The sequence below is a fragment of the Cupriavidus sp. FW306-01-F10A genome (assembly GCF_058782785.1).
Genome location: NZ_JBYSYA010000002.1, coordinates 55903 through 110797, shown reverse-complemented (window position 1 = coordinate 110797; position 54895 = coordinate 55903). Strand labels below are relative to the sequence as shown.

Annotated in this window: 56 protein-coding genes (2 of these 56 running past the window's edge); 36 read left to right on the top strand and 20 right to left on the bottom strand. The window is 67.1% G+C overall.

The genetic code is table 11. The annotated features are described in order from the left end of the window. The 25 genes from nuoN to ureG all read left to right on the top strand — a co-directional run. A protein-coding gene (nuoN, locus tag AC3WLF_RS03460) for an NADH-quinone oxidoreductase subunit NuoN (protein WP_492320912.1) crosses the window boundary here: on the top strand, positions 1 to 833 show its 3' portion. It extends 643 nt beyond the left edge of the window; only the last 833 of its 1476 coding nucleotides appear in the window; its start codon lies beyond the left edge, outside the window; its stop codon occupies positions 831 to 833. A 13-nt stretch (positions 834 to 846) separates the two neighbouring features. Continuing rightward, positions 847 to 1155, top strand: coding sequence for a DUF2818 family protein (locus AC3WLF_RS03455; RefSeq protein ID WP_010809118.1), 309 nt, complete (start codon positions 847 to 849; stop codon positions 1153 to 1155). Between the two features lie 44 nt (positions 1156 to 1199). Beyond that, positions 1200 to 1835, top strand: coding sequence for an NUDIX domain-containing protein (locus tag AC3WLF_RS03450; protein WP_492357839.1), 636 nt, complete (start codon positions 1200 to 1202; stop codon positions 1833 to 1835). Between the two features lie 128 nt (positions 1836 to 1963). Further along, on the top strand, positions 1964 to 2410 hold the full coding sequence (locus AC3WLF_RS03445) for a DUF1178 family protein (protein WP_492320910.1): 447 nt from the start codon (positions 1964 to 1966) through the stop codon (positions 2408 to 2410). A gap of 95 nt (positions 2411 to 2505) precedes the next feature. Next, positions 2506 to 3708, top strand: coding sequence for an acyl-CoA dehydrogenase family protein (locus AC3WLF_RS03440; protein WP_492320909.1), 1203 nt, complete (start codon positions 2506 to 2508; stop codon positions 3706 to 3708). A gap of 13 nt (positions 3709 to 3721) precedes the next feature. Then, positions 3722 to 4840 (top strand): acyl-CoA dehydrogenase family protein, encoded by a 1119-nt coding sequence (locus AC3WLF_RS03435; RefSeq protein ID WP_492357838.1) that lies wholly within the window; start codon positions 3722 to 3724, stop codon positions 4838 to 4840. Positions 4841 to 5006: 166 nt separating this feature from the next. Next, positions 5007 to 5450: a MaoC family dehydratase gene (locus AC3WLF_RS03430; RefSeq protein WP_035819974.1), complete on the top strand. Its 444-nt coding sequence runs from the start codon at positions 5007 to 5009 to the stop codon at positions 5448 to 5450. 32 nt (positions 5451 to 5482) lie between these two features. After that, positions 5483 to 5959, top strand: a complete 477-nt coding sequence (locus AC3WLF_RS03425) for a MaoC family dehydratase (protein ID WP_492320906.1) — start codon at positions 5483 to 5485, stop codon at positions 5957 to 5959. 601 nt (positions 5960 to 6560) lie between these two features. Beyond that, complete coding sequence (gene cyoA, locus AC3WLF_RS03420) at positions 6561 to 7526, top strand: ubiquinol oxidase subunit II (RefSeq protein WP_492357837.1); 966 nt, start codon at positions 6561 to 6563, stop codon at positions 7524 to 7526. Positions 7527 to 7534: 8 nt separating this feature from the next. Beyond that, complete coding sequence (cyoB, locus tag AC3WLF_RS03415) at positions 7535 to 9508, top strand: cytochrome o ubiquinol oxidase subunit I (protein WP_010809110.1); 1974 nt, start codon at positions 7535 to 7537, stop codon at positions 9506 to 9508. A 5-nt stretch (positions 9509 to 9513) separates the two neighbouring features. Beyond that, the gene (gene cyoC, locus AC3WLF_RS03410) at positions 9514 to 10158 is read left to right on the top strand and encodes a cytochrome o ubiquinol oxidase subunit III (RefSeq protein ID WP_058698665.1); all 645 of its coding nucleotides are present in this window, start codon (positions 9514 to 9516) and stop codon (positions 10156 to 10158) included. Beyond that, positions 10158 to 10526 (top strand): cytochrome o ubiquinol oxidase subunit IV, encoded by a 369-nt coding sequence (gene cyoD / locus AC3WLF_RS03405; protein ID WP_492320904.1) that lies wholly within the window; start codon positions 10158 to 10160, stop codon positions 10524 to 10526. The genes cyoC and cyoD overlap by 1 nt, the downstream gene beginning before the upstream one ends. Positions 10527 to 10882: 356 nt before the next feature. Next, positions 10883 to 12139, top strand: a complete 1257-nt coding sequence (gene urtA / locus AC3WLF_RS03400; RefSeq protein ID WP_010809107.1) for an urea ABC transporter substrate-binding protein — start codon at positions 10883 to 10885, stop codon at positions 12137 to 12139. A gap of 155 nt (positions 12140 to 12294) precedes the next feature. After that, positions 12295 to 13938, top strand: a complete 1644-nt coding sequence (urtB, locus tag AC3WLF_RS03395; RefSeq protein ID WP_492321681.1) for an urea ABC transporter permease subunit UrtB — start codon at positions 12295 to 12297, stop codon at positions 13936 to 13938. Then, complete coding sequence (gene urtC, locus AC3WLF_RS03390) at positions 13938 to 15143, top strand: urea ABC transporter permease subunit UrtC (RefSeq protein WP_492352054.1); 1206 nt, start codon at positions 13938 to 13940, stop codon at positions 15141 to 15143. The genes urtB and urtC overlap by 1 nt, the downstream gene beginning before the upstream one ends. Next, positions 15140 to 15988: an urea ABC transporter ATP-binding protein UrtD gene (gene urtD / locus AC3WLF_RS03385; protein ID WP_010809104.1), complete on the top strand. Its 849-nt coding sequence runs from the start codon at positions 15140 to 15142 to the stop codon at positions 15986 to 15988. Before urtC ends, urtD begins: the two co-directional genes overlap by 4 nt. Positions 15989 to 15990: 2 nt before the next feature. Beyond that, a complete protein-coding gene (urtE, locus tag AC3WLF_RS03380; RefSeq protein ID WP_492357836.1) occupies positions 15991 to 16683 on the top strand; it encodes an urea ABC transporter ATP-binding subunit UrtE in 693 nt (230 codons plus the stop codon). A gap of 122 nt (positions 16684 to 16805) precedes the next feature. Then, on the top strand, positions 16806 to 17675 hold the full coding sequence (locus AC3WLF_RS03375) for an urease accessory protein UreD (RefSeq protein ID WP_492321682.1): 870 nt from the start codon (positions 16806 to 16808) through the stop codon (positions 17673 to 17675). A gap of 44 nt (positions 17676 to 17719) precedes the next feature. Then, positions 17720 to 18022 (top strand): urease subunit gamma, encoded by a 303-nt coding sequence (locus AC3WLF_RS03370; RefSeq protein ID WP_010809101.1) that lies wholly within the window; start codon positions 17720 to 17722, stop codon positions 18020 to 18022. Between the two features lie 54 nt (positions 18023 to 18076). Beyond that, complete coding sequence (locus AC3WLF_RS03365) at positions 18077 to 18688, top strand: HupE/UreJ family protein (RefSeq protein WP_492357835.1); 612 nt, start codon at positions 18077 to 18079, stop codon at positions 18686 to 18688. Between the two features lie 11 nt (positions 18689 to 18699). Then, a complete protein-coding gene (locus tag AC3WLF_RS03360; RefSeq protein ID WP_011614866.1) occupies positions 18700 to 19005 on the top strand; it encodes an urease subunit beta in 306 nt (101 codons plus the stop codon). Further along, positions 19002 to 20720: an urease subunit alpha gene (gene ureC / locus AC3WLF_RS03355; RefSeq protein WP_492321684.1), complete on the top strand. Its 1719-nt coding sequence runs from the start codon at positions 19002 to 19004 to the stop codon at positions 20718 to 20720. Before AC3WLF_RS03360 ends, ureC begins: the two co-directional genes overlap by 4 nt. Positions 20721 to 20749: 29 nt before the next feature. After that, positions 20750 to 21361 (top strand): urease accessory protein UreE, encoded by a 612-nt coding sequence (ureE, locus tag AC3WLF_RS03350; RefSeq protein WP_492352040.1) that lies wholly within the window; start codon positions 20750 to 20752, stop codon positions 21359 to 21361. A 9-nt stretch (positions 21362 to 21370) separates the two neighbouring features. Next, the gene (locus AC3WLF_RS03345) at positions 21371 to 22063 is read left to right on the top strand and encodes an urease accessory protein UreF (protein ID WP_492357834.1); all 693 of its coding nucleotides are present in this window, start codon (positions 21371 to 21373) and stop codon (positions 22061 to 22063) included. A gap of 14 nt (positions 22064 to 22077) precedes the next feature. Next, positions 22078 to 22707 carry an urease accessory protein UreG gene (gene ureG / locus AC3WLF_RS03340; protein ID WP_013956047.1) on the top strand — a complete coding sequence of 210 codons (630 nt, stop codon included), beginning with the start codon at positions 22078 to 22080 and terminating at the stop codon, positions 22705 to 22707. Here the strand turns inward: ureG and AC3WLF_RS03335 are convergent. Next, entirely contained in the window at positions 22704 to 23144 is a 441-nt protein-coding gene (locus AC3WLF_RS03335) for a helix-turn-helix domain-containing protein (protein WP_492321687.1), read from the bottom strand. The two genes, ureG and AC3WLF_RS03335, sit on opposite strands and share 4 nt — an antisense overlap. A 265-nt stretch (positions 23145 to 23409) precedes the next feature. Here AC3WLF_RS03335 and AC3WLF_RS03330 point away from each other — a divergent pair, with 265 nt between their 5' ends. Beyond that, a complete protein-coding gene (locus AC3WLF_RS03330) occupies positions 23410 to 24255 on the top strand; it encodes a hypothetical protein (RefSeq protein ID WP_492357833.1) in 846 nt (281 codons plus the stop codon). A 50-nt stretch (positions 24256 to 24305) separates the two neighbouring features. Here the strand turns inward: AC3WLF_RS03330 and AC3WLF_RS03325 are convergent, their stop codons facing one another. Continuing rightward, positions 24306 to 24998, bottom strand: a complete 693-nt coding sequence (locus AC3WLF_RS03325; protein WP_492321689.1) for a glutathione binding-like protein — start codon at positions 24996 to 24998, stop codon at positions 24306 to 24308. Between the two features lie 157 nt (positions 24999 to 25155). Continuing rightward, positions 25156 to 26418, bottom strand: a complete 1263-nt coding sequence (locus AC3WLF_RS03320; protein ID WP_010809091.1) for an acyl-CoA dehydrogenase family protein — start codon at positions 26416 to 26418, stop codon at positions 25156 to 25158. A 189-nt stretch (positions 26419 to 26607) separates the two neighbouring features. Here AC3WLF_RS03320 and AC3WLF_RS03315 point away from each other — a divergent pair, with 189 nt between their 5' ends. Both AC3WLF_RS03315 and AC3WLF_RS03310 read left to right on the top strand, forming a co-directional pair. Further along, a complete protein-coding gene (locus tag AC3WLF_RS03315) occupies positions 26608 to 27546 on the top strand; it encodes a LysR family transcriptional regulator (RefSeq protein WP_010809090.1) in 939 nt (312 codons plus the stop codon). 264 nt (positions 27547 to 27810) lie between these two features. Beyond that, positions 27811 to 28977, top strand: coding sequence for a CAP domain-containing protein (locus AC3WLF_RS03310; RefSeq protein ID WP_492321690.1), 1167 nt, complete (start codon positions 27811 to 27813; stop codon positions 28975 to 28977). Positions 28978 to 29004: 27 nt separating this feature from the next. Here AC3WLF_RS03310 and AC3WLF_RS03305 read toward each other — a convergent pair whose 3' ends face one another. From AC3WLF_RS03305 to AC3WLF_RS03295, 3 genes are all read right to left on the bottom strand, one after another. Continuing rightward, positions 29005 to 30222, bottom strand: a complete 1218-nt coding sequence (locus AC3WLF_RS03305; protein ID WP_492357832.1) for a hypothetical protein — start codon at positions 30220 to 30222, stop codon at positions 29005 to 29007. Next, entirely contained in the window at positions 30219 to 30857 is a 639-nt protein-coding gene (locus AC3WLF_RS03300) for a sigma-70 family RNA polymerase sigma factor (protein ID WP_492321692.1), read from the bottom strand. The genes AC3WLF_RS03305 and AC3WLF_RS03300 overlap by 4 nt, the downstream gene beginning before the upstream one ends. A 79-nt stretch (positions 30858 to 30936) precedes the next feature. Continuing rightward, positions 30937 to 32637: a vWA domain-containing protein gene (locus AC3WLF_RS03295; protein WP_492357831.1), complete on the bottom strand. Its 1701-nt coding sequence runs from the start codon at positions 32635 to 32637 to the stop codon at positions 30937 to 30939. Between the two features lie 204 nt (positions 32638 to 32841). Between AC3WLF_RS03295 and ggt the strand changes: the two genes are divergently transcribed. Further along, entirely contained in the window at positions 32842 to 34722 is a 1881-nt protein-coding gene (ggt, locus tag AC3WLF_RS03290; RefSeq protein ID WP_037024366.1) for a gamma-glutamyltransferase, read from the top strand. A gap of 69 nt (positions 34723 to 34791) precedes the next feature. On the opposite strand, the gene AC3WLF_RS03285 is transcribed toward ggt, so the two are convergent. The 4 genes from AC3WLF_RS03285 to AC3WLF_RS03270 all read right to left on the bottom strand — a co-directional run bounded on the left by AC3WLF_RS03285 (position 34792) and on the right by AC3WLF_RS03270 (position 39073). Further along, the gene (locus tag AC3WLF_RS03285) at positions 34792 to 35868 is read right to left on the bottom strand and encodes a phosphotransferase (RefSeq protein WP_010809084.1); all 1077 of its coding nucleotides are present in this window, start codon (positions 35866 to 35868) and stop codon (positions 34792 to 34794) included. A gap of 60 nt (positions 35869 to 35928) precedes the next feature. Further along, positions 35929 to 36654 carry a histidine phosphatase family protein gene (locus tag AC3WLF_RS03280; RefSeq protein WP_492321694.1) on the bottom strand — a complete coding sequence of 242 codons (726 nt, stop codon included), beginning with the start codon at positions 36652 to 36654 and terminating at the stop codon, positions 35929 to 35931. A gap of 82 nt (positions 36655 to 36736) precedes the next feature. Next, positions 36737 to 37516 carry an oxepin-CoA hydrolase, alternative type gene (locus AC3WLF_RS03275; RefSeq protein WP_492352050.1) on the bottom strand — a complete coding sequence of 260 codons (780 nt, stop codon included), beginning with the start codon at positions 37514 to 37516 and terminating at the stop codon, positions 36737 to 36739. Positions 37517 to 37549: 33 nt separating this feature from the next. Continuing rightward, the gene (locus AC3WLF_RS03270) at positions 37550 to 39073 is read right to left on the bottom strand and encodes a 3-hydroxyacyl-CoA dehydrogenase (RefSeq protein ID WP_492357830.1); all 1524 of its coding nucleotides are present in this window, start codon (positions 39071 to 39073) and stop codon (positions 37550 to 37552) included. A gap of 189 nt (positions 39074 to 39262) precedes the next feature. Between AC3WLF_RS03270 and AC3WLF_RS03265 the strand changes: the two genes are divergently transcribed. After that, the gene (locus tag AC3WLF_RS03265; RefSeq protein ID WP_492357014.1) at positions 39263 to 39907 is read left to right on the top strand and encodes a glutathione S-transferase; all 645 of its coding nucleotides are present in this window, start codon (positions 39263 to 39265) and stop codon (positions 39905 to 39907) included. Between the two features lie 69 nt (positions 39908 to 39976). Here the strand turns inward: AC3WLF_RS03265 and AC3WLF_RS03260 are convergent, their stop codons facing one another. Beyond that, positions 39977 to 41158, bottom strand: coding sequence for a pyridoxal phosphate-dependent aminotransferase (locus tag AC3WLF_RS03260; RefSeq protein WP_492321697.1), 1182 nt, complete (start codon positions 41156 to 41158; stop codon positions 39977 to 39979). 79 nt (positions 41159 to 41237) lie between these two features. Beyond that, positions 41238 to 41765 carry a PIN domain-containing protein gene (locus tag AC3WLF_RS03255; protein ID WP_492357829.1) on the bottom strand — a complete coding sequence of 176 codons (528 nt, stop codon included), beginning with the start codon at positions 41763 to 41765 and terminating at the stop codon, positions 41238 to 41240. Positions 41766 to 41814: 49 nt separating this feature from the next. On the opposite strand from AC3WLF_RS03255, the gene yaaA reads away from it, so the two are divergent. After that, a complete protein-coding gene (gene yaaA, locus AC3WLF_RS03250; RefSeq protein ID WP_492357828.1) occupies positions 41815 to 42600 on the top strand; it encodes a peroxide stress protein YaaA in 786 nt (261 codons plus the stop codon). A gap of 26 nt (positions 42601 to 42626) precedes the next feature. Continuing rightward, complete coding sequence (locus tag AC3WLF_RS03245) at positions 42627 to 43769, top strand: M14 family metallopeptidase (RefSeq protein WP_010809076.1); 1143 nt, start codon at positions 42627 to 42629, stop codon at positions 43767 to 43769. Between the two features lie 92 nt (positions 43770 to 43861). Here the strand turns inward: AC3WLF_RS03245 and AC3WLF_RS03240 are convergent, their stop codons facing one another. The 3 genes from AC3WLF_RS03240 to AC3WLF_RS03230 form a co-directional block, all read right to left on the bottom strand. Continuing rightward, entirely contained in the window at positions 43862 to 44647 is a 786-nt protein-coding gene (locus AC3WLF_RS03240; RefSeq protein WP_492320882.1) for a BspC domain-containing protein, read from the bottom strand. Positions 44648 to 44896: 249 nt separating this feature from the next. Then, the gene (locus AC3WLF_RS03235; protein ID WP_010809074.1) at positions 44897 to 45784 is read right to left on the bottom strand and encodes an N-formylglutamate amidohydrolase; all 888 of its coding nucleotides are present in this window, start codon (positions 45782 to 45784) and stop codon (positions 44897 to 44899) included. A gap of 15 nt (positions 45785 to 45799) precedes the next feature. Next, a complete protein-coding gene (locus AC3WLF_RS03230) occupies positions 45800 to 46786 on the bottom strand; it encodes a tripartite tricarboxylate transporter substrate binding protein BugE (RefSeq protein ID WP_492320881.1) in 987 nt (328 codons plus the stop codon). A gap of 124 nt (positions 46787 to 46910) precedes the next feature. Between AC3WLF_RS03230 and AC3WLF_RS03225 the strand changes: the two genes are divergently transcribed. Then, complete coding sequence (locus AC3WLF_RS03225; RefSeq protein ID WP_492320880.1) at positions 46911 to 47819, top strand: LysR substrate-binding domain-containing protein; 909 nt, start codon at positions 46911 to 46913, stop codon at positions 47817 to 47819. A gap of 67 nt (positions 47820 to 47886) precedes the next feature. Here AC3WLF_RS03225 and AC3WLF_RS03220 read toward each other — a convergent pair whose 3' ends face one another. The 3 genes from AC3WLF_RS03220 to AC3WLF_RS03210 are packed head-to-tail and all read right to left on the bottom strand — an operon-like array spanning position 47887 to position 50588. Beyond that, positions 47887 to 49062, bottom strand: coding sequence for a vWA domain-containing protein (locus AC3WLF_RS03220; protein ID WP_010809067.1), 1176 nt, complete (start codon positions 49060 to 49062; stop codon positions 47887 to 47889). Between the two features lie 28 nt (positions 49063 to 49090). Beyond that, the gene (locus AC3WLF_RS03215; protein ID WP_492320879.1) at positions 49091 to 49684 is read right to left on the bottom strand and encodes a GNAT family N-acetyltransferase; all 594 of its coding nucleotides are present in this window, start codon (positions 49682 to 49684) and stop codon (positions 49091 to 49093) included. Between the two features lie 13 nt (positions 49685 to 49697). Further along, complete coding sequence (locus AC3WLF_RS03210) at positions 49698 to 50588, bottom strand: AAA family ATPase (protein ID WP_492357827.1); 891 nt, start codon at positions 50586 to 50588, stop codon at positions 49698 to 49700. Positions 50589 to 51128: 540 nt separating this feature from the next. On the opposite strand from AC3WLF_RS03210, the gene AC3WLF_RS03205 reads away from it, so the two are divergent. Both AC3WLF_RS03205 and AC3WLF_RS03200 read left to right on the top strand, forming a co-directional pair. After that, positions 51129 to 51476, top strand: coding sequence for a c-type cytochrome (locus AC3WLF_RS03205; RefSeq protein WP_010809064.1), 348 nt, complete (start codon positions 51129 to 51131; stop codon positions 51474 to 51476). Positions 51477 to 51486: 10 nt separating this feature from the next. Continuing rightward, complete coding sequence (locus AC3WLF_RS03200; protein WP_010809063.1) at positions 51487 to 51885, top strand: c-type cytochrome; 399 nt, start codon at positions 51487 to 51489, stop codon at positions 51883 to 51885. A gap of 100 nt (positions 51886 to 51985) precedes the next feature. Here the strand turns inward: AC3WLF_RS03200 and aroG are convergent, their stop codons facing one another. Further along, on the bottom strand, positions 51986 to 53065 hold the full coding sequence (gene aroG / locus AC3WLF_RS03195; RefSeq protein WP_492357826.1) for a 3-deoxy-7-phosphoheptulonate synthase AroG: 1080 nt from the start codon (positions 53063 to 53065) through the stop codon (positions 51986 to 51988). 513 nt (positions 53066 to 53578) lie between these two features. On the opposite strand from aroG, the gene AC3WLF_RS03190 reads away from it, so the two are divergent. After that, positions 53579 to 54634, top strand: a complete 1056-nt coding sequence (locus AC3WLF_RS03190) for a class I SAM-dependent methyltransferase (protein WP_492320876.1) — start codon at positions 53579 to 53581, stop codon at positions 54632 to 54634. Between the two features lie 61 nt (positions 54635 to 54695). Here AC3WLF_RS03190 and tldD read toward each other — a convergent pair whose 3' ends face one another. Further along, positions 54696 to 54895, bottom strand: partial view of a metalloprotease TldD gene (gene tldD / locus AC3WLF_RS03185; protein WP_492357825.1) — the final stretch only. The gene runs 1261 nt beyond the window's last position; the window shows 200 of its 1461 coding nt (coding positions 1262–1461); its start codon lies off the right edge, out of view; it ends in the stop codon at positions 54696 to 54698.

Sequence of the window (54895 nt, the reverse complement as noted above, 5' to 3'; positions counted from 1 at the left end):
CCGGCCTGTCGTTCAAGCTGGGTGCCGCGCCGTTCCACATGTGGATCCCGGACATCTACCAGGGTTCGCCGACCGCGGTGACGCTGCTGATCGCCGGCGGCCCCAAGGTGGCAGCTTTTGCGCTGTTCATCCGCGTGCTGGTGGAAGGCCTGCTGCCCCTGGCCAGCGACTGGCAGATGATGCTGGTGGTGCTGTCGATCATTTCGCTGGCCATCGGCAACCTGACCGCCATCGTGCAGAGCAACCTGAAGCGGATGCTGGCGTACTCGACCATCTCGCACATGGGCTTCGTGCTGCTGGGCCTGCTGTCGGGCGTGGTCGCCAACAAGGCTGACGGCGCCGCCGATGCGTACAGCTCGGCGATGTTCTACTCGGTGACCTACCTGCTGACCACGCTGGGCACCTTCGGCATCATCCTGCTGCGCACGAACAAGGGTTTCGAGGCCGAGACCCTGGAAGACCTGAGGGGCATGTCGCGCCGCAACCCGTGGTTCGCGTTCCTGATGCTGGTGATGATGTTCTCGCTGGCCGGCATTCCGCCGACCGTGGGCTTCTATGCCAAGCTGGCCGTGCTGGATGCGGTGGTCAAATCGGGCATGACCTGGCTGGCCGTGGTGGCCGTGCTGTTCTCGCTGATCGGCGCGTTCTATTACCTGCGTATCGTCAAGCTGATGTACTTCGATGCGCCCGCTGCTGAAGAAGAGCTGGAAGCAACCTTTGGCCTGCGCTCGATGCTGAGCGTGAACGGCGCCGCGGTGATCCTGCTGGGTATTTTCCCGGCCGCGCTGATGAACCTGTGCTACCAGGCCATCCGCTCGACCCTGGGTTCCTGATCCGCCACACGCCATGAGCGCATCCGCAAGCGGCTGGTTTGTCATCCTGCTGGCACTGATCAGTGCGAACCTGCCGTTTGTGAACCAGCGCCTGTTCGTGCTGATCCCGCTGCGGCGGGCGCGCAAGCCGCTGTGGCTGCGCCTGCTGGAACTGATCGTATGGTTCGCGGTGGCGGGCGCCGCCGGCTTTGCGGTGGAGGCCAGCCTTGGCAACGCCTTCCCGCAGGGCTGGCAGTTTTACGCCATCACCGCGTGCATGATGCTGGTGTTTGCCTTCCCGGGCTTCACCTGGCAATACCTCGTCAAACACCGCACGGCCTGAAGCCGGTCTTGTCGGCGCCGGGCCCTGCCTGATCCGGAGCGTCCATGACCGACAAGATCCAACGCGGCACCCCGTCTACCGCTGAACCCGCCGGGAACGACGACGCACTGAAGGAAGTGTGCGTCGCCTCGGCCACGGTCCATCGCGGCAAGTTCCTCACCCTCAAGCAAGATATCGTCAGGCTGCCGGACGGCAAGCAGACCGGGCGCGAGTACGTGGTCCATCCGGGCGCGGTGATGATGATCCCGCTGTTCAGCGACGGCACCGTGCTGATGGAGCGCCAGTTCCGCTATCCGATCGGCGAAGTGATGCTGGAATTCCCCGCCGGCAAGCTTGATCCGGAAGAGGGCGCGCAGCGCTGTGGCGAACGCGAACTGCTGGAGGAGACCGGCTACAGCGCGGCGCGCTGGGACTACCTGACGCGCATCCACCCGGTTATCTCGTATTCCACCGAGTACATCGACATCTTCCTGGCGCGCGACCTGACGCATGGCGAGGCGCAGCTCGACGACGGCGAGTTCATCGAAACCTTCATCACGCCGGTGGGGCAGGTGATCGATTGGGTCCGCAGCGGCCGCATCACCGACGTAAAGACCATCATCGGCGCATTCTGGCTGGAAAAAGTGATCTCGGGTGCCTGGCAACCGGGCGAACAGCCGCTGCCGCATTACGCCGTATAGTGAGTAGTGAGCCGCGTGGATTCTGCGCCATGCGGTTGTTCCCGAACGGTCGTTCTAAAAAATTTAGCACGACCGTTCACAAAATTTCGATTCGCGGATAATATAGCTTTTGACGGGCTGGAAAGATCATGAAGGTGCTCGACCTGCGCTGCGCGCATGACCATGGTTTCGAGGGCTGGTTTGCCTCGGAAGAAGATGCGCAGTCGCAAATCTCTCGTGACCTCGTCCAATGCCCGGTCTGTGGCGACCACGCCGTGACGCGGCTGCCCAGCGCGCCGCGCCTGAACCTGTCGGGCGCGACCGCGCGCGAAGGCAGCGCCAGGCCGGCGCAGCCGGCCGCCGCACCGGTGACACTGCAAGCGCTCTATATGAATGCAGTGAAGCAGGTGCTGGCACAGACCGAGGACGTTGGCGATCGCTTTGCCGAAGAGGCGAGGCGCATGCACTATGACGAGGCGCCGGAACGCGGCATTCGCGGTTCGGCCTCGGCGGAGGAGGTGCAGGCGCTGGCCGAAGAGGGCATCGAGACTTTCCCGCTCGTGGTGCCGGATGCGCTGAAGCAGACGGCTCACTGAATTGCGTCTTGTGCCCGTTTGCTGTCGGCGCTTGACGTGCAGGCAGAACAAACCGCCGGCGGCCCCACGCCAAGCCGGCACCACTGGAGACGGGCATGGATCTCAACTACTCGGCGTCCGACAACGCCTTCCGCGAGGAAGTGCGTAGCTGGCTCGAAGCCAACTTGCCGGCGGACATCCGCAGCAAGATTCTCAACCACCGCCGTCCGAACCGCGACGACCTGGTGCGCTGGCACAAGACCCTGGCCGGCAAGGGCTGGTCGGCACCGCACTGGCCGGTCCAGTACGGCGGCACCGGCTGGAACGCCACCCAGCGCCATATCTGGGATGAAGAGAATGCCCGCGTCGGCGCGCCCGGCGTGCTGCCGTTCGGCGTGGCGATGGTCGCGCCGGTGATCATGAAGTACGGCAGCGAAGAGCAAAAGTCGTACTACCTGCCGCGCATCCTGGACTGCACCGACTGGTGGTGCCAGGGCTATTCGGAGCCGGGCTCGGGCTCGGACCTGGCCTCGCTGAAGACCCGTGCCGAGCTGACTTCGGACGGCAAGCACTACATCGTCAACGGCCAGAAGACCTGGACCACGCTCGGCCAGCACGCCGACATGATCTTCTGCCTGGTGCGCACCGACCCGGAAGCCAAGAAGCAGGAGGGCATCTCGTTCCTGCTGATCGACATGAAGACCCCGGGCATCACCGTGCGCCCGATCATCATGCTCGACGAAGAGCATGAGGTGAACGAAGTCTTCTTCGACAACGTCAAGGTGCCGGTCGAGAACCGCGTCGGCGAAGAGAACAAGGGCTGGACCTACGCCAAGTACCTGCTGGGCCACGAGCGCACCGGCATCGCCCGCGTGGGCAACTCCAAGCGCGAGCTCGGCTTCCTCAAGCGCGTGGCGCGCCAGCAGCAGAAGAACGGCAAGCCGCTGCTGGAAGACCCGGTGTTCGGCGCCAAGGTGGCCGCGCTGGAAATCGAACTGATGGCGCTGGAGATCACCGTGCTGCGCGTGGTCTCGAGCGAAGCGGCAGGCAAGGGCCCCGGCCCCGAGGCCTCGATGCTCAAGATCAAGGGCACCGAGATCCAGCAGCTGCTGACCGAGCTGATGGTCGAGGCCGTCGGCCCGTACGCGCAGCCGTTCGACACCGCCTACCTGGAGTGCGAGACCGAGCACGCCGTGACCGGCTACGACGACGCAGCGCCGCTGGCCGCGTACTACTTCAACTATCGCAAGACCTCCATCTATGGCGGGTCCAACGAAATTCAGAAGAACATCATCAGCCAGATGATTCTGGGGCTGTGAGGAGACACGCAACATGAACTTCAATCTCAGCGACGAACAGAAGCAGCTGGCCGACGCCGTCCGCCGTTTCATCGACAAGGACTACGGCTTCGAGTCCCGCAAGCAGAACTACGAAAGCGCCGCCGGTTATGGCGACGCCGCCTGGGGCTCGCTGGTCGAGCTTGGCCTGACCGCGCTGCCGGTGCCGGAAGCGCAGGGCGGTTTCGCGGGCAAGGCCCTGGACATGATGGTGGTGCAGCAGGAGCTGGGCCGCGGCCTGATCGTGGAGCCGTACCTGGCCACGGTGGTGGGCGCCTACGCCCTGGGCCTGGCCGGTGGCCAGGATGCGCTGCTGGAACAGGTCGCCGGCGGCGAACTGAAGCTGGCCGTGGCCTTCAACGAGCCGCAGGCGCGCTATGAACTGAACGACGTGCGCGTCACCGCCCGCGACGGCAAGCTCAACGGCCGCAAGACCGTGGTGCTGCACGGCGGCCAGGCCGACAAGCTGATCGTGTCGGCCCGCAGCAGCGGTGCCGAAGCCGACCAGGACGGCATCTCGCTGTTCCTGGTGGATGCCACGGGCGCCGGCGTCAGCATCAAGGACTACCGCACCATCGACAACCTGCGCGCGGCCGACATCACCTTCCAGGATGCCCCCGCGCAACTGCTGGGCGAAGCCGGCAAGGCCTTCCCGGTGATCGAGCAAGTGGCCGACTACGCTGCCGTGCTGCTGTGCGCCGAGGCCGTGGGCGTGATGGATACGCTCAACGCCGCCACGCTGGAATATGCCAAGACGCGCCAGCAGTTCGGCGTGCCGATCGCGCGCTTCCAGGCGCTGCAGCACCGCATGGTGGAGATGTTCATCCACGCCGAGCAGTCGCGTTCGATCACGCTGCTGGCCGCGGCACGCTTCGAAGAAGTAACGCCGGAAGAGCGCCGCTGCTATGTCTCCGCCGCCAAGGCGCGCGTGGGGCAGGCAGCGCGCACGGTCGGCCAGGAGGCAGTGCAGATCCACGGCGGCATGGGCGTGACCAACGAACTGCCGGCCGCGCACATGTTCAAGCGGCTGACGCTGATCAACACCACCTTCGGCGACGTGGATCACCACCTGGGCAGGTTCGCCGCCCAGCCGGGGTTCCAGGAAGCTGCCTGATCCTGCCAGTCCAAGCAAAACCGCGCTGTAGTCCAGGCGCGGTTTTTTTCTTTGGGGACCGTTAGGGGCGGGTTCGGCAAATACGGACGCCGGCCCCCGGCGGCCATGCGATCATCGCCTGAGCAAACTTAGCGCCCTGGCGCCAATCACTACAGAGAGACAACCGATGCTGTATTTCGAGGACTTTGAAGTCGGCAGCCGCCGCGAACTGGGTTCGTACCTCGTCACCGAGGAAGAGATCCTGGCCTTTGCCCGCCAGTACGATCCGCAGCCGTTCCATATCGACAAGGAAGCCGCTGCCAAGAGCATCTATGGCGGCGTGATCTCGAGCGGCTGGATGACGTGCTCGATCATGATGCGGCTGCTGGTGCTGAGCACCACCGGCAAGTCGGCCAGCATGGGCTCGCCCGGCGTGGACGAGATCCGCTGGCTCAAGCCCGTCTACGCCGGCGACACGCTCACCGTCGTGCTGAATGTGCTCGATACCCGGCCGTCGCAGTCCAAGCCGGACCGCGGCGTGGTCCACACCCAGTGGGAAGCCACCAACCAGCGCGGCGAACTGGTCTGCACCGTCAAGGGCATGGGCATGTACGGCCGCCGCCCCGCTTAAGAACACTTTATCGTCACGAGGAGACTATCGACATGCGCACCATCGCAACGCTGGAAGAACTGGAAGGCCTGCAGGGCCAGGAAGTCGCGGTCAGCGACTGGATCGAGGTGACCCAGCAGCAGGTCAACCAGTTTGCCGATGCCACCGGCGACCACCAGTGGATCCACATCGACGTGGAGCGCGCGAAGAAAGAGTCGCCCTATGGCGGCCCGATCGCCCACGGCTTCCTGACGCTGTCGCTGCTGCCCAAGTTCATGCACAACGCGCTGCATATGCCGTCGAAGATCGGCGTCAACTACGGCCTGAACCGCGTGCGCTTCACGGCACCCGTGCCGGTGGGCAGCAAGCTGCGCGCGCGCATCAAGCTGCTGAAGGTCGAGCGCCTCGATCCGCTGCCGAAGTCGCCCGAACTGGTGGGCGCACAGTCCACCTGGGAAGTGACGGTGGAGCGCGAGGGCAGCGACCGTCCGGTCTGCGTCGCCGAGTCGATCACGCGCCGCTACGGGTGACGGATAGGCAGTTTTGACGCGGTGCGACAATATGCCACACAGGCATGTCGCACCCCGTAGGCCGCCTAATGCGCCGCTTTCTGCATTTTTAGGAACCGATTTGTGACGTTGATGCCGGTCAAATGCTGCTTCGCGGATTTGTGCGTCGATTGTCCGTTCTGCTGAACAGTGTGTTCTGTGCCGTTGGGTTTACCCCTAATGTTGCGTTGCGGTACAGTCGCGCCCACGATGTTTTACGTGTTGCGCTCCCCGGCCGAAAACCGCGCTTGCCATGAAGGCAAGTCCGTCGGGAAGTGCAAAAACCTCGTATTCCAACGCTACCCGGCCGCTGTACTGAGCCGGGACCGTTCGCGGTTTCGGCCAGGTGCCGCAGCGCCGGCAAGGTCCTACAGGGCCTGCAGCGCACGCAGTCAGTTGTCCTTCCGTGTTCATGGCGTTGCAAGGCCGCATGGTCCCCCGGCGTTCGATCCGCCGCCCGACCGCAACGCCAGCTAAGGACACGTCCTTCCGGTTTTCCCTCAGCCCCACGCCTCTTGCGCGAGCATCAGGCGGTTTAGCCACGCTTTTGCCCGAAGCGCGGTGTAACCAAACCAGTCGTGACATGAAGAAACCCATACTGCCGCGTTGGACGCGGTTCCTGCCTTGCCTTGGCCTGCTCCTGCTCGCCGGCTGCAACATGACGCTGCTCGACCCGAAAGGGCAGGTCGGCGTCGACATCAAGAACATCATCCTGATTGCAACCTGGCTCATGCTGCTGGTGGTGCTGCCGGTGATCGTGCTCACGCTGGTGTTCGCCTGGAAGTACCGCGCGTCCAATACCTCGGCGCGCTATGAGCCGGACTGGTCGCACTCCACCGCGATCGAAGTGGTGGTGTGGCTGATCCCCTGCCTGATCATCATTGCGCTGGGCATCATCACCTGGAAGTCCTCGCACGACCTGGACCCGTACAAGCCGCTCGAATCCAGCAAGAAGCCGGTCACCGTCGAGGTGGTGGCGCTGAACTGGAAGTGGCTGTTCATCTATCCGGAACTGAAGATCGCCACGGTCAACCAGATCGCCTTCCCGGTCGACACCCCGGTGAACTTCAAGATCACCTCGGATTCGATCATGAATTCGTTCTTCATCCCGCAACTGGGCAGCCAGGTATACGCCATGGCAGGGATGGAGACCAAGCTCCACCTGATCGCCAACGAAGCCGGCTCTTACGACGGCGTGTCCGCCAACTACAGCGGCGGCGGCTTCTCGGGCATGAAGTTCAAGGCGGTCGCCATGTCGAACTATGAGTTCGACCAGTGGGTCGCCAAGGTTCGCGCCTCGTCCACCGAACTGGGCGTTGAAGGCTACAAGACGCTGGCACAACCCAGCGAGAAGGAGCCGGTCACGTACTACGGCAAGGTGGAAGACAAGCTCTTCCACAACATCCTGCACAAGTACATGGGCCACAGCGGCACGGCGCTCGCCGCCGACGGGTTCAAGGGCGGCCCGATCTGCACGTCGCGCAACACCCTCGGTGAAGAGCAGCTGTCGATGACCACGCCTGTGAAGGCGCTGGGCGCGCAATCCTAGGAGCAATGATGTTTGGCAAGTTGAGTTTGTCGGCGATTCCGTTTCATGAGCCGATCATCATGGTCGTTCTGGCCGGCGTCGCCCTGGGCGGTGCCGCGCTGCTAGGCGCGATCACCTATTTCAAGAAGTGGGGCTACCTCTGGAACGAGTGGTTCACCTCGGTCGACCACAAGAAGATCGGCGTGATGTACTGCCTGGTCGCGCTGATCATGCTGCTGCGCGGCTTCGCCGACGCGGTCATGATGCGCACCCAGCTGGCGCTCGCCACCAATGGCGCGACCGGCGTGCTGCCGCCCGAGCACTACGACCAGATCTTCACCGCCCACGGCGTGATCATGATCTTCTTCGTGGCCATGCCGCTGATGACCGGCCTGATGAACCTGGTCGTGCCGCTGCAGATCGGCGCGCGCGACGTGGCCTTCCCGTTCCTGAACACGCTGTCGTTCTGGCTGTTCGTGTCGGGCGCCATGCTGGTCAATGTCTCGCTGGGCGTCGGTGAATTCGCCAAGACCGGCTGGCTGGCCTACCCGCCGCTGTCGGGCCTGGACTTCAGCCCGGGCGTGGGGGTGGACTACTACCTCTGGAGCTTGCAGATCTCGGGCCTGGGCACCTTGCTGACCGGCGTGAACTTCCTGGTGACGATCCTGCGCATGCGCGCGCCGGGCATGACGCTGATGCGCATGCCGGTGTTCACCTGGACCGCGCTGTGTACCAACGTGCTGATCGTGGCTGCCTTCCCGGTGCTGACCGTGACCCTGGCGCTGCTGGGCCTGGACCGCTACGTCGGTACCCACTTCTTCACGAACGACGGTGGCGGCAACGCCATGATGTACGTGAACCTGATCTGGATCTGGGGCCACCCCGAGGTGTACATCCTGATCCTGCCGGCGTTCGGCATCTTCTCTGAAGTGATCGCCACGTTCTCGGGCAAGAAGCTGTTCGGCTACAAGGGCATGGTGTACGCGACCGCCGCGATCATGGTGCTGTCGTTCATCGTGTGGCTGCACCACTTCTTCACGATGGGCTCGGGCGCCAACGTCAACGCGTTCTTCGGCATCACCACCATGATCATCTCCATCCCGACCGGGGTGAAGATCTTCAACTGGCTGTTCACCATGTACCGCGGCCGGGTCCAGATGACCTCGCCGGTGCTGTGGACGCTGGGCTTCATGATCACCTTCGTGATCGGCGGCATGACCGGCGTGCTGATGGCCGTGCCGGCCGCTGACTTCGTGCTGCACAACAGCCTGTTCCTGATCGCCCACTTCCACAACGTGATCATCGGCGGCGTGCTGTTCGGCTACCTGGCCGGCATCACCTACTGGTGGCCGAAGGCGTTCGGCTTCACGCTGAACGAGCGGCTGGGCAAGTGCGCCTTCTGGTGCTGGCTGGTCGGCTTCTACTTCGCCTTCATGCCGCTGTACGTGCTGGGCCTGATGGGCATGACCCGCCGCCTGAACCACACCGACAACCCGGCCTGGACGCCGTGGCTGTACCTGGCCGTGGTCGGCGTGGTGTTCGTGGCGCTGGGCATCTTCTTCCAGGTGCTGCAGATCGTGGTGTCGATCCGCGACCGCAAGAAGCTGGCCGACGTGACCGGCGACCCGTGGGGCGGCCGTACCCTGGAGTGGGCCACCTCGTCGCCGCCGCCGTTCTACAACTTCGCGCACACCCCGGTGGTGCGTGACCTGGACGCGTTCTCCGACATGAAGGCCCGTGGCGAGACGCTGCCGACCGAAGGCTACGAGAAGATCCACATGCCCAAGAACACGGGCGCGGGCTTCATCATCGGCGCCTTCAGCCTGGTGTTCGGCTTTGCCCTGACCTGGCATATCTGGTGGATGGCCATCGTTGGCCTGGTGGGCATGGTGTGGGCGTTCATCCACCGCAGCAACGACGACCATATCGACTACTACGTGCCGGCCACCGAGGTCGAGCAGATCGAAACGCGCCATCTGCAGCGCATTGCTTCGCAAGCCTGAGAACCATGTCGACTCAAGTCCTAGACCGCATCCCCGCGCAGGCCGGCGCACCGGCCAAAGCCGACGCGCATGGCCATGACCATGCGCACCACGATACCAGTGCCAATACGGTGTATGGCTTCTGGATCTACCTGATGAGCGACTGCATCATCTTCGCCGGACTGTTCGCGGCCTTCGCCGTGCTGCGCGGCGAACTGGCAGGCGGCCCGTCGGCGAAGGAGCTGTTCGAGCTCAACTACGTGCTGGTGGAGACCTTCATCCTGCTGTTCTCCTCGATCACGTACGGCATGGCGATGATCTCGCTGCAGAACCGCAGCCTGAGCCGCGTGCAGGTGTGGCTCGGCATCACGTTCCTGCTGGGCGCGGCATTCATGGCGATGGAAATCAACGAATTCCATCACCTGATCGCCGAAGGCGCCGGCCCGGGCCGCAGCGCGTTCCTGTCGTCGTTCTTCACGCTGGTCGGCACCCACGGCCTGCACGTCGCCAGCGGCATGCTGTGGATGATCGTGCTGATGTGGCAACTGTCGAAGAAGGGCATCACCCCGACCCTGAGCAAGCGCCTGATGTGCCTGTCGCTGTTCTGGCACTTCCTGGACGTGGTCTGGATCGGCGTGTTTACCGTGGTCTACCTGATGGGACATCTGTGATGGCACAACACAACGCACCGGCGGCGCACGGCGCCCACGATTCGCACGACTCGCACGCGGGTCATGACACCCACGCCAGCTTCAAGTCGTACGCAATCGGCTTCATCCTGGCCGTGATCCTGACCGTGGTCCCGTTCAAGCTCGTGATGGACGGCAGCATGGACAAGGGCACCATCCTCTGGATCATCCTCGGCATGGCCGCGGTCCAGATCCTGGTCCACCTGAAGTACTTCCTGCACCTGGACACGTCGTCCGAGCAGCGCAGCAACGTGATCGCGCTGCTGTTCACGGCGCTGATCCTGGTGATCGTGGTGGCGGGTTCGCTGTGGATCATGCACAACCTGAATGCCAACATGATGGTGATGTAAGGACCAACGTCCTGGCATCGAGAGCGGGGCCCTGCAAGGGGCCCCGTTTTTTTTTGCCCGTCGCCTGCCTTGGGGCATGACGCCCGGCCTTGGTGCGGGGACGCGCAGCGCCTGGTGCCTTGCGCATGCCGCCCGCACGGAATTGCGCAGATGCACGGGAGTGGTGCGTGCGCCGCCTGCACTGCTCTGGTGCGGATGCGCGATCGTGGGCGGCGGCAGCGCCTGCGCGCCGCGCCAGCACGCCATCTGCCGGGGGTGCGGTGGGTATCAGGCGGCCTGCCTCCATGGCACGCTAGTTGCAGAAGCATCACCCGGGGAGCGTAGTCCCTGACTAACACCATAAACGGGAGCTGCAAATGCAACGACGTGACATGCTGAAGCTGTCGGCGATAGCCGCCGCGGCAATGATCGGTACCAGCCCGCTGGCCATGGCGCAGTCCAAGGAACCGATCAAGGTCGGTATCCTGCACTCGCTGTCCGGCACCATGGCCATTTCGGAGACGTCGCTGAAGGACGTGGCCCTGATGACCATCGACGAGATCAACAAGAGCGGCGGCGTGCTGGGGCGCAAGCTGGAGCCGGTGGTGGTGGATCCCGCCTCGAACTGGCCGCTGTTCGCGGAAAAGGCGCGCCAGCTGATCACCAAGGACAAGGTCGCGGTGACCTTCGGCTGCTGGACCTCGGTGTCGCGCAAATCCGTGCTGCCGGTCTACGAAGAGCTGAACTCGCTGCTGTTCTACCCGGTGCAGTATGAAGGCGAAGAGATGTCGAAGAACGTCTTCTACACCGGTGCAGCGCCCAACCAGCAGGCCATTCCGGCGGTGGAATACCTGATGAGCAAGGAAGGCGGCGGCGCCAAGCGCTTCTTCCTGCTGGGCACGGACTACGTCTACCCGCGCACCACCAACAAGATCCTGCGCGCCTTCCTGAAGAGCAAGGGCGTGGCCGACAAGGACATCGAAGAGGTCTACACCCCGTTTGGCCACAGCGACTACCAGACCATCGTCGCCAATATCAAGAAGTTCTCGCAGGGCGGCAAGACCGCGGTGATCTCCACCATCAACGGCGACTCCAACGTGCCGTTCTACAAGGAACTTGGCAACGCCGGGCTGAAGGCCAAGGACGTGCCGGTGGTGGCGTTCTCGGTGGGTGAGGAGGAACTGCGCGGCATCGATACCAAGCCGCTGGTGGGCCACCTGGCCGCATGGAACTACTTCATGTCGGTCAAGAACCCCGAGAACGACGCCTTCCGCAAGCAGTGGGCGGCATGGGTCAAGGCCAACAACCTGCCCGGCGGCGACAAGCGTGTGACCAACGACCCGATGGAAGCCACCTACGTGGGCATCCATATGTGGGCGCAGGCCGTGAAGAAGGCCGGCACCACCGACACCAACAAGGTGCGCGCCGCCATGTACGGCCAGACCTTCAAGGCACCGGACGGCTTCACGCTGACCATGGGCGAGAACCACCACCTGTACAAGCCGGTGATGATCGGCGAAGTGAAGGGCGACGGCCAGTTCTCGGTGGTGTGGAAGACGCCGAAGGCGGTGCGCGCGCAGCCGTGGAGCCCGTTCATCGCGGGTAACGAAGGCAAGCCGGACAAGGTGATGTAAGTAAGCCGGGCCACCCGCTGCCGGTTGGCTCCCCTCTCCCGCTTGCGGGAGAGGGGCTGGGGGAGAGGGCAGGCGCTTGCCAGCCAGATGGCAAGCGCTTCGTCATGGACACCTGCCTTCTCCCCAAACACTCATTCCGCAACTCGCCAGCACCTATGCGCAATCCCTTATCCGTTTCCATCCTGCCATGGCTGCACGCCCTGCTGGCGGCGCTGCTGCTGGCGGCTGCGCCGTGGGCCGCGGCGCTGACGCAGGCCGAGCTGAAGCCGCTGGCCGAAGACGACTTCGATGCCAAGACCGCGGCGCTGACCGCGCTGGCCAAGGCCTCGCCGGAACAGGCCGGTCCGATCCTGAAGGCCTTGCAGGACGACGCGCTGCAATATGCGCCGTCGGTCGGCATGGTGCGCCAGGATGGCGGCAAGACCGTCGATGCCATTACCGGCAAGCCGGTCGCGGTGAAAGCCGACGAGCTCGAATCCCTGACCCTGAACAACAGCCTGCGCGCGCTGGTCGACAGCGCCGCCAGCAGCCTGCTGCTGCAGTCGCCCGATATCGCGGTGCGCGCGCAGGCCATCGCCACGCTGCGCGACCAGCCCGAGAGCGCCTCGCGCGCCGCGGTCGAAGCCGCGCGCAAGAACGAGGCCGATGCCGGCCTGCGCACCAGCCTGGACGTGATCTGGGCCAACCTGGTGCTGGCCGAGCCGGCCGACCCCGCAGCGCATGACGCGCGGCTTGAAGCCATCCGCATCCTCGGCAGCGACAGCAACCCGCAGAGCCGCCAGAAGCTGGCGCCGCTGGTGGAGCGCGACAGCGCCGGCAACTACCGCGAGCCCGATGCCGACGTGCGCCTGGCCGCGCAGCAGGCGCTGGACACGCTGCGCAGCGACCAGCGCCGCGCCGAGCTGATCGGCAACCTGTTCGCCGGCCTGAGCCTGGGCAGCGTGCTGCTGCTGGCCGCGCTCGGGCTGGCCATCACCTATGGCCTGATCGGCGTCATCAACATGGCGCACGGTGAATTCCTGATGATCGGCGCCTATGCCACCTACGTGGTGCAGTCGCTGTTCCGCGCCTACGCGCCGGGTGCGTTCGACTGGTACCTGCCGGCGGCGCTGCCGGCCTCGTTCCTGGCCGCCGCGCTGGTGGGCTTCGTGCTGGAGCGGCTGGTGCTGCGCCACCTGTACGGCCGCCCGCTGGAAACGCTGCTGGCCACCTTCGGCGTGAGCCTGCTGCTGATGCAGGCGGTGCGCACGCTGTTCGGCGCGCAGAACGTGGAAGTGGCCAACCCGGCGTGGATGAGCGGCGGCATCGAATGGATGCCGGGCCTGGTGATCCCGTACAACCGCATTGTCATCATCCTGTTCGCGCTTGCGGTGGTGGCGGTGGCGTGGGCGGTGCTGAACCGCACGCGGCTGGGGCTGTTCGTGCGCGCCACCACGCAGAACCGCACCATGGCGGCCTGCGTCGGCGTGCGCACCTGGAAGGTCGACAGCTACGCCTTTGCCTTCGGCGCCGGCATTGCCGGGCTGGGCGGCTGCGCGCTGTCGCAGATCGGCAATGTCGGCCCCGACCTGGGCCAGGCCTACATCATCGATTCGTTCATGGTGGTGGTGCTGGGCGGCGTCGGGCAGCTGGCCGGCACCATCGTCGGCGCCTTCGGGCTGGGCATCATCAACAAGTTCATCGAGCCCTTCTATGGCGCGGTGCTGGCCAAGATCTTTGTCCTGGTGCTGATCGTGCTGTTTATCCAGAAGCGGCCGCAGGGACTTTTCGCGCTCAAGGGGCGCAGCGCGGAGGCATGATGCAGCGAGTCCAATCGAATTCTTCCGCCACCGCGTTCCGGCTAGCGGTGCCGGAGCGGCAGGCGCTGTTCTCGCCGCGCGGCTGGCTGGTGCTTGCGGCGCTGGTGGTGATCGTCGGCATCGGCGTGCCGGTGTGCGCGCTGGTGTTGCCGGAGGGGCATCCGCTGCACCTGTCGGCTTATGCGCTGACGCTGGTCGGCAAGATCATGTGCTTTGCGCTGGCGGCGATCGCGCTGGACCTGGTGTGGGGCTACTGCGGCATCCTGAGCCTGGGCCACGGGCTGTTCTTCGCGCTGGGCGGCTATGCCATGGGCATGTACCTGATGCGATCGATCGGGCGCGAGGGCGTGTACAAGAGCGAACTGCCGGACTTCATGGTGTTCCTCGACTGGAAGGAGCTGCCGTGGTTCTGGCACGGCACCGAGCACCTCGGCTATGCGCTGCTGCTGGTGGTGCTGGTGCCGGGCGTGCTGGCCTGGCTGTTCGGCTTCTTCGCCTTCCGCTCGCGCATCAAGGGCGTGTACCTGTCGATCATCACGCAGGCGATGACGTATGCGGCGATGCTGCTGTTCTTCCGCAACGAGACCGGTTTCGGCGGCAACAACGGCTTCACGGACTTCAAGCGCATTGCCGGCTTTGCGATTGCGGCGCCGCAGACGCGCACGGCGCTGTTCGTGCTGACCTTCCTGGCGCTGCTGGCGGGCTTCATCGCCTGCCGCTACATCGTCACGTCCAAGCTCGGGCGCGTGGTCACCGCGGTGCGCGATGCCGAGATGCGGGTGATGTTCTCCGGCTACAACCCGCTGGGCTACAAGCTCTTCGTGTGGACCTTCTCGGCGGTGCTGTGCGGCATCGCGGGGGCGCTGTACGTGCCGCAGGTGGGCATCATCAACCCCGGCGAGATGTCGCCCGGCAATTCGATCGAGATGGCGGTGTGGGTCGCCGTGGGCGGGCGCGGCACGCTGATCGGGCCGGTGATCGGCGCGTTCCTGGTCAATGGTGCCAAGACCCTGTTCACCGCCCACTTTGCCGAATACTGGCTGTTCCTGCTGGGCGCGATGTTCGTGCTGGTGACCTTGTACCTGCCCGATGGCGTGACCGGGCTGTGGAACCGGCTGCGCGAGCGGCGCGCGGCCATACCACCAGCCGCTGCAGACCCTGTTTCCGCGCCCGCCGTGGCAGGACGCACCGGAGGTGAAGCATGAATGCCGCACTCCAGCACGGCCAGGCCGAAAGCGGCGACGCCACCGGCCTGGGCCGCATCGTCGAACCCGGCACCATCGACGTCTCGCACGGGCCGATCCTGTACCTGGAAGACCTGACGGTGCAGTTCGACGGCTTCCGCGCGCTGAACAAGCTGACCTTGTCGATCGACCATGGCGAGCTGCGCTGCGTGATCGGCCCCAACGGGGCCGGCAAGACCACGATGATGGATGTCATCACCGGCAAGACCGGGCCGCGCAATGCCAATGTCAGCGGGCGCGTGTTCCTGGGCCAGACCATCGACCTGATGCGGATGACCGAGCCGCGCATCGCGCAGGTCGGCATCGGCCGCAAGTTCCAGAAGCCGACGGTGTTCGAGCAGCACGCGGTGTGGGAGAACCTGGAACTGGCGATGAAGGCCGACAAGCGCTGGTGGTCGTCGCTGCGCGCGCGGCTGACGGCCGAGGGGCATCGCCGCATCGAGGAAACGCTGGCGCTGACCGGACTGGAGGCCGAGGCCTACCGCCCCGCGGGGCTGCTGTCGCACGGGCAGAAGCAGCGCCTGGAGATCGGCATGCTGCTGATGCAGCAGCCGCAGCTGCTGTTGCTGGACGAGCCGGTGGCCGGCATGACCGATGAAGAGACCATGCAGCTGGCGGCGCTGCTCAATGGCCTGCGCGGCAGCTGCTCGATGATGGTGGTCGAGCACGACATGGAGTTCGTCGCAGCGCTCGCGGGCGATGCCGGCCAGGTCACGGTGCTGGCCGAGGGCAGCGTGCTGGCCGAAGGCACGCTCGACAGCGTCAAGCGCGATGAGCGCGTGATCGAATCCTACCTGGGAAGATAAGCATGCTGCAGGTCAATGCACTGAACCAGTTCTACGGCGGCAGCCATATCCTGCGCAATGTCAGTTTCGACGTGCCTGCCGGCAAGCTGACCACGCTGCTGGGCCGCAACGGCGTGGGCAAGAGTACGCTGCTCAAGTGCCTGATGGGCGTGGTGCCCACGCGCAGCGGCAGCATCCGATGGGAAGGGCAGGCGCTGGAGAAGAAGGCGCCATATGAGCGCGTGTCCGCCGGGCTGGCCTATGTGCCGCAGGGCCGGGAGATCTTCCCGCGGCTGACGGTGGAAGAAAACCTGCTGATCGGCGCCGCCAGCCGGGCGCGGCCTTCAGGCGTGCCGGACCGGATCTACCAGTTGTTCCCGGTGCTGCGCACCATGCGGCTGCGCCGCGGCGGCGACCTGTCCGGCGGCCAGCAACAGCAACTGGCGATCGGGCGCGCGCTGATGAGCGAGCCGGGCCTGCTGATCCTGGACGAACCCACCGAGGGCATCCAGCCTTCCATCATCCAGGACATCGGCCGGGCGCTGCGCCTGCTGGTCGACGAGTTCGGCATGACGGTGCTGCTGGTCGAGCAGTACTACGAGTTCGCGCGGCATATTGCCGACCACTATGTCGTGATGAGCCGCGGCGAAGTGGTGGCGCGGGGTGCCGGCGCCAGCATGGAGCAGGACGGCGTGCGGGAGCTGATCGCCGTGTAGGGCGGCTGCGCGGCAGCGCCGGGATTTGTGGGTCATACGCTGCTTACGCGAAGCCAGGCAGCGCGCTATGATTGCTTGCAATTCCCGCCATTGCGCGCGCGCCTCCGCCGGCTGTCCTTGCCATGCGCCATCCCGATCTTCCTTCATCGCTCACCGTGCCCGCCGCATGGCAGGCCACCCTGCGGCTGCGCTTTGCGCAGCGCGGCGAACGCACCGCGCTGACCGAGCGGCGCCACCAGGGGCCGCTGCTGGTGCAGAAGCCGCTGTACCCGGAAGGCGGCATCTGCCATGCGGTGATCCTGCATCCACCAGCGGGCGTGGCAGGCGGCGACAGCCTGGATATCGACGTGACGGTGGAGGCTGGCGCGCACGCCGTGCTGGCCACGCCGGGTGCCACCAAGTGGTACAAGTCGCTCGGCCGCGAGGCGGCGCAGCATGTGCGCCTGACGGTGGGCGCAGGCGCGCGGCTGGACTGGCTGCCGCAGGAGAACATCGTCTTCGACGACGCCCGTGCGCGGATTTCGACCGTGCTCGACGTCGCGCCCGGCGGCAGCGCGATCGGCTGGGATGCGGTGGTGCTGGGCCGGCAGGCATCGGGCGAGCAGTGGGCCAGCGGCGCGCTGTGGCTGGATACCCGCATCGGCACGGGCGAACGCGCGTTGTGGATCGAGCAATCGCATCTTGAAGCCGAGTCGCCGCTGCGCACCGCGGTAGCCGGCCTCGATGGACTCAATGTGCTGGGCACGCTGTGGGCGGTAGGCGAGGGCGCGACGCAGGAACTGGCCGAAGCCCTGGCCGAACAGCTGCCTTATACGCCGGAGCTGCGCGCCGGCGTGACCTGCCTGGCTGCCAACGGCCAGTCGATGCTGCTGCTGCGCGTGCTGGGCCGGCACATGGAAGCCGTGAGCCACGTCATGGTCGACAGCTGGCAGGCGCTGCGCATGCCGATCCACGGTGTCGCGGCGCGGCCGCTGCGGCTGTGGGCCACGTAGGCCGCCAACAGAGACAACCGAACACAGGAAACCAGGAACAAGAGATGGAACTGACGCCGCGAGAGAAAGACAAGCTGCTGATCTTCACCGCCGCGCTGCTGGCCGAGCGGCGCAAGGCACGCGGGCTGAAGCTGAACTACCCGGAAGCGGTGGCGCTGATCACCGCCGCCATCATGGAAGGCGCGCGCGATGGCCGCACCGTGGCCGAGCTGATGCATGAGGGCACCACCGTGCTGGGCCGCGAGGACGTGATGGATGGCGTGGCCGAGATGATCCCCGAGATCCAGGTGGAGGCCACCTTTCCGGATGGCACCAAGCTGGTGACCGTCCACCATCCCATTGTCTGAGCATGACCGATTCCGATTCTGGACCGCGATAACAAGACCAACCCGAGAGCCGACATGAACCGTACCGCCTGCCTGCGCCTTGCCCTGGGCACTTCCCTGACCGTTGCCGCCGGCGCCGCGCTGGCGCATCCCGGCCACGATGCCGCCACCGTCAGCGCCAGCCTGTGGGCCGGCCTGGCGCACCCCTTCACCGGCGCCGACCATTTGCTGGCGATGGCAGCGGTGGGCGTGTGGAGCGCATTGATTGCCCGCTCGGCCGCCGACACCCTGCGCCTGCCGCTGGCCTTCGTGGCGCTGATGCTGGTGGGGGCTGCAATCGGCCTGTCCGGTGCGGCGCTGCCCGCAGTCGAACCGATGATCGCGGCCTCGTTGCTGGTGATCGGGTTGCTGCTGGCGCTGCGCGCGAAGCTGCCGGCGTGGGCCGGTACGCTGCTGGTCGGCGGCTTTGCCATCTTCCACGGCTACGCCCACGGGGCCGAACTGCCCGCCACTGCGGGCGCGCTGCCTGCGGTACTCGCATACGTAGGCGGGTTTGCGGCCGCCACCATGGCGCTGCACCTGCTGGGCATCGGCGCCGGCACGTTGCTGCGCCGCCATGCCGGCTGGCTGGCCCGCGCGGCGGGTGCCGGCGTGGCGCTGTATGGCGCCAGCCTGCTGGCGGCCTGAGGAGAATCGTCATGATCCCCGGTGAACTGATGCCCGCCGACGGCGAGATCGAACTGAATGCCGGCCGCGCCACGGTCAGCGTGACGGTGGCCAATACCGGCGACCGGCCGATCCAGGTCGGCTCGCACTTCCATTTCTACGAGACCAATGCGGCGCTGGCCTTTGACCGCGAAACCGCGCGCGGCTTCCGGCTGAATATTGCCGCCGGCACCGCGGTGCGCTTCGAGCCCGGCCAGACGCGCACGGTGGAACTGGTGGCGCTGGACGGCGACCGCATCGTCTATGGCTTCAACGGCAAGATCATGGGAGCGCTGTGATGGCAAAGATCTCCAGGCAGGCCTATGCCGAGATGTTCGGCCCGACCACCGGTGACCGCCTGCGGCTGGCCGATACCGGGCTCAGCATCGAAGTCGAGAAAGACTTCACCATCTATGGCGAGGAAGTGAAGTTCGGCGGCGGCAAGGTGATCCGCGACGGCATGGGGCAGAGCCAGCGCATGGCGAAGGACTGCGTCGACACCGTCATCACCAATGCGCTGATCGTTGACCACTGGGGCATCGTCAAGGCCGATATCGGCCTGAAGGGCGGGCGCATCGCGGCGATCGGCAAGGCCGGCAATCCGGATATCCAGCCGGGCGTCACCATCGTGGTCGGGCCGGGCACCGAGGTGATCGCGGGCGAGGGCATGATCGTCACCGCAGGCGGCATCGACAGTCATATCCACTTCATCTGCCCGCAGCAGATCGAAGAAGCGCTGATGAGCGGTGTCACCACCATGATCGGCGGCGGCACCGGGCCGGCCACCGGCACCTTCGCCACCACCGTGACGCCTGGGCCGTGGTACATGGAGCGCATGCTGCAGGCGGCCGATGCCTACCCGATGAATATCGGCCTGCTGGGCAAGGGCAACGCCAGCCAGCAGGGGCCGCTCCTGGAGCAGGTGGAAGCGGGCGCCATCGGCCTGAAGCTGCACGAGGACTGGGGCACCACGCCGGCGGCGATCGACACCTGTCTGTCGGTGGCGGACGCAACCGACACCCAGGTGGCGATCCATACCGACACGCTCAACGAAGCCGGCTTCGTTGAAGCGACCATCGCCGCCTTCAAGGGCCGCACCATCCATACGTACCACACCGAAGGCGCGGGCGGCGGCCATGCGCCCGACATCATCAAGGTGTGCGGCGAGGCCAACGTGCTGCCGTCGTCGACCAACCCGACGCGCCCGTACACGGTCAACACGCTGGACGAGCACCTCGACATGCTGATGGTGTGCCACCACCTGGACCCGTCGATTGCCGAGGACATCGCCTTTGCCGAAAGCCGCATCCGCCGCGAGACCATCGCCGCCGAAGACATCCTGCACGACCTGGGCGCGTTCTCGATGATCTCCAGCGACTCGCAGGCCATGGGGCGCGTCGGCGAGGTCATCATCCGCACCTGGCAGACCGCGCACAAGATGGCGCTGCAGCGCGGCAAGCTGCCGGGCGATCCCAACGATGCGCGCGGCGGGCACGACAACTTCCGCGTCAAGCGCTATGTCGCCAAGTACACCATCAACCCGGCGCTGACACATGGCATTGCCCATGAAGTGGGCTCGGTTGAAGTCGGCAAGTGGGCCGACCTGGTGTTGTGGCGTCCGGCGTTCTTCGGCGTCAAGCCCAGCCTGATCCTGAAGGGCGGCATGATTGCCGCGGCCGCGATGGGCGATCCCAATGCGTCGATCCCGACGCCGCAGCCGGTGCACTACCGGCCAATGTTTGCTTCGGCCGGCGGGGCGCTGCACCGTTCGTCGCTGACCTTTGTGTCGCAGGCGGCGCTGGCGGCCGGCATCGGCGAGCGCTACGGGCTGGCCAAGACGCTGTCGGCGGTGCGCGGCACGCGCACGGTAAGCAAGCGCGACATGGTGCACAATGACTGGCAACCGCACGTCACGGTCGATCCGGAGACCTACCAGGTCGTTGCCGACGGCCAGTTGCTGACCTGCGAGCCCGCCACCGAGCTGCCCATGGCGCAGCGCTATTTCCTGTTCTGACTGGCCGGGGCCCGCGCCCCGCATCGCCCATGCTGAAGATCGACAAACTCCTGAGCGCCCCGCACGGCATCGCGCCCGTGCTGGTGCGCCGCTCGCCCAAGCTGGTCCTGCCCTTCGCCGAACGCAGCAAGAGCCGCCTGCGCGCGGTGCTCGACAACGGCGACGAAGCCGCGCTGTTCCTGCCGCGCGGCACCGTGCTGCGCGGCGGCGACCTGTTGGTGGCCGAAGACGGCAGCTTCGTGGAAGTGCAGGCCGCTGCCGAGGCGGTGCTGGAAGTGCGCGCGGAAGACCCGCATGCGCTGATGCGCGCGGCCTATCACCTTGGCAACCGCCATACGCCGGTGGAGATCGGGCGCGACTACCTGCGGCTGGAATACGACGCGGTGCTGGCGGACATGCTGCAACGGCTGGGCGTGCGCGCCGAACGTGCCGAGCTGCCGTTCGAGCCGGAGGCGGGGGCTTATGGCGGCGGGCACAGGCATGGGCACGATGCGACGTTTGCGGAGGACTATGCGGCGGCGCAGGCGGTGTTTCATGAACATCATGGGCACGAGCACGGGCATTCGCATGGACAGGGTCATTCCCACGATCACGGTGATCCGCACCATGTCCACGACGAGCATTGCGGACACAAGCATTGATTGCGTGCCATGACCGGCCTGCCCCAACTGATCTCGCTGCTGCACCTGGCATCGCCATCGCTGCCGATCGGCGGCTTCAGCTATTCGCAAGGCCTGGAGGCTGCGATCGATTGTGGCAGCGTGCACGATGCGCCGAGCGCAGAACGATGGATCCGCGACAACCTGCTGCATGTGCAGGCGCAATGCGAAGCGCCGTTGTGGCTGCTGCTGCATCGCTGCTGGAAAGTGGGCGATGCCGCGCAGGTGCGGACATGGAACGACTGGTTCCGCGCCACGCGCGAGACTTCCGAGTTGCGGCTTGAGACCGAGCAGATGGGCTGGTCGCTGTCCAGGCTGATTGCGCAGATGGAGTGGGGCGCGCCCGTGCTGCGCGAGACGCTGGCGGCGCTGTCGCCGGTGTGCCTGCCGACGGCGTTCACTGCGGCATGCGTGGCGCTGCAGGTCGAGGCGCGCGACGGCCTCGCCGCCTATTGCTTCAACTGGGCCGAGAACCAGGTCGCCGCGGCGATCAAGGCGGTGCCGCTGGGCCAGGTGGCGGGGCAGCACATGCTGCGGCGCCTGCACGGCGCGGTGCTAGACACGGTCGATGAAGCCGCGCGCCGCGCCGACGCCACGCCGCCGCAACTCTCCACCTTTTCCCCGATGCTGGGCCTGCTTTCCGCGCGCCACGAAACGCAGTACTCCCGGCTGTTCCGATCCTGAACCCCTACCGCACCATGACCCAGGCCCGTACCAAGAAGAACCCTCCGCTGCGCGTCGGCGTCGGCGGCCCGGTTGGCTCCGGCAAGACCACGCTGCTGGAAATGCTGTGCAAGGCGATGCGCGACCGCTACGACCTGGTTGCCATCACCAACGACATCTACACCAAGGAAGACCAGCGCCTCTTGACGATCTCCGGCGCGTTGCCGGCGGAACGCATCATGGGCGTGGAAACGGGCGGATGTCCGCACACCGCGATCCGCGAGGACGCCTCGATCAACCTGGAGGCGGTGGACCGCATGCTGGCGCGCTTCCCGGATGCTGACGTGGTCTTCATCGAGTCCGGCGGCGACAACCTCGCTGCCACCTTCAGCCCAGAACTTTCTGATTTGACGATCTACGTCATCGACGTAGCCGGCGGTGAGAAGATTCCGAGAAAGGGTGGGCCGGGCATTACCAAGTCCGACTTGCTGGTGATCAACAAGACGGACCTGGCGCCATACGTCGGGGCATCGCTGGAAGTGATGGAGAGCGATGCGCGCAAGATGCGCGGCGCCCGGCCGTTCGTGATGGGCAGCGTCAAGTCCGGGCAGGGCCTGGACGAGGTGATCCGCTTTATCGAACGGCAGGGCATGCTGGGCGTCTAGTCTGCGCTGTCGCCCTTGGCATCGGGCGCGGCGTTGGTGGCGTGAGTCAGCGACGGGCGGAAGCTGCCCTTGCCCGCCAGCGCCCGCGCCACCGCGGCCACCAGGTTCAGCTCGGGCTCGGTCAGCTCTGCCATATGGCGCACGGTGGCCTCGATCGCCGCGCGCTGGCGGTTGCCGAAGGGCGCGCGCGATTGTTCCACCTGCAGCTGGCTGGCGTCATGGCGGCTGAAGTCGAGCATCTCCGGGGTTGGCACGGCGAGCGTCTCGGCCAGCCTGCAGATGTTGGCGAGCGCCAGGTTGCGCTTGCCGCTTTCGATGCCGCTCAGGTATGAGCGCGACAGCCCGCTCTCAAGCGACAGGGTTTCCTGGGACCAGCCCCGCTGCTTGCGTAGCCAGGCAAGATGCAATCCGAATAGTCTGAGATTTCGAGAAGTCATGGGGTCGTGAAAGGTTCGGAGTGGTCTGAGGCTAAGGGTTTGACCTTGAGGCCACGACAACTTATCCTCTTCCTCACTATCGGTGTCCGACCCGCAAATTGAGGGGTGCGCCAGGCAAAATGGCGCGACACGATGGCATCAACCGGACGGCCTGCATGGCCGAGCCAAACGGGCCACTGCGCAATGCTGCGCGCAACGCTGTCATGCGTGCGCCGAGCTGCGCGGACAGCCGCCTTGCGGCCTGTCGCCCTGCAGGGGGATTGCCATGCAGATCTTCACGCTGTTCGAGGCGCGGATGCGCGCCCTCCATGCCGACCGCCACGCGCCGTCGGACTTCATTCCCGGGTTCCAGTCACGCTTGCTTGCCGCTGCTGCCGGCCTCGGCAGCACCTGCGACTACGTCTTTCTCTGCGCCGGCGAGACCCAGGCTGAATTTGCCGCGGACTGCCATGAATGGTGGGGCTGCCTGCGCGGGGGCCTGCGGCTGTGGTCGCCCGGGCGCGGCTGCCTGCTGATGGGCGGCGGCGAGCTGTTTGCGCCTGCGCCAGGCGTGCCGATGCAGGTGCAGGCGATGGTCGACTCCATCCTGGTGCGCACCGTGCCGCAAGGGCCGGCCGATGCCTCGCGGCCGGTGGTGCTGCCTGCGGGCGGGTGGCACTGCGCGCTGGGCGGCATTGCCGCGGTCGGGGCCAATGGCGCCGAGGGGGTGGCGGGGATGCACGTGTTGCCGGCAGAGGAGGTACGGGCAGAGGGCCCGCAGCCGGAGCAGGGCATGCGGCCGGAGTTCATCCAGCTGGACCAGTCGGGCGATGACTGGGCGCAGCGGCTGCAAGCGCGCGGGCTGCGCTGGGCGCTGTGCTACCGCGGCGCCATCGGCCTGCACTGGCATGGCGCGCTGGTGCGGGCCGGTGGAGACATGGCCTTCCTGCAGCCCGGCACGCTCTACGCGCCGGACCCGCACGAGTCATGCCGGCTCGACGTGCTGTTGCCGGGCACCGGCCTGCTGTGCTGCTTCGGGCCGGGCGATGACGTCGAGGTTGGTGTTGCGGCGCGCGGCGGACGGCGCGCGGACGGGTATGCGATTGCGTGCCACGCGCTGGCGCCGGTCTGATACCAGGCGGGTCAGCCGGGGCCAGCGCCCCGGCCGCCGCAGTGCCGTGCTCAGTGCCGCTTGTATTGCGTGGCGCCGAACAGGACCTCGCGCGCCTTGTCGTCCTGCAGCGCCTTGCGCGCGCTGGCCAGCACTTCCACGCCGCGCTTGACCGCGGGGCGCTCGGCGATCTCGTTGAACCAGCGCTTCAGGTTCGGGTAGTCGTCCAGGTTCACGCCCTGGTTCTGCCAGCTGCGCAGCCACGGGAAGGTGGCGATGTCGGCGATGGTGTACTGCTCGCCGGCGAGGTAGGCGTGCTTTGACAACTGCGTGTCGATCACGCCATACAGGCGCCTGGCCTCGTTGGTGTAGCGGTTGACCGCGTACTCGATCTTCTCGGGCGCGTACATGCGGAAGTGGTGCGCCTGGCCCAGCATCGGGCCCACGCCGCCCATCTGGAACATCAGCCACTGCAGCGCCTCGTACTTGCCGCGCACGTCCGCGGGCAGGAACTTGCCGGTCTTGCCCGCCAGGTAGAGCAGGATGGCGCCCGATTCGAACAGCGAGATCGGCTTGCCGTCCGGGCCGTCGGGGTCGACGATGGCCGGGATCTTGTTGTTGGGGCTGATCTTCAGGAAGTCCTCGCCGAACTGGTCGCCGGCGCCGATGTTGATCGGATGGACCTTGTACTCCAGGCCGCATTCTTCCAGCATGATGTGGACTTTGTGGCCGTTGGGCGTGGCCCAGGTGTAGACGTCGATCATCGCAAAAGATCTCCTGGCTGCGATCGTTGGGGATGGCCACATCAACCACTGACGTGGCGAACCGGGCGATTTAAGCACAGAAGAAAAAAACGCGCAGACTGGCTGCGCGTTTTCCATACTGCCGGCAGGGCCGAAGCCCCGCGGCGTTGCCAGGCGGTCAGAACCCGCGTGCCACCGGCATCCTGATGTCGTCCGGATTCAGGTTCATGTGCTTGGCCAGCTCCAGCTTGGCAATGGCGTTGCGGTGCACCTCGTCCGGGCCGTCGGCCAGGCGCAGCGTGCGCTGGTGCGCCCACCAGTTGGCCAGCGGGAAGTCGCTGGAGACGCCGGCGGCGCCATGGACCTGGATGGCCCAGTCGATCACCTTCAGCGCCACGTTGGGGGCGATCACCTTGATCATGGCGATCTCGGCCTTGGCCACCTTGTTGCCCACGGTGTCCATCATGTACGCGGCCTTGAGCGTCAGCAGGCGCGCCATCTCGATCTCGCAGCGGGCTTCGGCGATGCGTTCCTGCGTCACGCCCTGGCTGGACACCGGCTTGCCGAAGGCCACGCGCGACAGTGCGCGCTTGCACATCAGTTCCAGCGCGCGCTCGGCCACGCCGATGCTGCGCATGCAGTGGTGGATGCGGCCCGGGCCCAGGCGGCCCTGCGCGATCTCGAAGCCGCGGCCTTCGCCCAGCAGGATATTCGAGGCCGGCACGCGCACGTTCTTCAGCTCGATCTCCATATGGCCGTGCGGCGCGTCGTCGTAGCCGAACACCGGCAGGAAGCGCTTGATGGTGATGCCCGGGGTATCGGCCGGCACCACGATCATCGACTGCTGCTCATGGCGGCCGGCGTCGGGATTGGTCTTGCCCATCACGATGTAGACCTTGCAGCGCGGGTCGCCCGCGCCCGACGACCACCACTTGGTGCCGTTGATCACGTAGTGGTCGCCGTCGCGCTCGATGCGGCATTCGATATTGGTCGCGTCCGACGAGGCCACCGCCGGCTCGGTCATCAGGAAGGCTGAGCGGATCTCGCCGGCCAGCAGCGGCTCGAGCCACTTGTCCTTCAGTTCCTCGGAGGCATAGCGCTCCAGCGTCTCCATGTTGCCGGTGTCGGGGGCCGCGCAGTTGAAGACCTCGGCCGACCAGGGCACCCGGCCCATGATTTCGCACAGCGTGGCGTATTCCAGGTTCGACAGGCCCTGCGGGGCGCGCGGCGAGCGCGGCAGGAACAGGTTCCACAGGCCGGCCGCGCGTGCCAGCGGCTTCAGTTCCTCGATCACCTTGGTCGGCACCCAGGCGTTGCCGGCGCGGCGGTTGGCGTCGATCTCCGCGGCGAAACGCTTTTCGTTCGGGTAGATGTGCTGGTCGAAGAAGGCCAGCAGCTTGGCCTGCATTTCCTTGACCTTCGGGCTGTATTCGAAATCCATGTGGTCTCCTCGCTACGGAATCAGTGGACGCCGGGGTGGGCGGCGGCGCCTCGTTGGCCTCGGCAGGCCTCGGCATCAGTGCGGCATGGGCCGATGGAATGCACTCTATCTGAAAGCTGGTAATAAGAAAAATGAATTTTCTGGATTTGCCAGTATCAATTCCCTGCATTCCGTGACAGAATCCCCGGCATGCAGCTCTCCCGCATCGACCTGAATCTCTTCGTGGTGTTCGACGCCATCTACAGCGAAGGCAGCATCACCGCGGCCGCGCGCCAGCTCAACCTGACGCAGCCCGCGGTCAGCCATGCGCTGGGCCGGCTGCGCACGCTGTTCGACGATCCGCTGTTCGAGCGGCGCGGGCAGGGCATGGCGCCCACGCCGCTGGCGCGCTCGCTGGCCGCCGAGGTGCGCAGCGCGCTGCAATCGTTCGCGCGCACGCTGCAGGATACGCCGCACTTCGATCCCACCAATACCGTGCGGCGTTTCACCATCGGCATGCGCGACGCGCTGGAATCCACGCTGCTGCCGCCGCTGATGGCGCGCGTCACGGCGATGGCGCCGCAGGTGGAGATTGCCGCGATCCGCTTCGACCGCCGCGAGATGGAATCCGAGCTGCTGGCCGGCACGCTGGACGCCGCGCTGGACATCCTGCTGCCGGTCTCGCCCGCCATCCACCACGCGCCGTTCATGGCCGATCCGATGGTGGTGCTGGCGCGGCGCGACCATCCGCTGGTGAAGAAGGAGCTGACGCTCGAGCGCTACCTCGCGGCCGAGCATGTGCACGTGTCGTCGCGCCGCCGCGGTGCCGGCCTGGAAGACCAGGCCCTGCACCGCATGGGCCTGACGCGGCGCGTGCGCCTGCGTTGCCAGCACTACGCGGCCGCGTGCCGCGTGGTCAGCTGCACCGACCTGCTGGCCACGCTGCCGCTGCGCTATGCGCGCATCGCCAATGAGCCCTATGCCAACCGCCTGCTGTCGCTGCCGTTCAAGGTGCCTTCGCTGGAACTGCACCTGTACTGGCATGCGGGCGGCGAAAACGACGGTGCCAACCGCTGGCTGCGCGAGCAGCTGATGGCGGTGATGGCCGCGCTCGGCACCGGCATGGCCGACGTAGCCGCCGCCAGCTAAGTGCCCCCGCGCCCGCACGGCGGGCACCGCAAGCGACCCCCGCGGCGCCCCGGTGCGGCGCGCGCGGGTCACACGTAAGGAATTGTTCACGGGCTAGACCCTCCCGGTCCGCGCCCATACCATCGTCCGGTCTTTCTGCCCCCGGCGCCGCCGCCGCGAGCCCGTGTCCGCACGGTGCTGGCGATGGTTGCCGCGCCGGCTGTCCGCGCCTGCGGATCCCCCGGGGCAGGTTCCTTCCTCCGATGACCACGACGATTCAGAACGATGACCGGGAAACGCTTGCTTGCTGATCACCAATCCATGCCGCTGCGACGCGCGCGGCGCACCACGCTCGCCCTGACTACCCTTTGCGCCGCCGCGGCGCTGGCGCTGTCCGCATGTGGCGGCGGTGGTGGCGATGGCGGCGACGGCGCTGCTTCGTCGGGCGCATCGCAAGCGAGCGGGCCGGCCAGCGCGCCTTCCGGCCCGAGTTCCGGCACGCCTGTCACGGCAGGTGCCTGCTATACCGTCAGCGGCACGGCGCCGGCACCCGCGGCGGGCGGCGGCATCTCGCTGCTGCCGGCGCGCGGCAGTGCGGTCAGCAATTACCGCGTGCTGGAAGAGCCGCGCAGCGCCGGCCTGTGCTACGCCAACTATCGGCGCGAGCAGGTGGGCCTGCCGCCGCTGGCGGCACGCGATCCGCTCAATACCGTGGCGCAGAACCACACTGCCTACATGCTGGCCAACGCCACGCTGACCCACGACGAGACCAGCGGCAAGCCGGGCTATACCGGCGCCACGCCCAATGAGCGCATCCAGGCCGCCTATCCGACCAACGCCACCGCGGAAGTGGTGGCCGGTGCCAACCGCTGGACTTCGGTTGCCAATGCGCAGCTGTCGATGTCGCCCAAGGACGCGCTGGTGTCGGACCTGGTCAACGCGCCGTTCCACCGCGCCGCGCTGCTGGGCAGCTACGGCTCGGCCGGCAGCGGCTTTGCCGAGCGCGTGGGCCCTGATGGCAGCGGCACCTCGGCCAGCTACTACCAGACCATCGACCTGGCCGATGCATCGAAGGGCGGCAGCGACAACCAGATGGTGGCCTATCCGTACAACGGCCAGGCCGACGTGCCGGCCAGCTGGGTCAACTCGGAAAGCCCCAATCCCGCGCCGGGCTACGAGGGCAAGACCGTGGGCTATCCGGTATCGCTGCAGGCCATCAACACCTCGCTGCAGTTCGATGCCGACAACTTCGTCATCACCGACGCGCAAGGCAACAACGTCAACTGCCTCAAGGTCGACAGCCGCTCGTCGGGCCTCTCCAGCGCCGCACGCGGCCTGGCGATCTGCACGCCGGTGGCGCCGCTGGCCAGCCAGCAGCGCTACAGCGTGCGCGTCACCGGCCGGCTGGGTTCACAGCCGGTGGACCTGAGCTGGTCGTTCACCACGCGCTGACCCGCACTCACCAGCACAGCGGCGCGCTCATTGCGGCGCGCCGTGCCGCAGCTCGATGCGCACCTGGCCCGGGGCCAGCGTGCGGTCGGCCTGCACGGCAAATGGCACCGGCGGGCGTTGCGCCGCCGGCATCGATTGCCACAGCCGTCCTGCCCATTCCCTGATTGCCTCACTGTCCGGTTCGGCCGCCAGCAGCGTGACCGATGCCGCCGCCGGCATGCGCGCGGCCGTAGCCTCGGGGTCGTCCTGGATCGACACGACCATGCCTGATGCGGTGTCCGCCGCGGGGGCGCGTGCGGCCGCCATCGGTGGCGCGGCCTTGCGCGCGAAGTCTGCCCGCGGCGCGGCCGCCGGCGGTGCCGCGGGTGCCGGCATTGCCGGCGGCGGGGCTGCCTCTGCCATGGCCGGATACGCGGGAGCGGCCGGTGCGGCGGCCACGGCCGGCGCCTGGGCGGACAAGCTTTCGGTCGCCTGCGGTGGTGGTGGCGTGGTGGCCTCGCGTGGTGCCGTGCCCCCGGCCGTCGCCGGCGCGCGGCTGCGCTGCCCGGCGTGCGCCGGGGCAGGGCGCTCTTCCCGCCGCGGGGCCGGGGCAGCTTTCGCGGCCGGCGGGTTTGCCGGCGCGGCCGTCCCGGACTCCGCCGCAGCTTGCGGTGCGGGCGCTGCTGCCATCTCTGCGGCGGGTGCCGCGGCCGGGGCGGACACCTGTTCAGGCGCCGATGCCGGCAGCAGTGCGCCGTCATCGATCTGCCGCAGCACGATACTGGTGGTCAGCCCGGCCACTGCCGCAACGCTGGCCACGAGTCCCAGCGAGCGCCACCAGCGCCGCGCGCGCGCGGCGCGCGCTGCCATGGCTTGCGCCGCTGTCCGTGTTGCCTGTGCCGGTGTTGCCGCCTCCGCCTCCGCCTGTGCCTGCAGCCACGCGCTGGCAGCGGCACCGACCGGGGCACCCAGGATATCCGCTGCGGGCTCGCCTGACGCCACGCGCGCAAGCAGCGCATCGCGTCGCGTGGCCTGCGCCGCCTGCAGGCGCGCGGCTTCTTGCAGCACCGCCGTGGCCAGTGTTGGCGGCGCGGCGAAGGGCAGGGCCGCCGCGCCGGCCCGTTGGCGATCCGCCTCCTGTTGTGCCGCACGTGCGGCCGCGTGCACCGACTCTGCCAGCGCAGCGGACGGCGCGTAGGCGGGCAGGTCCCGCAGCAGAGCTGAAAGCCGGTCCTTGCCGTCGATAAAGCGGTCGGCCGCGTTCACGACGGCGTCTCCTGCGAGCCCGGCACGTTGCCGGCCAGGTCTGCGCGCAGGCGCGCGAACGCATAGCGCAGCCGGCTCTTCACCGTCTCGAACTTCTCGCCGAGCATCTGCGCAATCTCTTCGACGCTCATGTCGCTGAAGAAGCGCAGCACCACCACCTCGCGCTGGGCGACGGGCAGCTGCAGCAGCGCGCGGTGCACGTGGTGCGCGTGCTCGCGCAACTGCAGCTCCGCTTCCGGCGACAGGTCGTCGGCCGGCATCTCCGCTGGCTGGTCGTCCAGCGCTACGCGCTGGCGCGCATCGGCGCTGCGCACCTGGTCGAGCCAGGTATTGCGCGCGATCTGGAACAGGAAGGTGCGGAACGCCGCGCCCGGCTGGTAGTCACCGCAGCGGGTCATCAGCTTGACCCAGGTCTTCTGCGCGATGTCCTCCGCTTCGCCACGGTTGCCCTGGCATAGCCAGGCCACGTAGTTGTAGAGGCCGGCGTTATGGCGGCGGAACAGCTCGGTGACTGGCTGCTCGATGATGCCGCCCGCCACCAGCAGCATCAGGTCGTGGTCGGGCAGCGCCGACAGCGCGGCGCCGGGCGTGGCGGCTGCGGGCGCGGCGGAAGGGGCGGGGGCGGGTGCCTGCATGCGCCCGAGTATAGGAGAGCGCAAGGCGGCGCGACAGCCTGCCGCGCCGCCTTGCGCCGGCTTGCGGCCCGGGCTGGTGTCAGCGTGCCGCACGCTCGGCCGGCCCGCCGCTGGTGGCGCCGGCCGGACTGGACGTGGCCAGGCTCTGTGCCAGGTCCACCAGCTTGAGGAACTCGCCCCGATAGCCGAAGCGGTCGGTGCCGCGGGCGCCCTGGGCCAGCGCGTGGGCATCGGCGTAGCGCCAGTCGCCGGTGAACTTGCCGCCGCGCAGCACCTGGCCGAAACCGGCCACCGCCGCGGCAAAGCGGAAGTCGTCATCGCCTTGCGCCAGCGGGCGGATGGCCTGCCGCGCGACGGTGATGTCCATCAACTGGCTGGTGCTGGCGGCGGGCAGCTTGTAGCGCAGCTTGATGTGCGCGAGCTCGCCGTCGCGCCCCGGCGCGGGTGCGGCCGGCTGGTAGCGCAGCGGATCGACCAGCCCGGCCTGGCCGGCCAGCGTCAGCTCATACAGCGCCGTCACGGTGTGGCCCGCGCCGATATCGCCGGCATCGACCTTGTCGTTGTTGAAGTCCTCGCGCGCCAGCATGCGGTTCTCGTAGCCGATCAGGCGATACTCCTTCACCGTGGCCGGATTGAATTCCACCTGGATCTTCACGTCGCGCGCGATGGTGGCCAGGGTCGAGCTGATCTCGCTGACCAGCACCTTGTTGCCTTCCATCAGGTTGTCGATATACGAATAGGCGCCGTCGCCGGCATCGGCCAGCTGCTCCATCAGCTGCTCGTTGTAGTTGCCGGTGCCGAAGCCGAGCGTGGACAGCGACACGCCCGACCTGCGCTTCTCTTCCACCATGCTCTTGAGTTGCCGGAAGTCGGTCACGCCCACGTTGAAGTCGCCGTCGGTGGCCAGCAGCACGCGGTTGATGCCGCCGGCGATAAAGCTCTGCTGCGCGGCCTGGTAGGCCAACGCGATGCCGCTGGCGCCGGCGGTGCTGCCCCCGGCCACGAGCTGGTCGATGGCGGTGCTGATGGCGGTCTTGTCGCTGCCCGGCGTGGGTGGCAGCGCCACGCGCGTGCCGCTGGCATAGGTGACCAGCGTGATGCGGTCCTGCGGCCGCAGCTTGTGCACCAGCAGCTTGAGCGAGGACTTCAGCAGCGGCAGCTTGTCCGGCGAATTCATCGATCCCGACACATCCACCAGGAATACCAGGTTGGCGGGCGGCAGCGCGGCGCTGGCCATGTCCTTGCCCTTGATGCCGATGCGCAGCAGCACATTGGCCGGGTGCCAGGGCGCGGGCGCCAGCGCGGCATGCACGGCGAACGGGCGGCCGTCGGCGGGCTGGGCATAGTCATAGGGGAAGTAGTTCAGCAACTCTTCCACGCGCACCGCATCGGCCGGCGGCATGCGTCCGGCATTGAGCATGCGGCGCATATTGCTGTAGCTGCCGGTATCGACATCGATGCTGAAGGTGGATACCGGCGCCTGCGCCACCAGCCTGACGCCGTTTTCCTCGATGGCGCCGTAGCGTTCGCGCTCGGCTGGCGCCGGCGGCGGCAGGTGGTAGGGCATCGCCAGCGGGGCGCGCGGGTCGATGGCGCGCATTTCCATGGCGGGTGCCACCTGGCCAGCCTTGGCGGCGTGGTCGTGCGTGGGCGCCGGGGCCGCGGGCGGCGGCACAGGCTGGGCCACTTCCGGGGGAAGCGACGGCGAATGCCCGCCGCAGGCCGACAGCGCCAGGGCGGCGGCAAGACTGGAAATGACGGCCGGTGCGCGAAGTTGCATATTGTTCTCCTGAGCGGCCGCGGGGCGGGTCCCCGGTCATGACGGCCTGTCGATGAAACGGTGCTGGCGAGGGATCGGGGTTAAGCCGGGAGAATTTTTTTGCACCTGCATGTGGCTCCCTCATGTGGCGGCAGTCAGACTTTCTTGCCCCAGGATGCTCCGATCGCCACTACAATCGTTTGATCCTTCCCCAGGAGATATCGCATGGCTCACCCTGACCTCTCTTCGATGGCGTGGCGCGGCGCGCTGGCCCTTGCCCTGACGGCGCTGCTCGGTGCTTGTGGTACCCAGGGCGGAGGGACCGCCGCGCCCGCAGCACCGGCCGCGCCGTCGGCCACGACACCGCCTGCCGCGATGCCGCCGGCCCCGGAAGTTGCCTCCGGGTATCGCCCGGGCATGTCCACCGTCTACGCGCAGCGCCACATGGCTGCCGCGGCCAACCCGCTGGCGAGCGAGGCCGGGCGCGCCATCCTGCGCCAGGGCGGCTCGGCCATCGACGCCGCCATCGCGATGCAGGCCGTGCTGACGCTGGTCGAGCCGCAGGCCACCGGCATCGGCGGCGGCGCCTTCATCATGTACTGGGACGGCAAGAACGTTCAGGCCTTCGACGGCCGCGAGACCGCCCCTGCCGGCGCCACCGAAAACCTGTTCCTGCGCCCCGACGGCAAGCCCATGGAGTTCAGCGAGGCCCAGATCGGGGGACGCTCCGTCGGCACGCCCGGCGTGATGCGCGCGCTGGAAATGGCGCACCAGAAGCACGGCCGCCTGCCGTGGGCCAAGCTGTTCCAGCCCGCCATCGACCTGGCCGAGAAGGGCTTCCCGATCTCGCAGCGGCTGTACACGCAGGTGGCGGCCGACAAGTTCCTGGCCAATTCGCCGGAGATGGCCGCCTACTTCCTGGATGCACAGGGCAAGCCCAAGCCGGCCGGCACGGTGCTGAAGAACCCGAAGCTGGCGCAGACCCTGCGCGATGTCGCCCGGCGCGGTGCCGGCGTGCTCTACAACGGTCCGATCGCGCGCGATATCGTCGCCAAGGTCAACGGCGGCAGCAATGCCGGCTCGCTGTCGCTGGCTGACCTGGGCAGCTACCGGGCCAAGCAGCGCGTGCCGGTCTGTACCGACTACAAGCGCTGGAAGATCTGCGGCATGCCGCCGCCGTCGTCGGGCGGCATCGCCATCGCGCAGATCCTGGGCACGCTGCAGGCGCTCGAGACCAAGAATCCCAAGTACGCGCTGGCCGCGCTCAAGCCGCAGGGCGTGAACACGCCGGCGGTGATGGAGGCCAATCCCGACGCGGTCCACGCGATCTCCGAAGCCGACCGCCTGGCCTACGCCGACCGTGGCCTGTACGTGGCCGATGCCGACTTCGTGCCGGTCAACGTGACCGGCCTGGTCAGCCCGTCCTACCTTGCCACACGCGCGGAGCTGATCGGCGACAAGAGCATGGGCAAGGCCCAGCCGGGGGTGCCGCCGGGCACGGCGATGGCCTACGCGCCCGACCGTTCACCGCCGCGCGTTTCCACCTCGCAGATCGTTGCGGTCGATGGCCGCGGCGGGGCGATTTCAATGACCACCACGATCGAGTCGTACTTCGGCTCCCATCTGATGGTGCGCGGCTTCATGCTGAACAACCAGCTGACCGATTTCTCCTTCGTGCCGAGCGAGAACGGCAAGCCGGTGGCCAACCGCGTGCAGCCGGGCAAGCGGCCGCGCTCGTCGATGGCGCCGACACTGGTGTTTGACCGCGAGAGCGGCCAGCTGGTCGCCACGGTCGGTTCGCCGGGCGGCTCGCAGATCATCGAGTATGTGTCCAAGACCCTGGTCGGCATGCTGGACTGGAACATGGACGTGCAGGCCGCCATCGGCATGGGCAACTTCGGCAGCCGCAACGGCCCGACCGAGGTGGAGAAGGGGCTGGTGTCGCCGGGCCTGGTGCAGGCACTGCAGCAGCGCGGCCACCAGGTGGCCGAGATCGAGATGACCAGCGGCACGCAGGCGATCATGCGCAAGCAGGGGCCTGACGGCAAGGTGGTGTGGGCCGGTGGTGCGGACCCGCGGCGGGAAGGGGTGGCGCTGGGGGATTGAGCGCCGCGCGATGCAGATGAAAAACGGGCGCCTCGGCGCCCGTCTTCTTTTGCTGCAGCAGTTGCCGCGTCAGCCCTTCGCCTTCTGCGCGTACTGCCACCCCATCTCCGCCATCGGCCGCGCGCGCTTGCCTGCGTCCAGCGCCTGCGCCGACGACGCGGTGCCGTCCACCACGCGCTTCATGATCCCCTGCAGGATGCCGGCGATGCGGAACATGCTGAAGGCCAGGTAGAAGTTCCAGTCGCCGGTGATCGGGCGGCCGGTGCGCTGCTCGTACAGGCGGCGGTAGCTGGCTTCGTCCGGGATGCCCAGCGCGGCGAAGTCAACGCCGGCAATGCCGCGGAACTGGCCCGGGGCGATATGCCAGCTCATGCAGTGATAGCTGAAGTCGGCCATCGGGTGGCCCAGCGTGGACAGTTCCCAGTCCAGCACCGCCAGCACGCGCGGCTCGGTCGGGTGGAACATCAGGTTGTCGAGCCGGTAGTCGCCGTGCACGATCGAGGTCAGGTCGGCGTCTTCCTGCGGGATATGCTGCGGCAGCCAGTCCATCAGCGCGTCCATCGACGGGATCGATTCGGTCTCGGACAGCTTGTACTGCTTGGTCCAGCGCTCGATCTGGCGCTGGAAGTAGTTGCCGGGCTTGCCGTAGTCGCCCAGGCCGATGGCGTTGTAGTCGACCGTGTGCAGCGCAGCGATGACGCGGTTCATCTCGTCGTAGATGGCGCTGCGCTCGGCGGTGCTCATGCCCGGCAGCGACTGGTCCCACAGCACGCGGCCGGCGACGAACTCCATGATGTAGAAGGCGCGCCCGATCACGGACTCGTCCTCGCACAGCGCGTACATGCGCGCCACCGGCACGTCGCTGCCGGCCAGCGCGGCCATCACGCGGTATTCGCGCTCGATCGCGTGCGCCGAAGGCAGCAGCTTGCTCTTGGGGCCGGGCTTGGCGCGCATCACGTAGGTCTGGCCCGGCGTGACCAGCTTGAAGGTCGGGTTGGACTGGCCGCCCTTGAACTGCTCCACGGTCAGCGGGCCGGCAAAGCCCTCCACGTGCTGGCGCATCCAGGCTTCCAGCGCGTCGGTGTCGAAGCGCTGCTGGTCCGCCACCGGGCGCGTGCCCTCGAAGTGCGATACGTTGCTGGTCATGCTGTCTCCGTTGGTTTTCTGTTCGGTATCGGTTGGGATTCGATCAAGTCCGCGGCGCGCTCAGCCCTGCGGCTGGCGTCCGCGCAAATACTGGTGCAGCAGCACTTCCATGGTGGTGTGGCGCGTGCCGCTGTGCACGGGCGTGGGCGGCGAGTAGTTGGTCATGCGCACCACCCAGTCGAGCGGGCCGTCGCCCATGTCGAGCACATTGATGCAGCCCGCGGTCTGCAGCAGCGAGCCGAAGAACACGCGCCGCCCGCAGGTGATGGCCTGCGACAGGATGGCGCGGTTGGTGCCGCCGTGCAGCACCATCAGCGCGGTGTCCCAGTCGGGATCGGCGCGCAGGCGCTCCAGCGCGGGCAGCACGCGGTCGAGGAACTGGCCGATGGTCTCGCCGTTGAGGAAGCGCTTGTGTTCCGGGACTTCGCCTTCGAAGGCGCCGACGAAGGCGTCGCGCAGGTCCTGGTCGGCAATCGCGGACAGGTCGCCGCCGCGGATCTCCTGCAGCGCGGGCCAGACTTCAGGCACGATGCCGTCCATCTCCGGCAGCTCGGCCAGCACGCGCTCCGCGGTCTCCACCGTGCGCGGCAGTCCGCTGACGATGACGCGGTCGAAGCGGATCTGTTCGGCGGCAAAGGCGCGGCCGGCGGCGGTGGCCTGCATGCGGCCGGTCTCGTTCAGCGGCACCATCTCGGGCAGGGCAGGGCGCCCGGCCTCGTCGAAATATGAAACGGCACCATGCCGCATCAGGTAGATGCGGCGACGCGAGGACGGCGGCAATTCCATGCGTTGTCTCCTTGTATTGTGCGGCATGCCTGTCTGTCGCGGGCTGGCCGTTCGGGTAAAGCCAGGCGTCCGGCGCCCGGCTTCAGCGGTACTGCGGCTTGCGCTTTTCCAGGAAGGCGCTGATGCCTTCGCCGCCGTCGGGGTGGTGCAGCGCGGCGACGAAGCTGTCGCGCTCGGCCAGCAGGTGTTCGGCGCGCGATGCCGTGGCTGCGTGGTTGATCAGGGCCTTGATGCGGCCCACGGCGTGCGGCGACTGGCGGGCAAGGCCAGCGGCCAGGCGCAGGGCCTCGTCCAGGGCCTGGCCCGGCTCGGTGACGCGGTTGACCAGCCCGAACTGCGCCAGCCGCGCCGCGTCCATCGGCTTGCCTTCCATCATCAGTTCGCTGGCCAGCGGCCGCGGCAGCGCGCGTGCGATCTCATACGAGCCGCCGCCGTCGGGCGTGAGCCCCACGGAGACATAGGCCATCACGAACTTGGCATTGCTGGCCGCCACCACGAAGTCGCACGCCAGCACCACCGAGAAGCCCGCGCCAGCGGCCGCGCCTTCCACCGCCGCGATGATCGGCTTGGGAAAGGCGTGCAGCGACTCGACCCAGCCGTTCAGCAGGGCGATGCTGGCGGCCTGCACCTCCTGCGGCTGGCTGCGGTTGCCGAGCAGCCGGTTGAGGTTGCCGCCGGCGCAGAAAATGCCGTCGGCGCCGGTGATGATGACCGCGCGCACCGAGTCATCGGCGGCGGCCTGATCCAGCGCCTGCTGCGAGGCCGCGTAGATGTCCGGGTGCAGCGCATTGCGTGCCTCGGGGTTCGAGATGGTCAGCACCAGGGTCGAATCGACGCGGTGGGAAAGCAACTGTGCGGGCATGGGCGTGGCTCGGTCGGTGGGGCGGTGGCGGGCTTACTGCTCTTCGGCCAGCAGCGACAGGCCCAGGCCGGCACGGCGCCACAGCCACGGGCTCGGGCGGTAGCGCATGTCGCCGGTGAGCGCTTCCATGTTGCGCAGCGTCTCCAGCACCAGTTGCGGGCCGACCGCATCGCCCAGCGCCAGCGGGCCCTTGGGATAACCCAGGCCCAGGTTGACGGCGAGGTCGATGTCCGACGGCGTGGCGATGCGCTGCTGCGCGATATCGCTGGCGATATTGATGATGCAGCAGAGCACGCGCTGCGCGACAAAGCCGGCCGAATCACGGATCACCGTGACCGGAACGCCGTCGCTGGCGAACAGGCCGTGCGCGGCATCACGCGCGGCGGCGCTGGTGGCCGGCGTGGTCATCAGCGTGCGGCGCTTGGTGGCCTCGAACGGCAGCAGCGTGTCGATGGCAACGGTGCGGGCCGGGTCCAGGCCCTGCTGCAGCGCGCTGGTGGTGGCGTCCAGGCCCAGCGGGGTGACGATGATCAGCGCGTCGGCCGACGGCTTGTTGCCGCCTTCCGGGGTCACGCCCAGCGCGCCCAGCAGCTTGGTCACCATGGCGTGGCCGCGCTCGCTGGCGTGGCTGACCCACACGCTCGACGGGCGCGCGCCCGGCACCGCGGCGGCGGCCGGCACTTGCTTCTGGCCATCGGCGTAGGAATAGAAACCGGCGCCGGCCTTGCGGCCGATCAGCCCGCCGACCGCGCGGATCGCGGTGATCGGCGAGGGGCGGTAGCGCGGTTCCTGGTAGAACTGGTTGTAGATCGATTCCATCACCGGGTGCGACACGTCCAGCCCGGTCAGGTCCATCAGCTCGAACGGGCCCATGCGGAAGCCGGCCTGCTCGCGCATGATGTTGTCGATGTCGGCAAATCCGGCCACGCCTTCCTGCGCGACCTTCAGGCCTTCGATATTCATGCCGCGGCCGGCATGGTTGACGATAAAGCCCGGCATGTCCTTGCACCGCACCGGCGTATGGCCCATGCGGCGCGACAGCGCCATCAGCGCGTCGCCCACCGCGGGGTTACCCGACAGGCCGTCGATGACCTCGACCACCTTCATCAGCGGCACCGGGTTGAAGAAGTGGTAGCCGGCGATGCGGCCCGGGTGCTGCGCACCCACGGCGATCGCGGTGATCGACAGCGAAGACGTGTTCGAGGCGATGACGGCATCTTCACGCAGGACCGCTTCGAGCTTGGCGATCAGGTCGCGCTTGACCTCCAGCTTCTCGACGATGGCTTCCAGCACCATGTCGCAGCCGGCCAGGTCTTCCAGCGCGCCGCAGGGCTTGACGCGGGCCAGCGTGGCCTCGGCGTCGGCGGCGCTGATCTTGCCCTTGTCGGCGAGCTTGGCCAGCGTGTCCTGCAGGTACTGGCGCGCGGCGGCCACGGCTTGCGGGTTGGCGTCGTACAGGTTGACGGTCAGGCCCGCCTGCGCGGCGATCTGCGCGATGCCCCGGCCCATGGCGCCGGTGCCGACGATACCCAGCGTATCGATGGTGAAAGTGCTCATCAGTTGCCCCAAAAGTTGTGGTTAAATTAGCACGATCGTACGTTTTTTGCACCTTCCGCAACAGTCTGGCGGGGCAGGCGGCGTGCGCTGATCGGCCAGCCGGTACACTGCAGACCCCGGATGGTCCACAATCACCCGACATCCGCACCGTGCGATGCGGGGATCATCCCAATAACGGAGAGAGACGACATGCTGAAGCTCTGCGGTTTTGCCGCCAGCAACTACTACAACAAAGTGAAGCTGGCGCTGCTGGAAAAGAACGTGCCGTTCGAAGAGGTGCTGGCCTGGATCGGCCAGACCGACCCGGCGGCCACGCCCGCGGGCAAGGTGCCCTACATCATCACCGAATCCGGCCCGCTGTGCGAGTCCGAAGCCATCGTCGACTACGTGGAGGCAGCCTATCCGCAGACGCCGCTGCTGCCGGGCGACCCGTACCAGGCCGCCAAGGTGCGCGAGATCGTCGTCTTCATGGAACTGTACCTGGAGCTGACCGCGCGCGAGCTGTACCCCGAGGCATTCTTCGGCGGCAAGGTCAGCGACGGCGTCAAGGACCGCCAGCACAAGCTGCTGACGCGCTATGTCCCGGCCTTCGCCAAGCTGGCGAAGTTCTCGCCGTATATCGCCGGCGACAGCTTCACGCTGGCCGACTGCGCCGCCGCGGCACACCTGCCGCTGGTGTCGTCGTGCACCAAGATCATCTACGGCACCGACCTGCTGGCCGACCTGCCGGTCAAGGACTACCTGAAGACGCTGTCGGCGCGTGAGTCGGTGCAGAAGGTCAATGCCGACCGCAAGGCCAATCTTGAGCTGATGGCGAGCCGCAGCAAGCAGTAAGCGAAGCGGCTTGAACTGCCGCATGTGTGAAAAACGCCCGCGAATTCATCGCGGGCGTTTTTGTTTTCATCACAGCCTGGCCAGCCGCTCCAGCGCCAGCGCCAGCGTCTCTTCCTTCTTGGCAAAGCAGAAACGCACCACGCCCGATTCACGCGGCTGCGTGTAGAAGGCCGAGACCGGGATCGCGGCCACGCCGATCTCGCGCGTCAGCCACATCGCGAAGTCGGCCTCGCTCAGGTCGGAAATGGCCGAGTAGTCGACGCACTGGAAGTAGGTGCCGTCCGACGGCAGCAGCTTGAACCGGCTGTTGGCCAGCCCGGCGCGGAAGAAGTCGCGCTTGGCCTGGTAGAACGCCGACAGCTGCAGGTAGGGCGCGGGATCGGCCATGTAGTCGGCCAGGCCGTGCTGCACCGGCGTGTTCACGGTGAACACATTGAACTGGTGCACCTTGCGGAACTCGGCCATCAGCGCTGCCGGCGCGGCCACGTAGCCGACTTTCCAGCCGGTCACGTGATAGGTCTTGCCGAAGCTCGAGATCACGAAGCTGCGGCGCGCAAGCTCAGGATGGCGCGAGACCGAGGCGTGCTGCTGGCCGTCGTAGACCATGTGCTCGTAGACCTCGTCCGAGAGCAGCAGGATGTCGGTGCCGGCCAGGATCTGCGCCAGCTGGTCCATGTCGGACGCGCGCAGGATCGTGCCGGTGGGGTTGTGCGGCGTGTTGATCAGGATCATGCGCGTGCGCGGCGTGATCGCTGCGGCCAGCCTGTCGAAGGGCACGCGGAATTCCGGCGCTTCCAGCGTGACCGGCACGGCGGTGGCGCCGGCCAGCTCGATCGCGGGCAGGTAGCTGTCGTAGCACGGCTCCAGCACGATCACCTCGTCGCCCGGATGCACCGCGCACAGGATCGCGGTCAGGATGCCCTGGGTGGCCCCGGCGGTGACGGTGATCTCGGTGTCCCAGCTGTACTGGTGGCCATAGAGGCTGGCGATCTTGGCGGCGATGGCCTGGCGCAGGCGCGGCACGCCCGCCATCGGCGGGTACTGGTTATGGCCGGCGCGCATGGCAGCGGTCACGGCATCGACGATCCTGGGGTCGCAGTCGAAGTCCGGGAAGCCCTGGCCCAGGTTGACGGCGTTCTTCTCGGTGGCCAGCGCGGACATCACGGTGAAGATGGTGGTGCCGACGGCGGGCAGGCGCGAGGGCGGCGGGGACAACGGCGTCAACTGGGTGTGGGTGGTGTCTGCGGACATGATGCGAACGTGTCGATGCGGTGGGGATTGCGATCAGGCGTGCGGCGCCACCGGGGAGGCGGCGCCGGGAGCCGACATTCTAAAGCGGATCGGCGGCGCTGGCGGCGCCAAGCGCGGCCAGCCAGGCACCGAAGGCCGGCGGCGTCATCACTTCCACGCCGCTGCTGCGGCGCAGGCGGGTGCGCAGCTTGAGCACGGCCTTGTCCTTCGATACCAGGCAGGCGGCGCCGGCAAAATGCGCCAGCTCAACGAACTTCTGGTCGTCGGTGTCCTTGCAGCGCGGCAGGCGGATGGCGTCGTAGTCGGCCTGCGGCGGCGCGGCTTCCAGGCTGGCGAGGCGGTCGACGGTGGCCAGCGCGGCATTGATATCGACGTCAAAGCGGGCAAATTGCGGATAGGCCAGCACCCGCCGCAGTTCCTCGCGGCAGTCGGCGCGGATCACCGGGGCGATGGTGCCGGCCTCAAGCGCGGTGCGGATCGGCTCCACATGCGGGTCGCGGAAGACCAGCAGGTCCACCCAGATGTTGGAGTCCAGCACCACGCGCGGCGCTGATGTGACGCCGGCGGGGCTGGCGAAGAGGATGGTTGCGGTGGTGTCGAGGCGCATTCGCTACAATCTTGGCTTGTTTGTCCTTGGCTACTGCCGCGATTTTGCCATGCTCATCGTTTTGTCTCCCGCCAAGTCGCTGGACTACGAGACTCCCCCGCGCCTCAAGACCCATACGCTGCCGCGCTTTATCGACCGTTCCGCCACGCTGATCGAGCGCCTGCGCAAGCTGGCGCCGCAGGATGTGGGCGCGCTGATGGACATCTCCGACAAGCTCGCGGTGCTCAATGTGACGCGCTACGGCGACTGGTCGCCTGAGTTCACCGCGGCCAACAGCAAGCAGGCGGTGCTGGCCTTCAACGGCGACGTCTACGACGGCCTCGACGCGAAGACGCTGTCGGCCGAGGACCTCGGCTTTGCGCAGAAGCACATCCGCATCCTGTCCGGCCTGTACGGCGTGCTGCGCCCGCTGGACTGGATGCAGCCCTACCGGCTGGAGATGGGCACGCGCCTCGACAACGTTGCCGGCAAGGACCTGTACGCGTTCTGGGGCGACGATGTCACGCAGATGATCAACGCCGACATGGCCGCGCTCAGGCAGGAAGGCGCGCCGGTGCTGGTCAACCTGGCCTCGGAAGAATATTTCAAGGTGGTGCGGCCCAAGGTGCTGCAGGCCCGGATCGTCACGCCGGTGTTCGAGGACTGGAAGGGCGGCCGCTACAAGATCATTTCGTTCCACGCCAAGCGCGCGCGCGGCACCATGGCACGCTACGCCGTGACGCAGCGCGTGACCGAGCCGGACAAGCTCAAGCGCTTTGCCGAAGACGGCTACGCCTTCGACGCCGCGGCCTCGGATGCCACCCGCTGGGTGTTCCGCCGCCGCCTGGAAGACTGAAACCCATCGCCACGAGACTGCCAGCCATGCCTGCCGCCTTGCACATCTCTTCGCAATTCGACTCCGGCGCCATCGAGGTCGAGGCGCTCGACCGCGCCGACGATATCCGCCTGCGCATCCGCGCCGACTCGCACGCAGACTTCCGCCAGTGGTTCCATTTCCGCCTGCAGGGCGCGGCGGGGCAGGCGTGCCGGATGCACTTCCTGAACGCCGGCGACTGCACCTACCCGGACGGATGGCGTGACTACCGCGCGGTGGCTTCGTACGACCGCGCCAACTGGTTCCGCGTGCCGACGCGCTTCGACGGCCAGGTGATGACGGTGGAATTCACGCCCGAGCACGACAGCATCTGGTTTGCGTATTTCGAGCCGTATCCGGATGAGCGCCACCTGTCGCTGCTGGCCAGCTGCCAGCGCTCGCCGCTGGCGCGGCTGTCGCACCTGGGCAGCACCGTGGACGGGCGCGACATGACCCGTGTCACGCTGGGCCAGCCCGGCCCCGGCAAGAAGACCATCTGGATGATCGCGCGCCAGCACCCGGGCGAGAGCATGGCCGAATGGTTTGTCGAAGGCGTGCTGCAGCGCCTGACCGGCACCGGCATGTGGGCGGGCGACCCGGTTGCGCGCAAGCTGCTGGAGCGCGCGGTGTTCCACATCGTGCCGAACATGAACCCGGACGGCTCGGCGCGCGGCAACCTGCGCACCAACGCCGCCGGCGCCAACCTGAACCGCGAGTGGATGGCGCCGAGCCCGGATACCAGCCCGGAGGTCTACCACGTGCGCCGCGCCATCGAGGCCAGCGGCTGCGACATGTTCTTCGACATCCATGGCGACGAGGGACTGCCGTACAACTTCGTCGCCGGCAGCGAGATGCTGCCGGGCTTTACGGAGGCGCGCCGGCGCGAGCAGCAGCGCTTTATCGAGGCCTTCAAGCGGGTTTCGCCGGATTTCCAGGATGTGCACGGCTACGCGGCCAGCAAGTACAACGCGGATGCGCTCAAGCTGGCCTCCAAGTACATCGGCCATACCTTCGGCTGCCTGGCGCTGACGCTGGAGATGCCGTTCAAGGACAATGCCGACCTGCCGGATCCGGCGGTCGGCTGGAATGGCGCGCGCAGTGCGCTGCTGGGGACGGCGATGCTGCAGGCGATCCTGGACTACCTGGGCTGAGGCTGGCGACTCTGTTGCACGCTGCTGGTTGTCTCCCCTCTCCCGCAGGCGGGAGAGGGGAGACAACCAGCGCCCGCACGGGCGCCATCGCGTTACTGCTTCTTCTTGGCCTTGCTGGTCGTCTTGGCCGAGCCGGAGGTGGACTTGGCGCTCGTTGACTTCGACGACCTGGACGCCGACGCCTTGCTTGACTTCGATGCCGTGCTCTTGCCCTTGGCCCCATTGCGGCTCTTGCTTGCCGAAGTGCGCGTAGCAGTTGGCACGGCCGGCGCGGCAGCCGGTTCGCTGATGGTGGCGCCGCCGCTGTCCAGCAGTTCATACGCCAGCATCATCCCGTCGTCATAACCGCAGCGCACCTTCACCGGCTGCCAGTCGTCGCTGCCGCGGCGCTTGTGCGCGGTGGCGGCGAAGGTGACCACCGAGCTGACCGGAACGGCCTGCTTGCCCGGCGAGAAGCGTCCGCTCCATGGCTCGGTCGTGGCCTGTCCCGCTGCGAGCGCGCCGGTGGGAATCTTCAGGGCATCGTAGGTGGCCGAGCGCGGCACCACCCAGCTGGCGTGGGCGGCGCAGTCCGCCACGTCGCTGGTGGCGTTCTCGGTCTTCATCAGTTGTTCGCGCATACGGGTCCGGTACTCGGACAGGCTGACGCGGCCGCGGTCGGGCAGGGTGACGGTCTTGGTGGGTGGCGTGGGAGTGGCGGGTGCCGGGGCGGCGGCAGGTCGGGCGGGCGCGGCGGCGGGTGCCGGGGCAGGTGCCGGGCCGGCGCTGGCATCTTCGGCCGGCATATTGGCGCAGCCTGCCAGCGCGATCGCACCGGCCACTGCGGCAGCCACCATGCGGAGCCGGCTGCCGAGCAGTTCGGAGATTCGTCGGATCACGGTGTGAGCGGTGTGTGCGTTCTTGGGTTTGCCCGCGGCGCCGTAGGGCCGGCAGGCAAGATGGGTTCGCAAAGGAATGCCATGATAGAGGAAACCTATCTGACAAAGTTCCTAAATCTTGTTACCCATTCTTCTAACGCATGATGTCGTGCAACAAGTGACTTGTGCGCTAGCAGGAATCCCCTGTTTCGCACAACTGCGGTGAACCCGCAGCTTATGCGGGGCTGCGTGGCGCAGCCCCGGCCCGGGTCAGGCCACGCGCGACGGCATCGAGCGCGTAAAGCGCAGCAGCTCGTCGAGCAGCAGGTTCAGGTCATGGCGCAGCCTGGCAAAGCCCGCGGTATGCGTGAGGCCCACCTCGTCCATGTAGAGCTTGCGGTTGACCTCCAGCTGCAGGCTGTGGCAGCCGGCCTGGGGCTGGCCCACCACGCGCACGATCTCCACGCCCTTGTACGGGTGGTTGCGCCAGACGTCGTAGCCCATCTCCTTGAGCACGCCCTCGACCCGGTCGGTGAAGCGCTTGTCGCAGGTGGTGCCGTCGCGGTCGCCGACCACGAAATCCGGATGCTCCAGCCCCGGGAACTCGGTGGCGAATGGCGCGGCGTGGCTCGGCATCGAATGGCAGTTGATATGCCAGGCGCTGCCGTGGCTGGCCACGGCGCGGTCGGCCAGCTTCTGCAGCTGCGCGTAATAGGGCAGGTAGCAGCGGTTGATGCGCGCCTGCACTTCTTCCACGCTCAGCTTGCGGTCGTAGATGGCCTCGCCGGTGTCCAGCACCCGCCAGACCAGGCCCTTGCCCAGCCGGGTCTTGGCGGTCTCCTGCCTGGCGCCGGGCCAGGGAGCGTCGAGCAGGGCTTCGTCGATTTCTTCCAGCGCGCGGTTGGCGTCCAGGTAGCTGCGCGGGAAGCCCGCGCACAGCAGCGCGATGCCGCGCGCCGGGGCGCCGGCGTAGAGTTCGTCGACAAAGGTGTCTTCGGCCTGGCGCAGCAGCGGCAGCGGCAGCGCGGGGTCGGGGCGGAAGTCCGTCGGGTAGGTCGTCGCGCTGTGCGGCGAGTCCAGGAACAGCGCGGCGGGCTCGCCCTCGGGCTGGTACAGGTAGAACGGACTGTCCGCGGTGGTTCGGTCGGTGTCGGTCATGGTGTTGCCGTAAAGTCAGTCGAGCGAGATCTTGGCGGCGGCGGCCACGCGCTTGTTCTTGGCCACTTCGCTCTTGATCTGGGCGGCAAAGTGCGCCGGCGTATCGCCTACCGGGGTCGCGCCCAGCTTCTCGAGCTTGGCCTTCACTTCCGGCAGTGCCAGCACCTTGACCGCGGCGGTGTGGAGCCTGGTCTGGATATCCGCCGGCAGGTTGGCCGGCGCGATCAGGCCGAACCAGGCGGCGTCGTTGACTTCGCCCAGGCCCAGTTCGGCGAAGGTCGGCACGTTGGGCAGCGCGGCCACGCGCTTGGGCGCTGCCACGGCGAGCGCACGCAGCTTGCCGCCTTCAATGAACGGCAGCGACGACGGCAGGTTGTCGAACAGCACCTGCACCTGGCCGGCCAGCGCGTCGTTCAGCGCCGGGCCCACGCCCTTGTAGGGCACGTGCAGCAGTTCGGTCTTGCTGCTCATCTTGAACAGTTCCCCCATCATGTGCGAGACGCTGCCGTTGCCCGCCGAGCCATAGGCCAGCTTGTTGGGCTGCGACTGCGCCAGCGCGATGAAGGACTTCATGTCGGTGGCCTTGACCGCCGGGTTGATGCTCATCACGTTGGGCACCGAGGCCAGGTTGGTGATGGTGGTGAAGTCCTTGGTTGCATCGTAGGACAGGCGCGGGTAGACCGCCGGATTGATGCCATGGGTCGAGGCCGTGGCAATGCCCAGCGTGTAGCCGTCCGGCGCCGCCTTGGACAGGAAAGCGGTGCCGATGCTGCCGCCGGCGCCGCCGCGGTTGTCAACCACCACGGCCTGGCCCAGTTGCTGGCCGAGCTTGTCGGCGACGATGCGCGCGACGATGTCGGTGGTGCCGCCGGCGGGGAAGGGCACCACCAGCGTGATCGGCTTGGTCGGATAGCCGGCCTGGGCCATGGCGCTGAAGGAGATGCCGGCAGCGGCGGCGGCCGAAGCGGCGGCCAGGAGGCGGAGAAGATGGCGACGTTGCATGGGGGGATCCAGGGCGAGGGGAGGAATAAAGTGGATTTCACGATTCTGCGCGCCCGAGCAAGCGCGCCGCAAACGAAATAAAATCCTTAGCTCATTCCATTTGGTCGTGAAGTAGAGGTGATTTATGCGACGCTTATGTCCGTCGCTGACCGAGTTGCAGGCCTTTGAGGCCGCGGCACGCCATAACAGTTTTACCGTAGCCGCGCGTGAACTGCATGTCACGCAAGGCGCGGTCAGCAAGCAGGTGCGCAGCCTGGAGGCTTACCTGGGCGTGGAGCTGTTCCAGCGCGTGCGCCAGCGCCTGATGCTGACCACCGCGGGCGAGCGCTACCTGGAGCGCATCGGCCCCAGCCTGAACGAGCTGGAGGCCGCCACCGTCGAGCTGATGGCGCGGCAGGGGCGGGGCGGCGTGCTGCATATCGCCAGCATGCCGACGCTGGGCGCCAAGTGGCTGATTCCGCGCCTGCCGCAGTTCTTCGCGCGCCATCCGGAGGTGAAGCTGGAATTCGTGCCGCACGCGCAGGGCTACGATTTTTCCGAGCCGGACCTGGACGCCGCGATCCGCTTCGGCGACGGCGTCTGGCCCGGCAGCCTGGCCGACTACATGACCGGGCGCGAGGTGCTGCCAGTGTGCCGCCCGGGCCTGCTGGCGTCCGAGCCCGGCGGCGTGGCGCCCACGCCCGCTGCCTTGCTGCGCTATCCGCTGCTGCATCACACCACCGTGCCCGAAGCCTGGCCCGACTGGTTCGCCACGCTGGGCGTGCCGACCCGCGAGGCCTGGAGCGGCGCGCGCTTCGACCAGTTCTCGCTGCTCACGCAGGCCGCGCTGTCGGGTCTGGGCATCGCGCTGATCCCGCGCTGCCTGATCGAGGAAGAGCTGGCCACAGGGGCGCTGGTGGTGGCGCATCCGGCCCAGGTGCTGGCCAAGAAGGGCTATTACCTGTGCTATCCGGAGCAGAAGCAGCACCTGCCGGCGCTGCGCACGTTCCGCGCATGGGTGATGGAAGGAGCCGACCTGGCGCGGCCGGGCTGAGGCCGGAGCACAAAAAAGGGCGGCATCTCGATGCCGCCCCTTGCGCGCTTCAGCAGCCAGCGCTGCCTTACTTCGACAACACCTTCATCGCCTGTTCCAGCCCGGCCAGCGTCACCGGATACATCCGTCCCTTCATCAGCTGGTTGATGACCGTGATCGACTGCCGGTACTGCCACAGCCCTTCCGGCTCGGGGTTGAGCCAGACGAAGTGCGGGAACTGCTCGGTCATCCGGTTCAGCCAGACCGCGCCGGCTTCGGTGTTGTTGTACTCCACCGAGCCGCCCGGCTGCAGGATCTCGTACGGGCTCATGGTGGCGTCGCCGACGAAGATGATCTTGTAGTCGGGCGTGTACTTGTGCAGCAGGTCCCACGTGGCCAGCTTCTCGGCGTGGCGGCGGCGGTTGTTCTTCCACACGTAGTCGTACAGGCAGTTGTGGAAGTAGTAGTACTCCAGGTGCTTGAACTCAGTCTTGGTGGCCGAGAACAGCTCTTCCACGCGCTTGATGTGGTCGTCCATCGAGCCGCCCACGTCCATCAGCATCAGCACCTTGACCTTGTTGTGGCGCTCGGGCCGCAGCTTGATGTCGAGCAGGCCGGCGTTGGCCGCGGTGGAGTGGATGGTGTCGTCCAGGTCCAGCTCGGTGTCGGCGCCTTCGCGCGCGAAGCGGCGCAGCCGGCGCAGCGCCACCTTGATATTGCGCGTGCCCAGTTCGACCTGGTCGTCATAGTCCTTGTAGGCGCGCGTCTCCCACACCTTGATCGCGGTGCGGTTGCCCTTGGACGGGCCGCCGATGCGGATGCCCTCGGGGTTGTAGCCGCCGTGGCCGAACGGCGAGGTGCCGCCGGTGCCGATCCACTTGTTGCCGCCCTCGTGCTTTTCCTTCTGCTCCTCGAGCAGCTGCTTGAGGCGCTCCATCAGCTTGTCGAGGCCGCCCATGGCCTCGATCTTGGCTTTTTCCTCGGGCGAGAGTTCGCGCTCCAGCGTCTTCTGCAGCCAGTCGAGCGGGATGTCGGACTTCCAGTCGACCAGGCTCTCGACGCCCTTGAAGTAGGCGGCGAAGGTCTGGTCGAACTTGTCGAAGTGCTTCTCGTCCTTGACCAGCGTCATGCGCGACAGGTAGTAGAACTCGTCGATGGACGGCGAGATGACCTGCGCCTTGAGCGCTTCCAGCATGGTCAGGTATTCCTTGACCGAGACCGGCAGCTTGGCGTGGCGCAGCGAGAAGAAGAAATCGATCAGCATGATGCCTCGCTATCAGTCGGCGGCCGCTTCAGCGCGGACGGTCGAGCTGGAATTGCAGGTGTTGCCGCACCGCCGGCCATTCGCTGGCGATGATCGAGAACACCACGGTGTCGCGCAACGAGCCGTCCGGCATGCGCTGGTGGTTGCGCAGCACGCCGTCCTGCCTGGCGCCCAGGCGCGCGATGGCGGCGCGGCTCTGCTGGTTCATCCAGTGCGTGCGGAACTCCACGGCGATGCAGTCGAGATGGTCGAAGGCATGGCCCAGCAGCATCAGCTTGCACTCCGTGTTCAGCGGCGTGCGCTGGACGCGGCGCGCATACCAGGTGGAGCCGATCTCCACACGCCGGTGGGCTGCGTCGATATTCATGTAGGTGGTCATGCCCGCCAGCTCGCCGGCGGCATCGCGCACCGCGAACGGCAGCATCGAGCCCTGTTCCTGCAGCGCCAGGCGCCGCGCGATCTCGGCCTCCATGCGCTCGGGCGCGGGCACGCTGGTGTACCAGAGCTTCCACAGCTCGCCGTCGGCGCAGGCGTTGCGCAGGCCCTCGGCATGCTCGGCGCGCAGCGGCTCCAGCGTGACGTGCCGGCCCACCAGCGTGACGGGTTTGACGAACGCAGTCATGGCGGGCAATGCCTCAGCGGTTGGCGCGGTTCATGAACACCAGGCGCTCGAACAGGTGCACGTCCTGCTCGTTCTTCAGCAGCGCGCCATGCAGCGGCGGGATCGCGGCCTTCTTGTCCGGGCTCTTCAGTGCTTCGGGCGGGATGTCCTCGGCCATCAGCAGCTTGAGCCAGTCGATCAGTTCGGACGTGGACGGCTTCTTCTTCAGGCCCGGCAGGTTGCGCATCTCGTAGAACGATTCCAGGGCGGCGGCGACCAGCTCGCGCTTGATGTCGGGGTAGTGCACGTCGACGATCTGCTGCATGGTGTCGGCGTCGGGGAACTTGATGTAGTGGAAGAAGCAGCGGCGCAGGAAGGCGTCGGGCAGCTCCTTCTCGTTGTTCGAGGTGATGATCACCAGCGGGCGGTGCTTCGCCTTGACCAGTTCGCGCGTCTCGTAGACGTAGAACTCCATGCGGTCGAGTTCGCGCAGCAGGTCGTTGGGGAATTCGATGTCGGCCTTGTCGATCTCGTCGATCAGCAGAACCACCTGCTCGTCGGCGTCAAAGGCCTGCCACAGCACGCCCTTGACGATGTAGTTGCGGATGTCGTGGACGCGGTCGTCGCCCAGCTGCGAGTCGCGCAGGCGCGACACCGCGTCGTACTCGTACAGGCCCTGCTGCGCCTTGGTGGTCGACTTGATATGCCACTGCAGCAGCGGCATGCCCAGCGCGGCGGCGACTTCCTCGGCCAGCATGGTCTTGCCGGTGCCGGGCTCGCCCTTGATCAGCAGCGGGCGCTGCAGCGTGCGCGCGGCATTGACGGCCAGCTTGAGGTCGTCGGTGGCGACATACTGGTCGCTGCCCTCGAAACGGGCCTGCTGGGCGATGGAAGCTTGGGCGGAAGCGTTGGCGATGTTTGACATGAGGCAACCTGAGGTGACGGCCTCGGATCGAGGGCCGGGTTGGCGTGCTTGGCGCGGTCTCTTCGCGCTGTCATGCGCGCTTTCATTATGGAAACAGGGTCCGGTGCAGGGCGCCCGCGCACTGCTGGCGGCAGCATTCGCGAACGGTCGTGCGGATTCCCGGGATCAGCCAGTATAAAAGACCTTTGCGGTTCGTGTTGGGGCGCGCTGACAGGCCACCGGCGGCCCGGGCCGGTTGCTGGACTGGCAGGTGCCGGCTGCGGTACAATGCGGCGGTTTGACGCGCCCCCACGTCCAGTTCTCCCAGCATCCGGCAGTCCGCGTTCAGAAGTCCCAGCGGCCCTTCCGGGTCGCGGCGATTGCGAGAGGTGGTTCCAGAATGGTGTTCCACATCCCGGCAACAGACCGGATGCGACATGTCTGGCGGGTTGCACCTCGGCAATCCCTCCGGCTGCCCTGGTTTTCCCCGCAGCAGCATTCTGAAACCGTCTCCGCCCGGCAGGGCAGGTCACACGGTTTAACTTCCAATCCGCAAAGACAATGAAAAAGCTCCTCACGATGGTGGTGCTGGGCGCGGCTGCAACGGCCGCGCAGGCACAGGAAGTCAAGGGCAATGGAGACGCTGCCAAGGACAAGGTTGCAATGTGCATCGGCTGCCACGGCATTCCGGGCTACCGTGCGTCATTCCCCGAAATCTATGAAGTGCCGCTGCTGGGCGGCCAGAGCGCCAAGTACATCGAGAACGCGCTCAAGGCCTACCAGAAGGGCGAGCGCAAGCACCCGACCATGCGCGGCATCGCCGCGACGCTGACCGAGCAGGACATCGCCAACGTGGCGGCCTACTACTCGCAGCAGAAGGCCGGCACGCAGAACAATTCCCTCAAGTAAGAGACCCCACATGAATACGCTCAAGACGCTTTCGTTCGCGCTCGGCGCACTCGTGCTGGGTGCTGCCGCGATGCCGGCCTCGGCCGCCGACCTTGCCGCCGGCAAGGCGCTGGTGGAAAAGGGTGCCTGCGTGGCCTGCCACGGCGCGGGCATGAACGCCCCGATCTCGCCGGACTACCCCAAGCTGGCGGGCCAGCACGCCGACTACCTGTACCACGCGCTGGCGTCGTACCAGGTGTCGGGCAACCCGCTGGTGGGCCGCTCCAATGCCATCATGGCCGGCCAGGTCAACGCCAATCCGGCCGTGACCGACAAGGACGGCAAGCCGCGCCCGTTCACCCGCAAGGAGCTGAAGGACATGGCCGCCTACATCGAGTCGCTGCCTGGCGACCTGGTGCTGAAGAAGTAAGAACGCGCGGCCGCCGCCGCGCCAGTGCAGAAAAGCCGCTTCCCTGGAAGCGGCTTTTTTGTTGTATGCGCGAGCGCGGGGCCCGGGCCCCGCGGCGCTATCAGTTGCCGCTGCCCGACACCAGCCGGCGCTGGCGCACCGACTCGGCCAGGCCCTCGAGCACCTTGACCGAGTCGTCCCAGCCGATGCAGGCATCGGTCACGGACTGGCCGTAGGTCAGTTCCTCGACCGGCTGGCCCTGGACGTGGTCCTGGCGGCCCGCCACCAGGTGCGATTCCACCATCACGCCGATGATGCGCTGGTCGCCGCCGGCGATCTGGCGGCCGATGTCTTCGCACACCGGGATCTGGTTCTCATGCCGCTTGCTGCTGTTGGCGTGCGAGGCATCGACCATCAGGCGCGAGGCCAGGCCGGCCTTGGCGATCGCGTCGCACGCTTCCTGCACGCTGGCGGCGTCGTAGTTGGGCGCCTTGCCGCCGCGCAGGATCACGTGGCAGTCCTCGTTGCCCGAGGTCGACACGATCGCCGAGTGGCCGCCCTTGGTCACCGACAGGAAATGGTGCGGCTGCGACGCGGCCTTGATCGCATCGACCGCGATCTTGACGTTGCCGTCGGTGCCGTTCTTGAAGCCCACCGGGCACGACAGCCCGGAGGCGAGTTCGCGGTGCACCTGCGACTCGGTGGTGCGGGCGCCGATCGCGCCCCAGCTGACCAGGTCGGCGATGTACTGCGGGCTGATCATGTCGAGGTACTCGGTGCCGGTCGGCACGCCCATCTCGCTGATGTTCAGCAGCAGTTCGCGCGCGGTGCGCAGGCCATCGTTGATCTTGAAGCTGCCATCCATGTGCGGATCGTTGATCAGCCCCTTCCAGCCCACCGTGGTGCGCGGCTTCTCGAAGTACACGCGCATCACCACTTCCAGCTCGCCGGCGAAGCGGTCGCGCTGGACCTTGAGCAGCTTGGCGTAGTCCAGCGCGGCGCGGGTATCGTGGATCGAGCACGGGCCGATGATGACGATCAGGCGGTCATCCATGCCGTGCAGGATGCGGTGCATGGCCTGGCGCGCGCCGTAGATCACGTCCGAAGCCTGTTCGGAGCAGCCGAACTCGCGGATCAGGTGCGCGGGCGGCAGCAGTTCCTTGAGTTCGCGAATGCGCAGGTCGTCGGTGTTCTTCAGCATGATGGCTCCGGGATTCTTGTGAGGTCGTGAGTGGGTGGGGAAACAAACAGGTATAAAAAAACCGCCAGGGTCGCTGGCGGTTTTTTTTGTATTCGGGGCGCTGCTTACAGCCGTCCCTCCCTATCCGCCAGCGGTGTGAGATCGCTAAAAAAGTAAAAGTAAAACTTAGCGGACATGGCGGAAAAAGGCTTTGGCTTGGGTCAGCTTGAATCGATTATCGTCGTGGGCGCCGAATTTATGCTGCACTGCGTAGCAGAAAGGCAGGAAATTGCGCGCCGGCCGGTCAATTTTCAGCGTGCGTCAGTTGCCTGTCGCGCGGCGAAGCATCTTTATAGCGCCTTTTGCCAGGGTTGGCAAGTGTCGACGAGGCCATGCGGTGTGCTGGCGCACCGATCTCCTGGCGCCTTGCAGTCTTGCCGCGCAAGCCTTGCCCCGCCGCTGCTTTTCGGCTTTCCCCGACATGACCGGGGGCTATATTGGAACCGGGGAGCAGTGAGCACGGGGAGGTGCATCATGAGCGTCGATGAAGCGAGGCTGAATGCCTTCATGGAAAAATTCGTCAACGATATCGGCGCGGTGATGCATGCCGCGACCGTGGTGGTGGGCGATGAACTCGGCCTGTACAAGGCCATGGCGGAAAAAGCAATGACCGCCGAAGTGCTGGCGGCAAAGACCCATACCGACGTGCGCTACCTGCGCGAATGGCTGTCGGCACAGGCGGCCAGCGGCTACGTCGACTATGACCCGGCCACCGGGCAGTTCAGCCTGAACGAAGAGCAGGCCTATGCGCTGGCGCAGGAGGGCAGCCTCGCATTTATCCCGGGCGCGTTCCAGATCGCGGTGGCGCAGTTCCGCGCCATCCCGAAGGTGATCGATATCTTCCGCAACGGCCGCGGGCTGGGCTGGCACGAGCACGATCCCGCGCTGTTCCACGGCACCGAGCGCTTCTTCCGGCCCGGCTACGCGGCGCACCTGGTCTCCGAATGGATTCCCGCGCTGGACGGCATCGAGGCGCGGCTCAAGGCGGGCGCATCGGTGGCGGACGTGGGCTGCGGCCACGGCGCGTCGACCATCATCATGGCGCAGGCGTATCCGGCCTCGCGCTTTGTCGGTTTCGACTACCACGAGCCTTCGGTGCGCCATGCCGCCGAAGCCGCGCGCCGCGCCGGCGTGGCCGAGCGCGTGCGCTTCGAAGTGGCCACCGCCAAGGACTACGACGGCAAGGACTATGACCTGGTGACGGTGTTCGACTGCCTGCACGACATGGGCGATCCGGTCGGCGCGGCGCGCCACGTGCGCGAGACCCTGCGTGCCGATGGCGCCTGGATGATCGTGGAACCGTTTGCCAACGACACGCTGGAGCAGAACCTGAACCCGCTGGGCCGGGTGTTCTATTCCGCGTCCACCTTCATCTGCACGCCGGCGTCGCGCGCGCAGGAAGTCGGCCTGTGCCTGGGCGCGCAGGCGGGCGAGGCGCGCATGCGCGCAGTGGTTGAGCAGGCCGGCTTCAGCAGTTTCCGCCGCGCGGCGCAGACGCCGTTCAACCTGGTGTATGAAGTGCGGCCGTAAGGTTGGGCGATTCCATGAAAAACGGGACCCCGCAGGGTCCCGTCTTCGTCATCGCCGCTGGTCAGGCGGTGCCGCCCACCGTCATGTTCTCGATGCGCAGCGTCGGCTGGCCCACGCCCACCGGCACGCTCTGGCCTTCCTTGCCGCACACGCCGACGCCCGAGTCCAGGCGCATGTCGTTGCCGATCATGGTGACATCCTTCAGCGATTCCGGGCCGTTGCCGACCAGCGTCGCGCCCTTGACCGGGTAGGTGATCTTGC

Excerpts from the sequence above, each read along its gene's own strand:
- ureG (WP_013956047.1), top strand. The coding sequence starts at position 22,078 with ATGACCCAGGCCCGTACCAAGAAGAACCCTCCGCTGCGCGTCGGCGTC.
- ggt (WP_037024366.1), top strand. The coding sequence starts at position 32,842 with ATGGCTCACCCTGACCTCTCTTCGATGGCGTGGCGCGGCGCGCTGGCC.
- AC3WLF_RS03200 (WP_010809063.1), top strand. The coding sequence starts at position 51,487 with ATGAATACGCTCAAGACGCTTTCGTTCGCGCTCGGCGCACTCGTGCTG.
- AC3WLF_RS03300 (WP_492321692.1), bottom strand. The coding sequence starts at position 30,857 with ATGCAGGCACCCGCCCCCGCCCCTTCCGCCGCGCCCGCAGCCGCCACG.
- AC3WLF_RS03230 (WP_492320881.1), bottom strand. The coding sequence starts at position 46,786 with ATGCAACGTCGCCATCTTCTCCGCCTCCTGGCCGCCGCTTCGGCCGCC.
- AC3WLF_RS03205 (WP_010809064.1), top strand. The coding sequence starts at position 51,129 with ATGAAAAAGCTCCTCACGATGGTGGTGCTGGGCGCGGCTGCAACGGCC.
- AC3WLF_RS03345 (WP_492357834.1), top strand. The coding sequence starts at position 21,371 with ATGACCGGCCTGCCCCAACTGATCTCGCTGCTGCACCTGGCATCGCCA.
- AC3WLF_RS03190 (WP_492320876.1), top strand. The coding sequence starts at position 53,579 with ATGAGCGTCGATGAAGCGAGGCTGAATGCCTTCATGGAAAAATTCGTC.
- AC3WLF_RS03280 (WP_492321694.1), bottom strand. The coding sequence starts at position 36,654 with ATGGAATTGCCGCCGTCCTCGCGTCGCCGCATCTACCTGATGCGGCAT.
- AC3WLF_RS03370 (WP_010809101.1), top strand. The coding sequence starts at position 17,720 with ATGGAACTGACGCCGCGAGAGAAAGACAAGCTGCTGATCTTCACCGCC.
- AC3WLF_RS03265 (WP_492357014.1), top strand. The coding sequence starts at position 39,263 with ATGCTGAAGCTCTGCGGTTTTGCCGCCAGCAACTACTACAACAAAGTG.
- AC3WLF_RS03275 (WP_492352050.1), bottom strand. The coding sequence starts at position 37,516 with ATGCCCGCACAGTTGCTTTCCCACCGCGTCGATTCGACCCTGGTGCTG.
- ureE (WP_492352040.1), top strand. The coding sequence starts at position 20,750 with ATGCTGAAGATCGACAAACTCCTGAGCGCCCCGCACGGCATCGCGCCC.
- urtC (WP_492352054.1), top strand. The coding sequence starts at position 13,938 with ATGCAGCGAGTCCAATCGAATTCTTCCGCCACCGCGTTCCGGCTAGCG.
- AC3WLF_RS03285 (WP_010809084.1), bottom strand. The coding sequence starts at position 35,868 with ATGACCAGCAACGTATCGCACTTCGAGGGCACGCGCCCGGTGGCGGAC.
- AC3WLF_RS03325 (WP_492321689.1), bottom strand. The coding sequence starts at position 24,998 with ATGATCGACGTCTACACCTGGGCCACGCCCAACGGCCACAAAGTCCAC.
- aroG (WP_492357826.1), bottom strand. The coding sequence starts at position 53,065 with ATGCTGAAGAACACCGACGACCTGCGCATTCGCGAACTCAAGGAACTG.
- AC3WLF_RS03450 (WP_492357839.1), top strand. The coding sequence starts at position 1,200 with ATGACCGACAAGATCCAACGCGGCACCCCGTCTACCGCTGAACCCGCC.
- AC3WLF_RS03435 (WP_492357838.1), top strand. The coding sequence starts at position 3,722 with ATGAACTTCAATCTCAGCGACGAACAGAAGCAGCTGGCCGACGCCGTC.
- AC3WLF_RS03440 (WP_492320909.1), top strand. The coding sequence starts at position 2,506 with ATGGATCTCAACTACTCGGCGTCCGACAACGCCTTCCGCGAGGAAGTG.
- AC3WLF_RS03235 (WP_010809074.1), bottom strand. The coding sequence starts at position 45,784 with ATGACCGACACCGACCGAACCACCGCGGACAGTCCGTTCTACCTGTAC.
- cyoA (WP_492357837.1), top strand. The coding sequence starts at position 6,561 with ATGAAGAAACCCATACTGCCGCGTTGGACGCGGTTCCTGCCTTGCCTT.
- AC3WLF_RS03315 (WP_010809090.1), top strand. The coding sequence starts at position 26,608 with ATGCAGCTCTCCCGCATCGACCTGAATCTCTTCGTGGTGTTCGACGCC.
- AC3WLF_RS03295 (WP_492357831.1), bottom strand. The coding sequence starts at position 32,637 with ATGCAACTTCGCGCACCGGCCGTCATTTCCAGTCTTGCCGCCGCCCTG.
- urtD (WP_010809104.1), top strand. The coding sequence starts at position 15,140 with ATGAATGCCGCACTCCAGCACGGCCAGGCCGAAAGCGGCGACGCCACC.
- yaaA (WP_492357828.1), top strand. The coding sequence starts at position 41,815 with ATGCTCATCGTTTTGTCTCCCGCCAAGTCGCTGGACTACGAGACTCCC.
- cyoD (WP_492320904.1), top strand. The coding sequence starts at position 10,158 with ATGGCACAACACAACGCACCGGCGGCGCACGGCGCCCACGATTCGCAC.
- AC3WLF_RS03335 (WP_492321687.1), bottom strand. The coding sequence starts at position 23,144 with ATGACTTCTCGAAATCTCAGACTATTCGGATTGCATCTTGCCTGGCTA.
- AC3WLF_RS03375 (WP_492321682.1), top strand. The coding sequence starts at position 16,806 with ATGCGCCATCCCGATCTTCCTTCATCGCTCACCGTGCCCGCCGCATGG.
- AC3WLF_RS03455 (WP_010809118.1), top strand. The coding sequence starts at position 847 with ATGAGCGCATCCGCAAGCGGCTGGTTTGTCATCCTGCTGGCACTGATC.
- AC3WLF_RS03445 (WP_492320910.1), top strand. The coding sequence starts at position 1,964 with ATGAAGGTGCTCGACCTGCGCTGCGCGCATGACCATGGTTTCGAGGGC.
- AC3WLF_RS03270 (WP_492357830.1), bottom strand. The coding sequence starts at position 39,073 with ATGAGCACTTTCACCATCGATACGCTGGGTATCGTCGGCACCGGCGCC.
- AC3WLF_RS03225 (WP_492320880.1), top strand. The coding sequence starts at position 46,911 with ATGCGACGCTTATGTCCGTCGCTGACCGAGTTGCAGGCCTTTGAGGCC.
- AC3WLF_RS03320 (WP_010809091.1), bottom strand. The coding sequence starts at position 26,418 with ATGGATTTCGAATACAGCCCGAAGGTCAAGGAAATGCAGGCCAAGCTG.
- AC3WLF_RS03360 (WP_011614866.1), top strand. The coding sequence starts at position 18,700 with ATGATCCCCGGTGAACTGATGCCCGCCGACGGCGAGATCGAACTGAAT.
- AC3WLF_RS03310 (WP_492321690.1), top strand. The coding sequence starts at position 27,811 with ATGACCGGGAAACGCTTGCTTGCTGATCACCAATCCATGCCGCTGCGA.
- AC3WLF_RS03330 (WP_492357833.1), top strand. The coding sequence starts at position 23,410 with ATGCAGATCTTCACGCTGTTCGAGGCGCGGATGCGCGCCCTCCATGCC.
- cyoC (WP_058698665.1), top strand. The coding sequence starts at position 9,514 with ATGTCGACTCAAGTCCTAGACCGCATCCCCGCGCAGGCCGGCGCACCG.
- urtE (WP_492357836.1), top strand. The coding sequence starts at position 15,991 with ATGCTGCAGGTCAATGCACTGAACCAGTTCTACGGCGGCAGCCATATC.
- AC3WLF_RS03220 (WP_010809067.1), bottom strand. The coding sequence starts at position 49,062 with ATGCTGATCGATTTCTTCTTCTCGCTGCGCCACGCCAAGCTGCCGGTC.
- AC3WLF_RS03245 (WP_010809076.1), top strand. The coding sequence starts at position 42,627 with ATGCCTGCCGCCTTGCACATCTCTTCGCAATTCGACTCCGGCGCCATC.
- urtB (WP_492321681.1), top strand. The coding sequence starts at position 12,295 with ATGCGCAATCCCTTATCCGTTTCCATCCTGCCATGGCTGCACGCCCTG.
- cyoB (WP_010809110.1), top strand. The coding sequence starts at position 7,535 with ATGTTTGGCAAGTTGAGTTTGTCGGCGATTCCGTTTCATGAGCCGATC.
- urtA (WP_010809107.1), top strand. The coding sequence starts at position 10,883 with ATGCAACGACGTGACATGCTGAAGCTGTCGGCGATAGCCGCCGCGGCA.
- AC3WLF_RS03255 (WP_492357829.1), bottom strand. The coding sequence starts at position 41,765 with ATGCGCCTCGACACCACCGCAACCATCCTCTTCGCCAGCCCCGCCGGC.
- AC3WLF_RS03365 (WP_492357835.1), top strand. The coding sequence starts at position 18,077 with ATGAACCGTACCGCCTGCCTGCGCCTTGCCCTGGGCACTTCCCTGACC.
- AC3WLF_RS03260 (WP_492321697.1), bottom strand. The coding sequence starts at position 41,158 with ATGTCCGCAGACACCACCCACACCCAGTTGACGCCGTTGTCCCCGCCG.
- AC3WLF_RS03425 (WP_492320906.1), top strand. The coding sequence starts at position 5,483 with ATGCGCACCATCGCAACGCTGGAAGAACTGGAAGGCCTGCAGGGCCAG.
- AC3WLF_RS03210 (WP_492357827.1), bottom strand. The coding sequence starts at position 50,588 with ATGTCAAACATCGCCAACGCTTCCGCCCAAGCTTCCATCGCCCAGCAG.
- AC3WLF_RS03215 (WP_492320879.1), bottom strand. The coding sequence starts at position 49,684 with ATGACTGCGTTCGTCAAACCCGTCACGCTGGTGGGCCGGCACGTCACG.
- AC3WLF_RS03430 (WP_035819974.1), top strand. The coding sequence starts at position 5,007 with ATGCTGTATTTCGAGGACTTTGAAGTCGGCAGCCGCCGCGAACTGGGT.